Source organism: Methylobacterium sp. J-001 (assembly GCF_022829565.1).
Classification (GTDB): Bacteria; Pseudomonadota; Alphaproteobacteria; order Rhizobiales; family Beijerinckiaceae; genus Methylobacterium.
This window is the reverse complement of the sequence record NZ_JAKSYN010000169.1, coordinates 1-57119: the sequence shown is the minus strand read 5'-3', so window position 1 is coordinate 57119 and position 57119 is coordinate 1. Positions and strand designations below refer to the sequence as shown.

General features: G+C 68.3%; 48 protein-coding genes, 1 tRNA gene and 1 pseudogene (1 of these 50 running past the window's edge). 29 read left to right on the top strand and 21 right to left on the bottom strand.

Going from position 1 to position 57119, the window contains the following annotated elements; genetic code table 11:
• A protein-coding gene (locus MKK65_RS21475; protein WP_243960139.1) for an NCS2 family permease crosses the window boundary here: on the top strand, positions 1-995 show its 3' portion. 352 nt of this gene lie to the left of the window's left edge; only the last 995 of its 1347 coding nucleotides appear in the window; its start codon lies off the left edge, out of view; it ends in the stop codon at positions 993-995.
• A gap of 372 nt (positions 996-1367) precedes the next feature.
• On the opposite strand, the gene fghA is transcribed toward MKK65_RS21475, so the two are convergent.
• The 3 genes from fghA to MKK65_RS21460 all read right to left on the bottom strand — a co-directional run bounded on the left by fghA (position 1368) and on the right by MKK65_RS21460 (position 4584).
• Positions 1368-2201: an S-formylglutathione hydrolase gene (fghA, locus tag MKK65_RS21470; protein WP_243960138.1), complete on the bottom strand. Its 834-nt coding sequence runs from the start codon at positions 2199-2201 to the stop codon at positions 1368-1370.
• Between the two features lie 133 nt (positions 2202-2334).
• A complete protein-coding gene (locus tag MKK65_RS21465; RefSeq protein ID WP_243960137.1) occupies positions 2335-3471 on the bottom strand; it encodes an S-(hydroxymethyl)glutathione dehydrogenase/class III alcohol dehydrogenase in 1137 nt (378 codons plus the stop codon).
• Positions 3472-4209: 738 nt separating this feature from the next.
• Positions 4210-4584, bottom strand: coding sequence for a response regulator (locus MKK65_RS21460; protein WP_243960136.1), 375 nt, complete (start codon positions 4582-4584; stop codon positions 4210-4212).
• Positions 4585-4765: 181 nt separating this feature from the next.
• Here MKK65_RS21460 and MKK65_RS21455 point away from each other — a divergent pair, with 181 nt between their 5' ends.
• Positions 4766-5743, top strand: coding sequence for a sensor histidine kinase (locus MKK65_RS21455; protein ID WP_243960135.1), 978 nt, complete (start codon positions 4766-4768; stop codon positions 5741-5743).
• A gap of 569 nt (positions 5744-6312) precedes the next feature.
• Here the strand turns inward: MKK65_RS21455 and MKK65_RS21450 are convergent.
• Positions 6313-10044 (bottom strand): vitamin B12-dependent ribonucleotide reductase, encoded by a 3732-nt coding sequence (locus MKK65_RS21450; protein WP_243960134.1) that lies wholly within the window; start codon positions 10042-10044, stop codon positions 6313-6315.
• A gap of 515 nt (positions 10045-10559) precedes the next feature.
• Here MKK65_RS21450 and MKK65_RS21445 point away from each other — a divergent pair.
• Positions 10560-10976 (top strand): NADH:ubiquinone oxidoreductase subunit NDUFA12, encoded by a 417-nt coding sequence (locus MKK65_RS21445; protein ID WP_243960133.1) that lies wholly within the window; start codon positions 10560-10562, stop codon positions 10974-10976.
• Between the two features lie 210 nt (positions 10977-11186).
• Complete coding sequence (locus tag MKK65_RS21440) at positions 11187-11843, top strand: DUF2155 domain-containing protein (RefSeq protein WP_243960132.1); 657 nt, start codon at positions 11187-11189, stop codon at positions 11841-11843.
• On the opposite strand, the gene aat is transcribed toward MKK65_RS21440, so the two are convergent.
• The 4 genes from aat to MKK65_RS21420 all read right to left on the bottom strand — a co-directional run bounded on the left by aat (position 11840) and on the right by MKK65_RS21420 (position 15582).
• Positions 11840-12520 carry a leucyl/phenylalanyl-tRNA--protein transferase gene (aat, locus tag MKK65_RS21435; protein WP_243960131.1) on the bottom strand — a complete coding sequence of 227 codons (681 nt, stop codon included), beginning with the start codon at positions 12518-12520 and terminating at the stop codon, positions 11840-11842. The two genes, MKK65_RS21440 and aat, sit on opposite strands and share 4 nt — an antisense overlap.
• A gap of 88 nt (positions 12521-12608) precedes the next feature.
• Positions 12609-13961: an acetyl-CoA carboxylase biotin carboxylase subunit gene (gene accC / locus MKK65_RS21430; RefSeq protein WP_243960130.1), complete on the bottom strand. Its 1353-nt coding sequence runs from the start codon at positions 13959-13961 to the stop codon at positions 12609-12611.
• A 196-nt stretch (positions 13962-14157) separates the two neighbouring features.
• Positions 14158-14628, bottom strand: a complete 471-nt coding sequence (gene accB / locus MKK65_RS21425; RefSeq protein WP_243960129.1) for an acetyl-CoA carboxylase biotin carboxyl carrier protein — start codon at positions 14626-14628, stop codon at positions 14158-14160.
• 159 nt (positions 14629-14787) lie between these two features.
• A complete protein-coding gene (locus MKK65_RS21420) occupies positions 14788-15582 on the bottom strand; it encodes a DsbA family protein (protein WP_243960128.1) in 795 nt (264 codons plus the stop codon).
• A gap of 135 nt (positions 15583-15717) precedes the next feature.
• On the opposite strand from MKK65_RS21420, the gene MKK65_RS21415 reads away from it, so the two are divergent.
• Together MKK65_RS21415 and MKK65_RS21410 are read left to right on the top strand one after the other, a co-directional pair.
• On the top strand, positions 15718-16377 hold the full coding sequence (locus MKK65_RS21415) for a DUF1345 domain-containing protein (protein WP_243960127.1): 660 nt from the start codon (positions 15718-15720) through the stop codon (positions 16375-16377).
• 78 nt (positions 16378-16455) lie between these two features.
• Entirely contained in the window at positions 16456-17610 is a 1155-nt protein-coding gene (locus MKK65_RS21410) for a pyridoxal phosphate-dependent aminotransferase (protein WP_243960126.1), read from the top strand.
• 4 nt (positions 17611-17614) lie between these two features.
• On the opposite strand, the gene gph is transcribed toward MKK65_RS21410, so the two are convergent.
• Positions 17615-18313: a phosphoglycolate phosphatase gene (gph, locus tag MKK65_RS21405; RefSeq protein ID WP_243960125.1), complete on the bottom strand. Its 699-nt coding sequence runs from the start codon at positions 18311-18313 to the stop codon at positions 17615-17617.
• A gap of 128 nt (positions 18314-18441) precedes the next feature.
• Here gph and MKK65_RS21400 point away from each other — a divergent pair, with 128 nt between their 5' ends.
• The 7 genes from MKK65_RS21400 (at position 18442) to MKK65_RS21370 (ending at position 25410) form a co-directional block, all read left to right on the top strand.
• The gene (locus tag MKK65_RS21400) at positions 18442-18906 is read left to right on the top strand and encodes a hypothetical protein (protein ID WP_058190286.1); all 465 of its coding nucleotides are present in this window, start codon (positions 18442-18444) and stop codon (positions 18904-18906) included.
• A gap of 130 nt (positions 18907-19036) precedes the next feature.
• The gene (gene rpiA, locus MKK65_RS21395) at positions 19037-19750 is read left to right on the top strand and encodes a ribose-5-phosphate isomerase RpiA (protein WP_243960124.1); all 714 of its coding nucleotides are present in this window, start codon (positions 19037-19039) and stop codon (positions 19748-19750) included.
• A 30-nt stretch (positions 19751-19780) separates the two neighbouring features.
• On the top strand, positions 19781-20359 hold the full coding sequence (locus MKK65_RS21390; RefSeq protein ID WP_243960123.1) for a DUF2059 domain-containing protein: 579 nt from the start codon (positions 19781-19783) through the stop codon (positions 20357-20359).
• A gap of 452 nt (positions 20360-20811) precedes the next feature.
• Complete coding sequence (locus MKK65_RS21385) at positions 20812-22080, top strand: O-antigen ligase family protein (RefSeq protein ID WP_409565476.1); 1269 nt, start codon at positions 20812-20814, stop codon at positions 22078-22080.
• Positions 22077-23459 (top strand): glutathione-disulfide reductase, encoded by a 1383-nt coding sequence (gene gor / locus MKK65_RS21380; protein WP_243960122.1) that lies wholly within the window; start codon positions 22077-22079, stop codon positions 23457-23459. The genes MKK65_RS21385 and gor overlap by 4 nt, the downstream gene beginning before the upstream one ends.
• 54 nt (positions 23460-23513) lie before the next feature.
• The gene (locus tag MKK65_RS21375) at positions 23514-23834 is read left to right on the top strand and encodes an RNA polymerase sigma factor region1.1 domain-containing protein (RefSeq protein ID WP_058190290.1); all 321 of its coding nucleotides are present in this window, start codon (positions 23514-23516) and stop codon (positions 23832-23834) included.
• A gap of 193 nt (positions 23835-24027) precedes the next feature.
• Positions 24028-25410, top strand: coding sequence for a class II 3-deoxy-7-phosphoheptulonate synthase (locus MKK65_RS21370; protein WP_243960121.1), 1383 nt, complete (start codon positions 24028-24030; stop codon positions 25408-25410).
• Between the two features lie 180 nt (positions 25411-25590).
• Here the strand turns inward: MKK65_RS21370 and MKK65_RS21365 are convergent, their stop codons facing one another.
• Positions 25591-28464: an EAL domain-containing protein gene (locus MKK65_RS21365; RefSeq protein WP_243960120.1), complete on the bottom strand. Its 2874-nt coding sequence runs from the start codon at positions 28462-28464 to the stop codon at positions 25591-25593.
• Positions 28465-28770: 306 nt separating this feature from the next.
• On the opposite strand from MKK65_RS21365, the gene MKK65_RS21360 reads away from it, so the two are divergent.
• The gene (locus MKK65_RS21360; protein ID WP_243960119.1) at positions 28771-29055 is read left to right on the top strand and encodes a plastocyanin/azurin family copper-binding protein; all 285 of its coding nucleotides are present in this window, start codon (positions 28771-28773) and stop codon (positions 29053-29055) included.
• A 355-nt stretch (positions 29056-29410) separates the two neighbouring features.
• Here the strand turns inward: MKK65_RS21360 and MKK65_RS21355 are convergent, their stop codons facing one another.
• Positions 29411-30697, bottom strand: a complete 1287-nt coding sequence (locus MKK65_RS21355) for an efflux RND transporter periplasmic adaptor subunit (RefSeq protein WP_243960118.1) — start codon at positions 30695-30697, stop codon at positions 29411-29413.
• A gap of 91 nt (positions 30698-30788) precedes the next feature.
• Entirely contained in the window at positions 30789-31493 is a 705-nt protein-coding gene (locus MKK65_RS21350; protein WP_243960117.1) for a sulfate transporter family protein, read from the bottom strand.
• Positions 31494-31686: 193 nt separating this feature from the next.
• Here MKK65_RS21350 and MKK65_RS21345 point away from each other — a divergent pair, with 193 nt between their 5' ends.
• Together MKK65_RS21345 and MKK65_RS21340 are read left to right on the top strand one after the other, a co-directional pair.
• On the top strand, positions 31687-32970 hold the full coding sequence (locus MKK65_RS21345; RefSeq protein WP_243960116.1) for a flavin monoamine oxidase family protein: 1284 nt from the start codon (positions 31687-31689) through the stop codon (positions 32968-32970).
• A 90-nt stretch (positions 32971-33060) separates the two neighbouring features.
• The gene (locus MKK65_RS21340) at positions 33061-33687 is read left to right on the top strand and encodes a cyclic nucleotide-binding domain-containing protein (RefSeq protein ID WP_243960115.1); all 627 of its coding nucleotides are present in this window, start codon (positions 33061-33063) and stop codon (positions 33685-33687) included.
• Positions 33688-33702: 15 nt separating this feature from the next.
• Here the strand turns inward: MKK65_RS21340 and MKK65_RS21335 are convergent, their stop codons facing one another.
• A complete protein-coding gene (locus tag MKK65_RS21335; RefSeq protein WP_058190296.1) occupies positions 33703-34701 on the bottom strand; it encodes a 2-hydroxyacid dehydrogenase in 999 nt (332 codons plus the stop codon).
• Between the two features lie 361 nt (positions 34702-35062).
• Here MKK65_RS21335 and MKK65_RS21330 point away from each other — a divergent pair, with 361 nt between their 5' ends.
• On the top strand, positions 35063-35626 hold the full coding sequence (locus MKK65_RS21330; RefSeq protein WP_243960114.1) for an SH3 domain-containing protein: 564 nt from the start codon (positions 35063-35065) through the stop codon (positions 35624-35626).
• 570 nt (positions 35627-36196) lie between these two features.
• Here the strand turns inward: MKK65_RS21330 and irr are convergent.
• Positions 36197-36712, bottom strand: coding sequence for a Fur family transcriptional regulator Irr (gene irr, locus MKK65_RS21325; RefSeq protein ID WP_007559805.1), 516 nt, complete (start codon positions 36710-36712; stop codon positions 36197-36199).
• Between the two features lie 236 nt (positions 36713-36948).
• Here irr and fabA point away from each other — a divergent pair, with 236 nt between their 5' ends.
• The 6 genes from fabA (at position 36949) to MKK65_RS21300 (ending at position 42217) form a co-directional block, all read left to right on the top strand.
• Entirely contained in the window at positions 36949-37485 is a 537-nt protein-coding gene (fabA, locus tag MKK65_RS21320) for a 3-hydroxyacyl-[acyl-carrier-protein] dehydratase FabA (RefSeq protein ID WP_243960113.1), read from the top strand.
• Between the two features lie 142 nt (positions 37486-37627).
• Positions 37628-38854, top strand: coding sequence for a beta-ketoacyl-ACP synthase I (gene fabB, locus MKK65_RS21315; protein ID WP_243960112.1), 1227 nt, complete (start codon positions 37628-37630; stop codon positions 38852-38854).
• A gap of 59 nt (positions 38855-38913) precedes the next feature.
• The gene (locus MKK65_RS31265; protein WP_279596884.1) at positions 38914-39036 is read left to right on the top strand and encodes a hypothetical protein; all 123 of its coding nucleotides are present in this window, start codon (positions 38914-38916) and stop codon (positions 39034-39036) included.
• 192 nt (positions 39037-39228) lie between these two features.
• The gene (gene fabI, locus MKK65_RS21310; protein WP_243960111.1) at positions 39229-40059 is read left to right on the top strand and encodes an enoyl-ACP reductase FabI; all 831 of its coding nucleotides are present in this window, start codon (positions 39229-39231) and stop codon (positions 40057-40059) included.
• A gap of 375 nt (positions 40060-40434) precedes the next feature.
• On the top strand, positions 40435-40674 hold the full coding sequence (locus MKK65_RS21305) for a DUF2188 domain-containing protein (protein WP_007559814.1): 240 nt from the start codon (positions 40435-40437) through the stop codon (positions 40672-40674).
• A gap of 16 nt (positions 40675-40690) precedes the next feature.
• Positions 40691-42217 carry a DUF6880 family protein gene (locus tag MKK65_RS21300; RefSeq protein ID WP_243960110.1) on the top strand — a complete coding sequence of 509 codons (1527 nt, stop codon included), beginning with the start codon at positions 40691-40693 and terminating at the stop codon, positions 42215-42217.
• A 136-nt stretch (positions 42218-42353) separates the two neighbouring features.
• Here MKK65_RS21300 and MKK65_RS21295 read toward each other — a convergent pair whose 3' ends face one another.
• Positions 42354-42722 carry a DUF427 domain-containing protein gene (locus MKK65_RS21295; RefSeq protein ID WP_058190302.1) on the bottom strand — a complete coding sequence of 123 codons (369 nt, stop codon included), beginning with the start codon at positions 42720-42722 and terminating at the stop codon, positions 42354-42356.
• On the bottom strand, positions 42719-43609 hold the full coding sequence (locus MKK65_RS21290) for a methyltransferase domain-containing protein (RefSeq protein WP_243960167.1): 891 nt from the start codon (positions 43607-43609) through the stop codon (positions 42719-42721). Before MKK65_RS21290 ends, MKK65_RS21295 begins: the two co-directional genes overlap by 4 nt.
• A 179-nt stretch (positions 43610-43788) precedes the next feature.
• On the opposite strand from MKK65_RS21290, the gene MKK65_RS21285 reads away from it, so the two are divergent.
• Together MKK65_RS21285 and MKK65_RS21280 are read left to right on the top strand one after the other, a co-directional pair.
• Positions 43789-44034, top strand: coding sequence for a hypothetical protein (locus MKK65_RS21285; protein WP_058190303.1), 246 nt, complete (start codon positions 43789-43791; stop codon positions 44032-44034).
• Positions 44035-44053: 19 nt separating this feature from the next.
• Positions 44054-44815: a ComF family protein gene (locus MKK65_RS21280; RefSeq protein WP_243960109.1), complete on the top strand. Its 762-nt coding sequence runs from the start codon at positions 44054-44056 to the stop codon at positions 44813-44815.
• A 10-nt stretch (positions 44816-44825) separates the two neighbouring features.
• Here MKK65_RS21280 and MKK65_RS21275 read toward each other — a convergent pair whose 3' ends face one another.
• A complete protein-coding gene (locus tag MKK65_RS21275; RefSeq protein ID WP_409565474.1) occupies positions 44826-45419 on the bottom strand; it encodes a GNAT family N-acetyltransferase in 594 nt (197 codons plus the stop codon).
• A gap of 296 nt (positions 45420-45715) precedes the next feature.
• Between MKK65_RS21275 and zapE the strand changes: the two genes are divergently transcribed.
• Together zapE and MKK65_RS21265 are read left to right on the top strand one after the other, a co-directional pair.
• Positions 45716-46948, top strand: a complete 1233-nt coding sequence (zapE, locus tag MKK65_RS21270) for a cell division protein ZapE (protein WP_243960107.1) — start codon at positions 45716-45718, stop codon at positions 46946-46948.
• A gap of 65 nt (positions 46949-47013) precedes the next feature.
• Positions 47014-49902, top strand: coding sequence for a response regulator (locus tag MKK65_RS21265; RefSeq protein WP_409565473.1), 2889 nt, complete (start codon positions 47014-47016; stop codon positions 49900-49902).
• A gap of 29 nt (positions 49903-49931) precedes the next feature.
• Here MKK65_RS21265 and ubiB read toward each other — a convergent pair whose 3' ends face one another.
• The 3 genes from ubiB to leuB form a co-directional block, all read right to left on the bottom strand.
• Positions 49932-51494: a 2-polyprenylphenol 6-hydroxylase gene (ubiB, locus tag MKK65_RS21260; protein ID WP_243960105.1), complete on the bottom strand. Its 1563-nt coding sequence runs from the start codon at positions 51492-51494 to the stop codon at positions 49932-49934.
• A 67-nt stretch (positions 51495-51561) separates the two neighbouring features.
• On the bottom strand, positions 51562-52344 hold the full coding sequence (gene ubiE, locus MKK65_RS21255) for a bifunctional demethylmenaquinone methyltransferase/2-methoxy-6-polyprenyl-1,4-benzoquinol methylase UbiE (RefSeq protein ID WP_243960104.1): 783 nt from the start codon (positions 52342-52344) through the stop codon (positions 51562-51564).
• An 87-nt stretch (positions 52345-52431) separates the two neighbouring features.
• Complete coding sequence (gene leuB, locus MKK65_RS21250; protein WP_243960103.1) at positions 52432-53541, bottom strand: 3-isopropylmalate dehydrogenase; 1110 nt, start codon at positions 53539-53541, stop codon at positions 52432-52434.
• A gap of 409 nt (positions 53542-53950) precedes the next feature.
• Here leuB and MKK65_RS21245 point away from each other — a divergent pair, with 409 nt between their 5' ends.
• Both MKK65_RS21245 and MKK65_RS21240 read left to right on the top strand, forming a co-directional pair.
• Complete coding sequence (locus tag MKK65_RS21245) at positions 53951-55519, top strand: 2-isopropylmalate synthase (protein WP_243960102.1); 1569 nt, start codon at positions 53951-53953, stop codon at positions 55517-55519.
• A gap of 103 nt (positions 55520-55622) precedes the next feature.
• A tRNA-Lys gene (locus tag MKK65_RS21240) sits at positions 55623-55698 on the top strand.
• A gap of 1281 nt (positions 55699-56979) precedes the next feature.
• Here MKK65_RS21240 and MKK65_RS21235 read toward each other — a convergent pair.
• Positions 56980-57119, bottom strand: a pseudogene (locus tag MKK65_RS21235) (IS630 family transposase); the annotation flags it as partial.

The following is a 57119-nucleotide window of genomic DNA, read 5'->3' as shown; positions in this document are numbered from 1 at the left end:
GGGCGGTGTTCATCTCCGGGCTATGCTTCCTGGCGGTCACCCTCACGGGCCTGCGCGCGATCATCGTCGAGGGCATCCCGCGCTCGATGCGGATCGCCCTCACGGTGGGGATCGGGCTGTTCCTGGCCGTGATCGCGCTCAAGAATGCCGGCATCATCGCCGCGAGCCCCGCGACCTTCGTGACGCTCGGCGACCTGCACAAGCCGAGCACGGTGCTGGCGGTGATCGGCTTCCTGATGGTCGCGGCTTTGTCCGCCCGGAGGGTGAAGGCAGCGCTCCTCACCAGCATCCTCACCGTGACGGTCCTGAGCTTCATCTGGGCCGGCAACGCCTTCCAGGGCGTGGTCTCGCTGCCGCCCTCGATCGCCCCGACCCTGTTCGCCCTCGACCTCTCCGGCGCCCTGTCGGGCGGACTGCTCCACGTCGTCCTGGTGCTGTTCCTGGTCGAGCTGTTCGACGCCACCGGCACGCTGATGGGCGTGGCGAGCCGGGCCGGCCTGCTCACCGAGGGACGGATGCAGCGCCTCGACCGGGCCTTGATGGCAGACTCCGCCGCGATCTTCGTGGGCTCGCTGCTCGGCACGTCGAGCACCACGGCGTATCTGGAGAGCGCCTCCGGGGTGGCGGAGGGCGGCCGCACCGGGCTCACCGCCGCCACCGTGGCCGTGCTGTTCCTGGCCTGCCTGTTCTTCGCGCCGCTGGCCGGCGCCGTCCCGCCCTACGCCACCGCGCCGGCCCTGTTCTACGTCGCCTGCCTGATGCTGCGCGACCTCGTCGACCTCGCCTGGGATGACCCCACCGAGGTGATCCCGGCCTGCGTGACAGCCCTGCTCATGCCCTTCACCTACTCGATCGCCACCGGCGTCGCTTTCGGGTTCATCACCTACGCAGCCTTGAAGCTGCTGACGGGCCGGGCTTCGGAGGTCAAACCGGTGGTCTGGGTGATCGCGGCCCTGTTCCTGTACAAATTTGTCGAGACCGGCAGCACGCATTAGCGGAACACGCGACGGTTCTCTGCCTGCTCCGCAACCATCCCCTGTCTTGTCTGGGTGCTGCAGGGGGCGATCCAGCGCCACTTGTCTGCAAGGCGAGTGTTCAGGCCGTCGGCCTCTCCGAATCCCAGCGCCGCCGCGCGGCTCGCTGACGCCGGGTGGGATCTCGCGTTTCGGCGCCACGTCCGCAGGGCAGAGCTGAACTCTGCCAGCCTGTTCTGTCCGGCCAATGACCTGAAATCGCCGTCCTCGATCGGCGCCGGTTTTGTCCGTGGGATCGTAAAGAGCACAGGCTGGAAGCCGACTATCTTACGGTAGCTTCGACCCGTCAGCGGCAGCCGTCGCCTTTGACGGCTGCCGCGCGCTTTGGCGCTGTTACGTCAGGCGAGCCGCCGCCCAGGCGATGTGGTCGGCCATGAAGGTCGAAATGAAGAAATAGGAGTGGTCGTAACCCTCGCGCATGTTGAGGGTCAGGGCGATGCCAGCCTTCTTGCAGGCTTCCTCCAACAGCCACGGGCGCAGGCCGTCTTGCAGGAAGCTGTCGGCGGTGCCCTGATCCACCAGGAACTCGGGAAAGCGCTTGCCGTCCTCGATCAGCGCGGTGGCGTCGTGGGCGCGCCAGGCGGCCGAGTCGGACCCGAGATACTTCTCGAAAGCCGGCTTAGACCAACCGGCCGTGGAGGGCTGGGCGATCGGCGCGAAGGCGGAGCAGGACTTGAAGCGGTCCGGGTAGGTCAGCGCGATGGTGAGCGCCCCGTGGCCGCCCATGGAATGGCCGAAGATGCCCTGGCGGGTCATGTCGGCCGGGAATTCCTTCGCGATGAGCGCCGGCAGCTCGTCCGTGATGTAGCTCCACATCCGGTAGTTCTTGTCATAGGGCGCCTGCGTGGCGTCGAGGTAGAATCCGGCGCCGGAGCCGAACTGCCAATTGCCTTCCTCGTCCGGGATGCCGGGGCCGCGCGGGCTGGTATCCGGGGCCACGATGATCACGCCGTGCGCGGCGGCGGCAGCGCGGTACTCGCCCTTGTCCATGACGTTGGCGTGCGTGCAGGTGAGACCCGACAGGTACCACAGCACCGGGACCGGGCCCTTCTCGGCCTGGGGCGGCACGAACACCGCGAAGGTCATCGGGCATCCCGTGGTCTGGGCATCGTGCTTGTAGACGCCCTGCGTGCCGCCGTGGGCGCGGGCCTTCGAGATGGTTTCCATCGGCTGGGATCTCCTGCTCGGGACGCGAAAGCCCCGCTCGAGGGCCGGATTGCCGGCCCGGGGCTTGGCGAATGCGGGGATATGCGAGGGGCTCCCCGGCCTTGCGGGCGGGGGAGCCCCGGATCTGTTTATCTCAGTAGACGACCACGGACCGGATCGACTTGCCCTCGTGCATGAGGTCGAAGCCGTGGTTGATCTCGTCGAGCGGCATGGTGTGGGTGATCAGATCATCGATATTGATCTTGCCCTCCATGTACCAGTCGACGATCTTCGGCACGTCGGTCCGGCCGCGGGCGCCGCCGAAGGCCGAGCCCTTCCAGACGCGGCCGGTGACCAGCTGGAACGGACGGGTGGAGATTTCGCGGCCGGCCTCGGCCACGCCGATGACGATCGACTCGCCCCAGCCGCGGTGGCAGCACTCGAGCGCCTGGCGCATCACGTGGACGTTGCCGGTGCAGTCGAAGGAGAAGTCGGCACCGCCGCCTGTGAGATCGACGATGGCCTGGACCACCTTGTCGGTGCCGATCTCGCTCGGGTTGATGAAGTCGGTCATGCCGAATTTGCGGGCCATGGCCTGCTTCTCCGGGTTGATGTCGACGCCGATGATCTTGTCGGCACCCACCATCCGGGCGGCCTGGAGCACGTTGAGGCCGATGCCGCCGAGACCGAACACCACCACGTTCGCGCCGGGCCAGACCTTGGCCGTGTAGATCACCGCGCCGATGCCGGTGGTCACGCCGCAACCGATGTAGCAGATCTTGTCGAAGGGGGCGTCTTCGCGGATCTTAGCCAGCGCGATGGCGGGCAGGACCGTGAAGTTCGAGAAGGTCGAGCAGCCCATATAGTGGAAGACGGTGTTCGATCCGGAGGGGCTGCCGCCGGTGGAGACGCAGGAGAAGCGGCTCGTGCCGTCCGGCATCACGCCCTGGCCCTGGGTGGCGCGGATCGCGGTGCACAGGTTGGTCCGCTGCGAGAGGCAGGACTTACAGTTGCGGCATTCCGGCGTGTAGAGCGGGATGACATGGTCGCCGGGCTTCAGCGCGGTAACGCCGGCGCCGACCTCGCGGACGATGCCCGCGCCCTCATGGCCGAGGATCGCCGGGAACTTGCCCTCGGAATCGAGGCCCGAGAGGGTGTAGGCATCGGTGTGGCAGATACCGGTGGCCATCAGCTCGACGAGAACCTCGCCGGCCTTGGGCCCCTCGATATCGATGGTCTCGATCGTGAGGGGCTTCTTGGCCTCCCACGCGACCGCGGCGCGCGTCTTCATCACGTGTTCCTATTGTCTGGACGATCACGGACGGCGTCGAACGGCCGACTCTTCGGCGCGCGACGCTCCAGGGCGGCACACCGAACGGTCCGAAAATCTGTCGCGTGTGTGATGCTTCTGGCGCCAGGATGCAACGTCTGCGTCCGCGTTTTACGGCGTGCGCCCGGCGTTCTGGCAGGTTCGGGGTGTGCGTCGCGTCCCGGACGCTTGAGCCACGCGCTGACGTCGCCGCGCATTCGTACCGTGCTATGACCCGGACCAGGGAGCTTGGCCGACGCACCACCTGTCGGCGGGAGCCGGTACCCGTTCCATCCGTTTCCGCGACACCGCCCGCAGCGTCGGCGTAGAGACGAGACGTCGGTTGGCTTACCCCGACTGTGCCGGCGCCTTTTTAGAGAAACCAAGGTTGCAGCTGCGTTAAGGTCCGAGGTGGTCTTGCGGACCCATTCCAGGGCCCATCAGGACATCCTGCCTGAGCACAAAACCGCGCCGTGGCCGCGACGGACCGTGTTGCGACCAGCTGAGAATTCCGAGACCGATTCCGTTGGCGTGGCAGTCCGGCTATCCACGATGGCGGCCGAGACCGCGGAGCCGATCTATGTCCGGGATCGTCAGGGCGAAGCTCGGGATACGGCCCGGGTCGGAACAGACGGTGCCGACTGCGTCACGGACCGACGTCACCGGCAGGGTGTGATCCCATCGTAGCGCGGCTCGGCCGCCTCGTTTCCGAAGCGCCGATCACTCCGCGTGATGGATGGCCAAGACGACCTGGGCTTGGCTGTATGGCTTCGGTACGAATTGACCGTGGTCTGGCACTTCCCGGTCGGAGAACCGATGCCGGCCGGAAGTCAGCACGAGACGAATATCGGGCCAGGTCCGGTGGACACGCTCTGACAGGGTCATGCCGCACATCGATCCTGGCATGTCGACATCGGTGAACAACACGCCAATGTCAGACCGATCATGCAGGATGAACCAGGCTTCGTCCGCATGGCGCGCTTCGATCACCGCGAAACCCGCATCCTCCAGTAACTCGACGGCGTTCAACCGCACGAGATCATCGTCCTCGACGACGAGAATGATGGACGATTCCGGGGCGCGCTCCAGCGACATGGCCGATCAACCGGCAAATCCGGAATCGGTTGCGCATCGGGATGGTGATTGCAAAACTGTCGCGTCAGTCTCCCGTCGCCGACAACGGAGCCCCGAACGAGGGAGCAAACCGGCCGACACGGGGTTCTGGATCCCGGCGGCAGAATCCCGCTTCTCGACCTTTGGCTTGTTCAGAACGCTCATGGCTGACGATCCCGCACTGACCGGTGACGAGTGGACGCTCGCCAGTTTTACCGGGGCGATACACCGGGGCGGGGTCGGTTTGTGGGCCTGGTCCCCGGAACGACGCCTGGCACAGCTTGACAGTTTGTGCCGGGCCTTTTGGGGGACGACTGAGCCTCTGGTGGGCATCGACACACTGTTCACCAAGGTCAATGCCGAGGATCGCCATGGGATGATGCTGGACTGGACGGCAAGCGCGACCGATCCGCAGCCTTACAGCTTCGACTTTCGCATCGGCGAGGGGGCCGAAGCACGCTGGATCTCCGCCCGCGGTGTCGGCGGCGATGCCGGCCGGGTGGGCGATTGGGTTCAGGCCATCTTCCTCGATATCACCGACCGCAAGCGCGCGGAGGAGGCCGAGCACTTGCTCACCGCCGAACTCGCGCACCGCGTCTCGAACATGTTTACGGTCGCCCGCGCCCTCACCGCCATCGTCGCTCGCGAGGCCAAATCGACCCCGCATTTCGCAGAGGACCTATCCCGGCGGTTCGGTGTCTTGCACGAGGCGACCACCTTGGCGACCCGTTCGCACAAGCTCGACCAAGGCAACGTCAGGCTGCGGGATCTCGCCGAGCGCATCCTGGCCCCCTACCAGCATGATGCCAACATCACAGTCGACGTCGAGGATGCTGCCGTGACCAGCTCCGACCGGATCAACGACTACGCGATGATCTTCCACGAACTCGCGACGAACTCAGCGAAGTATGGAGCGCTCTCGGCCGGGGGCAGGCTCACGCTGACCGGGCGCATCGACGGCGATGCCGTGAAACTGACGTGGGAGGAAGGGGCCGCACCATCCGGAGCGGCGAAGGCTGAAGGCACAGGGTTCGGCTCGCGTCTTCTCAAACAGACCATCGAGCGCAGCCTGAGGGGAAGCTTCCAGCGCATCATCGACGATGGCGGACTGCACTTCGCGATGGTCGTTCCGGTCAAATGAGGCTTTGGGCGACGTCGCGATGGCCTAACCTGGAGGTTATGGGCCGGTCGATACACGGGGATGGCCGTGAAGATTGATGCCGTTGCCCGACCGCGCGAGGGCACCCACAGTTTGCTTCGGCGAGCAGGGGACTGACCCCGGCAATCAGCGCCGCCGTCACGCGCGGCGGCGCCTAGGCTCGACAAGATCGCAGCCGCTGCGCCGGAAGGTATGCTCTTGGGCTTTCCTGTGGATCCACGCGCCGTCTCGGTCGGACAGCGATCGCGTTGCTTATAAGTCTGCCTACTTGCTGAGTTTCTTCATCCGGACGCCGCCGAACTGGCGGCGGAGCTGATGCGGGCCGACGAGCAGTTTAACCACGCTCATAAGATTGAATCGGTAGGCCGGTTCAGAGGCAGCGCAACGCACGTTATCGACGTTCGTGCCGGTTGCAGACCCCTAATTTGATCGTGTTGATTGGCAAGAACTGCCGTCAGATCATCGACCTAACGACAGTCACAGGAGGTGTGCTGAAGAGGAGCGTATGCCCGAAGCACTGTCTTAAGTGCCTCGGACATACGCCGTTCCTCTTATGAGCAGCCGGTCGTGCTTCCGCAGGTGTCGCACTTCAGGCATGTGCCGTTGCGGACCAGCGTGAAGTTCGCGCATTCCGGGCAGGCCTCGCCGACATAGCCTTTCATCTTCGCCTCGGCGCGGCGGTCGGCGACGGTCCGCTCCACCTTGGTGAAGGGAAGGGTGTCGGCGATCGTCTCGGACAGCCCGGCGACCGCCGGCTCGGCCTTTAGCGCCGAGGTGCCGTGGATCGCGTGGACCGTGCCGCCGGCCGGAGCCGTCTGGCCGGTGCTGGCGGCACCGACGCCGACCGTGCCGCCCGCCGGGCCGCCCTGGATCAGGGTGAGCCGGTCGGCCGAGCCGCGCAGCAGGCCGCGCGACACGATCGAGGAGGCCGGCGCGGGCTTGGGGCCCTCGCGGGTGGTGTCGGCCGCCTCGCCGCCGCCGATCACCGTGCCGCCGATCTCGGCGGGGCTGACATGGGCGAGGTCGGCGCGGCCGAGATACGAGACCGCCAGCTCCCGGAAGACGTAGTCCAGGAGGGAGGTCGCGTTCTTGATTGCATCGTTGCCCTGCACGAAGCCGGCCGGCTCGAACCGGGTGAACGTGAAGGCCTCGACATACTCCTCGAGCGGCACGCCGTACTGGAGGCCGAGCGAGATCGCGATGGCGAAGTTGTTCATCAGGCTCCGGAAGGTCGCGCCCTCCTTGTGCATGTCGATGAAGATCTCGCCGAGGCGTCCGTCGTCGTACTCGCCGGTGCGCAGGTAGACCTTGTGGCCGCCCACCACCGCCTTCTGGGTATAGCCCTTGCGCCGGGCCGGCAGCTTCTCGCGGGATCGAATGTGCTCGACCCGCTCGATCACCCGCTCGACGATCTTCTCGGCGATCTGGGCGGCCTTGGCCGCCGCCGGCGCCTGGATCAGGGCCTCCAGGGCGTCGTCGGCATCCTCGTCCTCATCGGCGATCAGGGCGGCGTTGAGCGGCTGCGACAGCTTCGAGCCGTCGCGGTAGAGGGCGTTCGCTTTGAGCGCCAGGGTCCAGGACAGGCGGTAGGCCGCCTTGCAATCCTCGACGGTGGCGTCGTTGGGCATGTTGATCGTCTTGGAGATCGCCCCCGAGATGAACGGCTGGGCCGCCGCCATCATGTGGATGTGGCTCTCCACCGAGAGGTAGCGCTTGCCGATGCGGCCGCACGGGTTGGCGCAATCGAACACCGGGTAGTGCTCGGGCTTGAGGCCCGGTGCGCCCTCCAGCGTCATCGCCCCGCAGATATGGGTGTTGGCGACCTCGATGTCCTTCTTCGAGAACCCCAGGAACGGCAGCAGCTCGAAGGTCGGGTCCGAGAGCTTCTCCGCCGGGACCTTGAGCGTCTGGATCAGGAAGTCGTCGCCCACCGTCCAGCGGTTGAACACGAACTTGATGTCGAAGGCCGACTTCAGGCCCTTCTCCACCGCGGCGATCTTGTCGTCGGTGAAGCCCTTGCCGCGTAGGGTCGTGGGGTTGATCGCCGGCGCCTGGCCCATGGAGCCGTGGCCGACCGCGTAGGCCTCGATCTCGGCGATCTCGGATTCGCGGTAGCCCAGCGCCCGCAGCGCGTCCGGCGCCGCCTGGTTGATGATCTTGAAGTAGCCGCCGCCGGCGAGCTTCTTGAACTTCACCAGGGCGAAGTCGGGCTCGATGCCGGTGGTGTCGCAATCCATCACGAGGCCGATCGTGCCGGTGGGCGCGATGACGGTCGTCTGGGCGTTGCGGTAGCCGTGTGTCTCGCCGAGCTGGAGCGCCCGGTCCCAGGCCGCGCGGGCATGGGCGCCGAGATTGTCCTGCGGGATGTTGGCGTGGTCCAGCGGCACCGGGGCGATGCTCAGGAACTCGTAGCCCTCGGCCTCGCCGTGGGCGGCGCGCCGGTGATTGCGGATCACCTTCAGCATCGCGTCGGCGTTGTCGTCGTAGGCCGGGAACGGCCCGAGCTCGGCCGCCATCTCGGCCGAGGTGGCGTAGGCGACACCGGTCATGATCGCGGTGAGGGCACCGGCCAGCGCCCGGCCCTCATGCGAGTCGTAGGGCAGGCCCATGGTCATCAGCAGGCCGCCGATATTGGCGTAGCCGAGGCCGAGCGTCCGGTAGCGGTAGGACAGCTCCGCGATCTCCTTGGACGGAAACTGCGCCATCATCACGGAGATCTCGAGCACCACCGTCCAGAGGCGGTTGAGATGCTCGAACGCCTCGACGTCGAACTGCTTGGTCTGCCGGTCGTACATCGTCAGCAGGTTGGCCGAGGCCAGGTTGCAGGCGGTGTCGTCCAGGAACATGTACTCGGAGCACGGGTTCGAGGCCCGGATCCGGCCGCCCGACGGGCAGGTGTGCCAGTCGTTCATCGTGGTGTTGAAGTGCAGGCCCGGGTCCGCCGAGGCCCAGGCGGCCTCGCCGATCTTCTCCCACAGGTCCCGCGCCTTCAGGGTCTTGGCGGTCTTGCCGGTGGTGCGCTGGGTGAGGTGCCAGTCGGCATCGGCGTCGACCGCCCGCAGGAAGTCGTCCGTGAGCGAGACCGAGTTGTTGGAGTTCTGGCCGGCGACCGTGAGGTAGGCCTCGGAATCCCAGTCGGTGTCGTAGACGGGGAAGTCGATCTTGGTGAAGCCCTGGCGGGCGAACTGGACGACGCGCTTGATGTAGGCATCCGGCACGGAGGCCTTGCGGGCGGCCTTGATCTCGCGCTTCAGGGCCGGGTTACGCTCCGCATCGAAGCAGGCATCACCCTCGGCCTCGCACTGGGTGCAGGCCTTCATGACCAGGCCGAGATGCTTGGACACGACCTTCGAGCCGGTCACCAGGGCGGCGACCTTCTGCTCTTCCTTCACCTTCCAGTCGATGAACGCCTCGATATCCGGGTGATCGATATCGACGATCACCATCTTGGCGGCCCGGCGTGTTGTACCGCCGGACTTGATCGCCCCGGCCGCCCGGTCGCCGATCTTGAGGAAGCTCATCAGGCCCGACGACTTGCCGCCGCCGCCGAGCTTCTCGTTCTCGCCGCGCAGCGCGGAGAAATTCGAGCCGGTGCCGGAGCCGTACTTGAACAGGCGCGCCTCGCGGACCCACAGGTCCATGATGCCGCCGTCGTTGACGAGGTCGTCCTGCACGCCCTGGATGAAGCAGGCATGCGGCTGCGGATGCTCGTAGCTGGAGGCCGAGCGGGTCAATTCACCGGTGCGGTAATCGCAGTAGAAATGGCCCTGGCTCGGGCCGTCGATGCCGTAGGCCCAGTGCAGGCCGGTGTTGAACCATTGCGGCGAGTTCGGCGCCACCATCTGCTTGGCCAGCATGTAGCGCAGCTCGTCGAAGAACGCGGAGGCGTCCTCCTCGGAGGAGAAGTAGCGGCCCTTCCAGCCCCAGTAGGTCCAGCAGCCGGCCAGGCGATCGAACACTTGCGTGGCCGAGGATTCCGAGCCGATGCGCTCCTCTTCCGGCAGCTCGACCAGGGCGGCCTCGTCGGCCACCGAGCGCCACAGGAAGGAGGGGACATCGTTCTCCTCGACCTTCTTCAAGCGAGCCGGCACGCCGGCCTTGCGGAAGTACTTCTGGGCCAGCACGTCGCTGGCGACCTGGCTCCAGCTCTCCGGCACGTCGATGCCGTCCAGGCGGAACACCACGGACCCGTCGGGATTGCGGATCTCGCTCAGGGCCTTGCGGAACGGAATGCCCGTGTAGGGCGACTGTCCGGCCGTGGTGTAGCGACGCTCGAACCGCATGAAACACACCTCTCCCGTCGGGACACGAATGTCCCGGCCCCGCTGGACGCAGGGTCGATACCCATTAAGGGGGTCGCGTTCACCCGCCCCCGGAAACCAGGCGCGTGGCGAGTCAGCGAAGATGATTCTAGGGCCGGTCGAACCTGCCGAAACGCACCACAGGGGCGGCGCGACCGATGCAGAGACATTACCGCCGTGATCGCTCTCACGTCAACAAGTGGTGTGCGGGCGACCGGTTCCCCGCTAGATGTTGTGCCGGCTCGCATAAACCTGTGGATATCCGGGGCACCCCGGATAAGTGCCCTTCCCGCATTCGGGATTCGGATCGGAAAAATTTTCGATCCACACCCTAAAGTAGAGGCACTTTAGCGCAGCTTGTGAATAGCCGACTGATGTCCGAGGCCGGCGTTGCCGCGCAGCGACAGTTGGGCCGAACCGCTGGACTCGTGGGCGCGCGCTCACCATAACGGCCCCACGATGCGCCTGCGCGGCGCGGCTTGAAACCGGGACCGGCGATGGCGCTGAAGGACACTTTGCTGCGCGTCTTCACGTGGTGGAACGGCCAGACCGTTTCGCTGGCGCTCCAGACCGCGCGTACCGGCATCTTCGTCGGCGAGGACGATTTCGGAAACAAGTATTACAAGGCCGAAGGCGCGTTGATCGACCGCTCGGTCGGCTCCGAGCGGCGCTGGGTGGTCTATAACGGCTACGCCGATGCCTCGAAGGTGCCGCCGGGCTGGCGCGGCTGGCTCTGCCACAATGTCGATCTCGCCCCCAGCGAGGAAGACTACAAGCCCCGCGCCTGGCAGCAGCCCCACGTCGAGAATCAGACCGGTACGGCCAACGCCTACCGGCCGCAGGGCTCGCAGCTCTCCTGGGGCTCCCGGGCAGCCGCAACCGGCGATTACGTCTCCTGGACGCCCGGCGACTAGGCTTGCGGCTCCGGCGCCCTTTTGCCGCCACCGTTCCGGTGTTCACCTCAGAGCTATCCGATCCGACCGCCGCGCCCGTGACGGCGCGACCGGCCTCTCTCTAGAGCCTCGCCCCGGACTCGGGCCGGAGCCCTGGAGTCCTTGTTTCGCATCGTCGTCGTCCGAAGGCCGGCCGCCACCGTTCGGGACGATGCCTTAGGGGTCCGAGCCTTGAGCCGCACCAAAGCCCTCGCACGCCCCGCTCTCGCCGTCAGTCTGGCGCTCGCCCTCTGCGTCGGGCCGGCCGCGGCAGACAAGATCAAGAACCCAACCGCGGTCTTTTCTGGCCTCGACAAGATCACCGGCCGCATCGTGTCCTTCGAGGTCGCGGTGGACGAGACCGTGCAGTTCGGCTCCCTGCAGATGACCCCGCGGGTCTGCTACACCCGGCCGCCAACCGAGAGCGCCAAGACCACGGCCTTCCTCGAGGTCGACGAGGTCACGCTCGACAACAAGTATCGCCGCATCTTCACCGGGTGGATGTTCGCGTCGAGCCCGGGCCTGCACGCGATCGAGCACCCGATCTACGATGTCTGGCTGGTCGACTGCAAAGGCGGCAGCGATGTGATCGCCGAGGCGAAGGAGCAGGAGGACGTGCCGGCGGTGGCCGCCAAGCCGGAGCGGACGAAGCGCGCCGGCCGGGATTCGACGAAGACCGCTCAGCAGCTCAACGCCGCCGGCCAGGTCGATGTCGAAGCACCGCGCGGTGTGCCGGTCCAGCCGCGCCAGAAGCCCTCGCGCAAGTTCTTCCCGTCGAACGAGGGCCCGGCGCCGGCCCCCCCAGCCCCGCCGCAGCCGCAGAACCTGTTCGACGCGCTCTTCCGCTAGGTCTCGCCGACGCCCAGAGCGGACAGGACCTGCGCGCCCGGCACGGAGCCGTCGCAGGGCCAGACGTTCCAATCCGCGACCTGGTCGAGGGCCGCCGCCAGCCGCCGCTTGTAGATGTGCCGGGGCAGTTCCTCGGCACCGAACTGCGTGAGGTGGTCGGTCACGAACTGCGTGTCGGCGAGCCGGTAGCCGCCGGCGCGCAGGCGGGCCATCAGGTGGACGAGGGCGACCTTCGAGGCGTCGCGCACCTCGTGGAACATGCTCTCGCCGAAGAACGCCGCGCCCAGCGAGACGCCGTAGAGGCCGCCGACGAGACGGCGCTCCTCCCCCGCATAGACCTCGACGGTGTGGACGTGGCCGATGTCGAACAGGGCGCCATAGAGTTCGCGGATCCGGCCATTGATCCAGGTCTTCTCGCTGTCCCGGCGCGGCGCGGCGCAGCCGTTGATCACCCCGTCGAAATCGGTGTCGCACCGGATTTCGAACTGGTCGGAGCGGACCGTCCGGGCGAGGCGGCGCGACACCCGGAACCCGTCCAGCGGCAGGACCCCGCGCGCCCGCGGCTCGACCCAGTACAGGGTCGGGTCGGTGGCATCCTCCGCCATAGGAAAGATGCCCGCCGCGTAGGCTTTGAGCAGGATCTCGGGGGTGATGTCCACGCGGGTCGGATCGTGCATGGGGCGAGTGTCGCGCGGGGCCGGTCCAAATGCCAGGGCCTGCATCGGCCGCGATCGCCGCAAGGGCGACGACGCTCCCCCGTCGGGATCAGACCTTCATGCCGCCGGCGTCGAGGAAATGCTCGAGCCAGTGGATGTCGTAGAGGCCGTTCTGGACGTCCGGATTGCGGACCAGGGTGCGGAACAGCGGCAGGGTGGTGTCGATGCCGTCGATCACGAACTCGTCCAGCGCCCGGCGCAGGCGCATCAGGCACTCGTTGCGGGTGCGCCCGTGCACGATGAGCTTGCCGATCAGCGAGTCGTAATGCGGCGGGATGCGGTAGCCCTGGAAGGCTGCCGAATCGACCCGGACGCCGAGGCCGCCGGGGGTGTGGTAATGGGTGATCTGGCCGGGGGAGGGCCGGAAGGTCTCGGGGTGCTCGGCGTTGATCCGGCACTCGATGGCGTGGCCCTCGACCTTGATGTCGGATTGCGAGACCGAGAGCGGGCCGCCGGAGGCGACCTGGATCTGCTCGATGACCAGATCGATCCCGGTGATCATCTCGGTCACGGGATGCTCGACCTGGATCCGGGTGTTCATCTCGATGAAGTAGAACTTCCCGTCCTCGTACAGGAACTCCACGGTTCCGGCGCCGAGATAGCCCAACTCCTTCATGGCGTTGGCGCAGATGCCGCCGATCTCGGCGCGCATCGACTCGTTGAGCGCGGGCGAGCCGCCTTCCTCCCAGACCTTCTGGTGACGGCGCTGCAGCGAGCAATCGCGCTCGGCGAGATGCACCGCGCCGCCGCGGCCGTCACCCAGCACCTGCACCTCGATGTGCCGCGGCTTCTCCAGGTACTTCTCCAGATAGACCGCATCGTCGCCGAAGGCAGCCTTGGCCTCGGAGCGGGCCATGCCGAGCGCCTGCTCCAGCTCGGCCTCGGTGCGGGCGACCTTCATGCCGCGCCCGCCGCCGCCGGCCGCCGCCTTCACCAGGACGGGATAGCCGATCCCGGCCGCCACGCGCTTGGCCTCGTCGGCATCCTCGATTCCGCCGTCGGAGCCCGGCACGCAGGGGATGCCGAGTTTCACGGCCGTACGCTTGGCCTCGATCTTGTCGCCCATGGTGCGGATATGCTGCGCCTTGGGGCCGATGAAGCAGATCTGGTGATGGGCCAGCACCTCGGCGAAGCGGGCGTTCTCCGACAGGAAGCCGTAGCCCGGATGCACCGCATCGGCGCCGGTTATCTCGCAGGCCGCGATGATCGACGGGATGTTCAGGTAGCTGTCCCGTGCGGCGGGCGGCCCGATGCAGACGCTCTCGTCGGCCAGCCGGACATGCATGGCGTCGGCGTCGGCGGTGGAATGGACCGCCACTGTGGCGATCCCGAGTTCCTTCGCCGCCCGCAGGATGCGCAGGGCGATCTCGCCGCGGTTCGCGATCAGGATCTTGTCGAACATCGAACCCTTAGAGCGTCCAGGCGATCCGACGGGACCGCGCAGGATGATCTATCCTCTTGTTGCGCGACGTTTTCCAGGCCCGAAGCGGCAGCCGGTTCGGCGGAAGACGCCCAGAACCCCCTGCGCCGGAGCGATCACAGCCGCGTGGCGGGATGCGGAGCAGGGCGTGGAGCGGACGTTCAGCTTCGGACGCCGCTCACGCGATGACGAGCAGCGCCTCGCCGAACTCGACCGGCTGGCCGTCCTCGACGAAGATCGCCGTGACCGTGCCGGCGCGGGGCGCGACGATCTCGTTGAAGGTCTTCATCGCCTCGATGAGGAGCAGCTTGTCGCCAGCCTCGACCTTCGAGCCGATATCGATGAAGGCCTTGGCCTCCGGGGAGGGGCGCAGATAGGCGGTCCCGACCATCGGGGACGGCACCGAACCGGGATGCGCGCGGGCCGGCTCGGCCGGCGCGAGGGCGCCGGTCGGCGGAGCCACGGGGGGCGCCGCCACGGCGGCGACCGGCGCGGGCGCCGCGACCTGGACGTTCACGGGCTCGAGCCGCCGCACGACGCGGATGCGCAGGTCGCCCTTCTCGACCTCGATCTCGGACAAGCCGGTCTCGGTGACGAGGTTGGCGAGTTCGCGGACGAGCTCGGAGTCGATGGGTTCGTTCTTAGGCATCCGGCCTTCTTCGTATCGCGCCGCCGCGGTCGGTTCATCCGGCATACGCACTGGCACTCGATCACAGCCTTGCGGCTGGCGGCTCTTAGACGAAGGCGGCCCGGCGCGACAAGGCCGCGCAGTCCGCCATCCGCCGGTCGGAAGCTACGGCGGCGCGCCTCAGCAGGAGGCGTGGCCGCACTGGCGCACATCCGCGATGGTCTTGCGGATCGGATCGACGCCGACGGCGCCCGGAATCACCTCGTCGCCGATGATGAAGGCCGGGGTGCCGGAGAGGCCGAGCCGGTCGCCCAGCCCGCGATTCTCACTGAGCGCGGCCTTCACCTCGGGGGAGGCCATGTCCTTCTGCAGCTTGGTCGTATCAGCGCCGAGGTCCTTGGCGACCTGGATCGCCCGGGCGCCGTTCACCCGGCCCTTGGTCTCGAGCAGCTTCTGGTGAAACTCGAACAGCTTGTCACCCTTGAGCTGCTGACGCACCGCGATGGCGACCTGGCTCGCCTCGAGCGATTCCGGACCGAGCACCGGGAAGTCCTTGATCACCACCCGCAACTTCGGGTCGGTCTTGATCAGGGTCTGCACGTCAACCAGCGCCTTGCGGCAATAGCCGCAATTGTAGTCGAAGAACTCGACCAGCGTGACGTCGCCCGCCGGGTTGCCGGCGACCACGTCATGCGGGCCGTTCACGAGGGCCTCGCGGGCCTCCTTGAGGGCCGCCGTCTGGGCAAGGCGCTGCGTCTCCGCCTGCTGCTTCTCGGCCTCGGCCAGCGCCTCCTGCAACACCTCCGGGTGCTTGATCAGGTAATCCTTGACGATCGCCTCGATGCCGGCGCGCTGCGCGTCCGTGAACGGGGCGGCCGCCGGAGCGGCGGATGGGGTGGCGTCCTGCGCCGAAGCCGGGACGGCGGCGAGACCGAGCGCCAGGGCCAGCGCGGGCAGGGAGCGGTTTAAGAGCATGGATCCTCGCTTGCGCGGCAGGCCGGCCCGCGCGTGGCGCGAGCGGTAGGCCGTGGGTTAGGCGTTTTCGCGGCGCCGGGTCAAATCACGTGAGCGGCACGCGAATCCTGCCCGCCGAACGCAACCCGGTCCGATATGCCCAAGCTGTTCCGCGCCTTCTGGCTGCGTCCGCATCTGCTCTGCGCGATCGTGGTGGCGATCGTCGCCACACTGCTGGCGCCGGGCCTCGATCCGGGCATGCGGCTGCTCACCGGCTGGTGCGCCGGCGTTATCGTCCATGCGGTCTTGGTCGTGCGCCGGGCCACCGGGCAGACCCGGGACGCGATGCGCCGCGAGGCCGCCCGCCTCGACGACAGCGCGGGGGTGATCACGGTTTTCGCCCTGCTGGCGGCGGCGGCCAGCCTCGGTTCGGTAGCGGTGCTGGTGGTCGGCGGTCGCATCGCCGGGACGGGCGAGCGCTACGCCCTGGCGCTCGCGGGCATGAGCCTGCTCTGCACCTGGGTGTTCGTGCAGATGATCTTCACGGTGCACTACGCCCACGTCTACTACGGCACCGAGGATGCGGCAGGCGGCGAGCGCGGCGGGCTGGACTTCCACGGCGAGACCGAGCCGGATTTCTGGGATTTTCTGTACTTCACTGTGACCATCGGGGCGGCGGCGGCCACCTCCGACACCAATCTGACCAGCAAGCGGATGCGCAGGATCGCGACCGTGCAGACCGTCGGCGCCTATCTGTTCAACACCGGCATCCTGGCACTCGTGGTCAACATGGCCGCGGGCCTCGCGCCGCACTGACGCCGGTTGAGGCCGGGGCCGCCAGGGTCTAACCCCGGCGCTCCGCATGACCCGCTCGCGCGCACCCGTCAGGACCGCATGATTCCGATCTCCCGCCGGGCCGCCGCCGTCCAGCCGTTCCTCGCCATGGACGTCATGGCCGCCGCCGCCGCCAAGGCCCGGCGCGGCGACGACGTGGTGCGCATGGAGGTCGGCCAGCCCTCGGCGCCGGCCCCGCGGGCCGTGATCGCGGCGGCGCAGGCGGCGCTCGCCGCCGGCCGCGTGCCCTATACCGAGGCGCTCGGCCTGCCGGCCCTGCGGGAGCGGATCGCCCGGGATTACGCCGAGCGCCACGGCGTGGCGGTGAGTCCGGAGCGGGTGGTGATCACCACCGGATCCTCGGCCGGATTCGTGCTGGCCTTCATGAGCCTGTTCGATGCCGGCGCGCGGGTGGCGGTGCCGCAGCCCGGCTACCCGGCCTATCGCAGCATCCTGGCGTCCCTCGACCTCGTGCCGGCCCCGATGGTGTTGCGCGAAGCGGACCGCTTCGCCCCGACCCCCGCCCTGCTGCGCGAGACCCATGCCCGCGCCCCGGTGGCCGGCGCCCTGGTGATGAGCCCGGCCAACCCCTCCGGCACGGTGATCACGGAAGACGCCTTGCGCGACCTCTGCGCAGCCACCCGTGAACTTGGCCTGCCGCTGATCTCGGACGAGATCTATCACGGCCTCAGCTACGGGCTGCCGACCGTCACCGCCCTGCGGTTCGATCCCGACGCGGTGGTGATCAACTCGTTCTCGAAATATCACTGCATGACCGGCTGGCGCGTCGGCTGGATGGTCGTGCCGGAGGCCCTGGTCCGCCCGATCGAGCGGCTCGCGCAGAATCTGTACATCTCGGCGCCCTACCTCTCGCAGGTCGGCGCGCTGGCGGCCCTCGACGCCGCGGACGAACTCGACGCCGTGCGCGACGGCTATGCCCGCAACCGGGCGATCCTGCTCGACGCGCTCCCCGGCCTCGGCCTCGGGCGCGTGCATCCGGCCGACGGGGCCTTCTATCTCTACGCGGACGTGGCGAACCTCACCAACGACGCCACGAGCTTCTGCCGGCGCATGCTGGACGAGGCCAACGTCGCCGCGACCCAGGGGCTCGATTTCGACCCGGATCTCGGCCACCACCACGTCCGGTTCTCGTTCGCCGGCTCCGAAGCCGAATGCCACGAGGCGGTGGCGCGGCTGCGGACGTGGCTGCGCTAACCCCTCACGCCACCGCGACCGGCACCAGGGCGCGGACCGCCTCGGCGAGATCCGAGAAATGCTCGATCACCCGGTCGGGCCCCAGCTCGGTCACCGGCACGTCGGTGTAGCCGAAGGTCACCGCCACCACCGGGATGCCGGCGGCCTTCGCGGTGTCGATGTCGGTGCGGGAATCGCCGACCATCACGGCCCGGGCCGGGTCGCCCCCGGCGCGCGCGATCGTGCCGGTGAGATGGCTCGGATCGGGCTTGTAGGCCGGGAAGGTGTCGCGCCCGCAGATCGCCGCGAATCGGTGGCCGATGCCGAGCAGGCGCAACAGCTCCACCGACTGGCCCTCGAACTTGTTGGTGCAGACCGCCAGCCGGAAGCCCGCCGCCTCCAGGGTATCGAGCGCCTCGACCACCCCGGGATAGAGATGCGACGTGTCGGCGAGATGCTCGCCGTAATGGGCGATGAAGGCCTCGAACAGCCGCTCGTGATCCTCCGGCGCGAGCGCGCGGCCCTCCGCCTCGAAGCCCCGCCGGATCAGCGCCTTGGCGCCGGCGCCGATCAGGCCGCGGGCCTGGGACAGGGGCAGTTCGGCCAGGCCTTCGCGCTTCATCAGCACGTTGAGGGTGCCGATCAGGTCGCCCGCAGTCTCGGCCAGCGTTCCGTCCAGGTCGAACACGGCGATCGGCGGGCGGGTCGTCGGTTCGGCGGGCATCCGGTCGGGCTCCTGTTGGCGTACGGCCTCGCTAAAGGGGGGCGGCGTCGGCGGCAAGGCGGCGCGGCGCCCCACACTCGCCCGAAAGCCCAGCGAAAGGCGGAGCGCGTCAGCTCCCGGATCCCGCGATGAAACCGTCTCTCCCCCTTCTCGCCCTCTGCCTCGCGCTGGCCAGCGCGCCGGTCGCCGCGGCCTCGTTCGAGTTCGTGCCCGCGCCCCAGACCGACCTGAACCGCATGTACCGGGTCGACAAGGTCACCGGCGAGGTGACCTCCTGCCAGTACGGGCTGCAGGAATCGGCCGGCGGCATCGGCCAGACCGTCTGCTTCGGCCCCGGGGAGGGCGCCGGTGCGCAGACGCCGTCGGAATACGGTTTGGTCGCGAGCCGCCACACCCGCGAAGCCGGTGTGTTCCGGGTCAATTACCGGACCGGCGAGATGAGCATCTGCTTCGTGCTGGTGAAGAAGGAGCAGGTGGTGTGTACCCAGCAGGCCAAGCCCGGCGCCGAGGCGGCTTCCGACGCGCCCCTGACCGGACCGGCGCCCGGACGCGCCGGCGCCAGCGCCACGCCCGCACAGGGTGGCCGCTTTTGAAGCCAGGCGCACTGGGGAGGCGTTCCGGTCCGCCCTGCGGCGTGCTACGGGCCGCCCGACTGCTTCAGGAAGGCCGGTTGCCCCGCATGCGCGACATCTCGATCCACCCCATCGCCCGGGCAGCCGGGCTTTGAGCGGGCCGGACCTGCGCCGGGCGGCGGCCATGCGCGCCCTCGACCTGATTGAGCCCGGGATGCGGCTCGGCCTCGGCACCGGCTCCACCGCGGCGGCCTTCGTGGGCCTGCTCGGCGAACGGGTCCGCGACGGCCTCGACATCGTCGGTGTGCCGACCTCCGAGGCGACGCGCCTTCAGGCCGAGGGTCTCGGCATCCGCCTCGCGACCCTGGACGACTTGCCCGAGCTCGATCTGACCATCGACGGCGCCGACGAGGTCGACGACCAGCTGCGCCTGATCAAGGGCGGCGGCGCCGCGCTCCTGCGGGAGAAGATCGTCGCTTGCGCCAGCCGCCGGATGGTCGTGATCGCCGACGCGGCCAAGCACGTCGCCCGGCTCGGCGCCTTCCCGCTGCCGATCGAGGTGAATCGGTTCGGCCTCACCGCCACGCACCGCGCGGTCGAGGCGGCCGTCGCTCGGGTGGGCTGCACCGGCCCGGTCCGGCTGCGGCTCGATCCGGCCGGCAAGCCGATCGTCACCGATGGCGGCCACCACATCCTCGACGCCCATCTCGGCGCCATCCCCGATCCCGACGCCCTCGGCGCCGCCCTCTGGACCGTGCCGGGCGTGGTCGAGCACGGCCTGTTCCTCGGCATCGCCGATGCCGCGATCCTGGCGGCGGACCGGGGCGGGCAGGCCGAGGTCACCGTTCTCGGCAGCTTGGTCTGAAGCGCCATACTCCTCGCAGGAACGTTCAGCATGTCCCGACGCCTCACCGCCGCGCTCGGCCTCGCCCTCGCCGCGGTCATGATTTTCCCGCACGCCGTGTCGGCCCAGACGAACAAGCCGGCCCCGGCCAAGCCGGCGCCCGCGAAGCCGGCGGCGCAGCCGAACACCCCGGCCGCCGCGACGCCGACCTACACGGCGAGCCACCTGGCGCTCGCCCGCGAGGTGATGCTCAGCTCCGGCATCGCCCGCTCGTTCGATTCGGTGCTGCCGGCCTTTGCCGATCAGATCCGCAAGCAGACGGTGACCCGGCCCGAGCTGACCAAGGATCTCGACGAGGTTCTGGTGTCGCTCCAGCCCGAGATGGAGCTGCAGAAGCAACGCATGATCGACATCGCCGCCCGCACCTACGCAGCGAAGTTCCCGGAGCCGGAGCTGAAGGAGATCGCGACCTTCTTCCGCTCGCCCGCCGGCAAGCACTACGTCGAGGCCCAGCCGCAGCTCCTCGACGAGATGGTGCAGGAGATGCAGGACTGGACGCAGGAAGTGTCTGAATACGTCATGGTCCGGGTGCGCGCCGAGATGGGCAAGCGCGGCCATCAGCTGCAGTGAGGGGGCTTTCGGCGGATCGACCGTCGCGCCTCTGATCTCGGCCAGCGCATTCCTACCGTCGCCCTCATCCTGAGGTGCCGGAGCGAAGCGGAGGCCTTGAAGGAGCCCTTTCGAGAATCGCAGAGCCTTCTGGAGAGCTCCTTCGAGGCTCGCTGTGCTCGCACCTCGGCCCATCCAGGCCGGGACCTGCCCCCTCTCCCGTGCGGACTTGCAGATTCACAGATTGGCTTTTAGGCTTTCTTCCTCGACAAGCCTCTGAAACACAACGCGTTTCCCCTCCCCCTTGCGGGGAGGGGGCAGGGGTGGGGGTGGTGCCGGATCACGCGTGACGGTGCCGTCTGAACCCCCCCACCTCCAGCTCCTCCTCGCAAGGGGGAGGAGAGAGCGTCCTGCCTTTCACCATGCGATGTGTAGCCGTCTCCGCCGCATGATGGGGATGCTTTGGACATCCGATGCCGTTGAACCCCATGCCGGCGAGCGCGCACGGTCAGACACGTTCCGCGCGGACGACGAACCGCCTCTACGCAGCAGGCGCGGCCCTGCTCGCCGTCCTGCCGCTGGCGATGGTGCTCGCCAATCGGTCGAGCCCGGCTTTTCTCGGCCTCGCCGCGCTCGCCTTCCTGGCCGGGCGCTTATTCGAGGATCGCCGCACCCTCCCGTCACGCCTCCTCGCCCCGCTCGGAACACCGCTCGGCCTTGCGGCGCTCGCGTTCCTGGCCTGGTGCCTCGTATCCTTCGCCTGGACGCCGTTCCCCAGCGCATCGCTGCGGGTGCTCGGTGAGTTCCTGCCCACCCTGATCGCCGCCTACCTGCTGACCTGTCTCGCTCCCGGGCGGATCCCGGCCTTCGCGCCCCGCCTCGCAGCAGGGGCGATCGTGCTGGCAGGCTTGATCATCGCGGTCGACCTCGCCTCCGATCTCGCCCTGGAGCGGGCGCTCGGGCACCGGATGGCCGCCTTCGTCCACAACCGGCCGGCCCTGACGCTCGATCTCGTCGCCGGCCCCGTAGCCCTCGTGCTGTGGCGGATCCGGGCCCGGGGCCTCGCTTTCGCCACCCTGGCCTTCGCGGCGCTCGGCGTGCTTCGCTCGATCAGCGGCGCCGCCCAGCTCGGCCTCCTGGCCGGGGCCGGGCTGTTCGGCTTGGCCCGGCTGCTACCGGTGCGAGCCGGGATCGGGCTCGCGGGACTCGGCCTCGGTCTCGCCGTGGCGCTCGCCCCGGTGGAGGGGGACCTGCTCGCGAAGGTCATGCCCGAGGCGGCGCATGAGCGCCTGGTCCAGTCGTCGTCCCGGGCGCGGGTCGCCATCGCCCGCAGCTTCGGCGCCGTGGTGGCGGCCGATCCGTGGCGCGGGGCCGGCTTCGGGACCAGCGCGCGCTTCGCCGAGACCCCGGTGGCCGGGACGGTCGCGCCGGAGATGCGGGTCCTCCTCGGGGTCGGCCACCCGCATAACAGCTTCCTGCAGGCCTGGGCCGAGCTGGGATTGCCCGGCGCGCTCCTCGGCGCACTGGTCCTGCTGCTGATGCTCGGCCGCGTCGCCGCCCTGCCGCAGCCGGATCGTGCCGCGGCACTCGGTCTCGTCGCCTGCGCGGCCGCCATCGCGTTCGTCGAGCACAATGGCTGGGCGGCGTGGTGGACGGCCGGGCTCGGCGCTGCCATCACCTGGATGCGCGAGGCGGCGACGCTTCGCACCGAGACGAGATCCGAGATGGACGACCCCGCATGAGCGCCTACGACGTCGACCTCTTCGTCATCGGCGGCGGTTCGGGGGGCGTCCGCGCCGCCCGGATCGCGTCCGGCTACGGCGCCAGGGTCATGCTGGCCGAGGAATACCGGGTCGGCGGCACCTGCGTGATCCGCGGCTGCGTTCCGAAGAAGCTGATGGTCTATGCCGGCCGTTTCGCCGACGATTTCGAGGACGCCGCGGGCTTCGGCTGGACGATCGAGAACGCGCGTTTCGACTGGAGCGTGCTCAAGCAGCGGCGCGACGCCGAGGTGACGCGCCTCGAAGGCATCTACGACACCAACCTGATCCGCGCCGGCGTCGAGATCGTGCCCGAGCGCGCCGTGATCGCGGATCCGCACACGATCCGCCTGCTCGGCTCGAACCGGACCGTGCGGGCCGAGCGGATCCTGATCGCTGTCGGCGCGCACCCGGTCATGGAACCCGCGGTGCCGGGAATCGAGCTGGCGATCACCTCCAACGAGGTGTTCGAGCTTGAGAACCTGCCCGAGCGTATCCTGGTGATCGGCGGCGGCTACATCGCGGTGGAGTTCGCGGGCGTGTTCGCGGCGCTTGGCAGCCGCACGACCCTGCTCCACCGAGGCGACCGGCTGCTGCGCGGCTTCGACGACGAGGTCCGCGACGCCCTCGCCGAGGCCTATGGGCGGCGCATGGACCTGAAGCTCGGCCGCACTCTGACGCGGATCGAGAAGCGCGACGACGGCCTGTGCGCCCGCCTCGACGACGGCTCGGAGATCGTCTGCGATCAGGTGCTGGTGGCCACGGGCCGGCGCCCGAACGTCACCGGGCTCGGCCTCGACACGGTCGGGATCGAGACCGACGCCGTCGGGGCGATCCCGGTGGATGCCTATTCACAGACTCCGGTCCCGTCGATCTACGCGGTGGGCGACGTCACCAACCGGGCCAACCTGACCCCGGTGGCGATCCGCGAGGGCCACGCCTTCGCCGACACGGTCTATGGCGGCAAGCCGTCCTGCGTCGATCACCGGCTGATCCCGACCGCCGTCTTCTCGACCCCCGAGATCGGCATCGTCGGCCACACCGAGGCCGCCGCGCGGGAGATCTACGGCAAGATCGACGTTTACAAGTCGCGGTTCCGGCCGATGAAGGCCACGCTCTCCGGGCGCGAGGAGCGGATCCTCATGAAAGTGCTGGTCGATTGCGCCACCGATCGCGTGGTCGGCGTCCACATCTTCGGGCACGATGCCGGGGAGGTGATCCAGGCGGTGGGCATCGCCGTCACCATGGGTGCCACCAAGGCGGATTTCGACCGCACCATCGCGGTCCATCCGACGGCCGCCGAGGAGCTCGTGACGATGCGGGTGCCGGAGGTGACCAAGCATCCCGTAGGGGTCGGTTAAGTTCAGCAGGTCGCGGGGTCTCGACGCGGTGCGCGGCCGAGCCATATCAGGGTCATGGGTAAGCAGGGCGCAGGGAAGAACGAACGCGAGGACGACGCGCACGCGCGTCGCCAGGCGATCATCGACGGCCTGCTGGCCGACGCCTTGCGGCCGGCTTTCACCTACCGGGCCCCGAGCCACGACGCGCTGCCCGCCGATATCCGGCGGGCGATCGACCGGCTGCTGGCCAAGGCCGAGACCCAGCGCAGCCGCTGCCTGACCTACGACGACCTCGAAGAAGCGCTCCCGCCCCGCGACGTCTCCGCGGAGGATCTGGAGGCGATCTTCTGGATCCTGGCCGAGCACGGGATCGAGGTCGAGGACGGCGAAGCCTGAGGCCGAAGCGGGCGCGCATCGGCGATCGGCCGATCACGGGACACGCCGCGGCGCGGGAATCCTGCCCTGACTCTGCTTCAGGCTCCGGCCTGCCCTCAGGAATCCGGCACTCGCAAGGGCCCGGGAACCTCTCTATAAGCCGCGCTTCGCGCGTCATGCGCGATCGCACGACGAACGTGCGCGGAGAGAGGTCATGGCCGAGCGTTGGACACCGAAGAACTGGCGGAACCTGCCGATCCAGCAGGTCCCGGCCTATCCGGATTCGGCGGCGCTGCAGGCGGTCGAGACCCAGATCGCGAGTTTTCCGCCGCTGGTGTTTGCCGGTGAGGCCCGCAAGCTGAAGACTGCGCTCGGACGCGTCGCGGCGGGCGAAGCCTTCCTGCTTCAGGGTGGTGACTGCGCCGAGAGCTTCGACGAGCATTCGGCCGACAACATCCGCGATTTCTTCCGGGTGTTCCTGCAGATGGCGATGGTGCTGACCTTCGCGGGCGGCTCGCCCGTGGTGAAGGTCGGGCGCATCGCCGGGCAGTTCGCCAAGCCACGCTCCTCGCCCACCGAGACCCTCGACGGGGTCAGCCTGCCGAGCTACCGCGGCGACATCGTCAACGGCATCGGCTTCAGCGAGGAGGCCCGCATTCCGGACCCGCGCCGGCAGCTCGAGGCCTACCGGCAATCGGCCGCGACCCTGAATTTGCTGCGCGCCTTCGCCACCGGCGGCTACGCCAACCTGGAGAACGCGCATCGCTGGATGCTGGGCTTCGTGAAGGATTCGCCGCAATCCTCGCGCTACCAGGATGTCGCCGGCCGCATGACCGACGCGCTCGACTTCATGCGGGCGATCGGCATCAACCCGGAGACGCATCCGGAGGTGCGGACCACCGATTTCTACACCAGCCACGAGGCCCTGCTGCTCGGCTACGAGGAGGCGCTGACCCGCGTCGACTCGACCACCGGCGATTGGTACGCGACCTCCGGACACATGCTGTGGATCGGCGACCGCACCCGGCAGCCGGATCATGCCCACGTGGAATATGCCCGCGGGATCAAGAACCCGATCGGCCTGAAATGCGGCCCGTCCATGCAGGCGGACGGCCTGATCCGGCTGATCGACCTGCTCAACCCGGAGAACGAGCCCGGCCGGCTCAGCCTGATCTGCCGCTTCGGCGCCGACAAGGTCGGCGAGCACCTGCCGGGCCTGATCCGGGCCGTCGAGCGGGAAGGGCGGTCCGTGGTCTGGATTTGCGACCCGATGCACGGCAACACCGTGTCGGCGGGCCGCTACAAGACCCGGCCGTTCGACCGGGTGATGCAGGAGATCGAGGGCTTCTTCGGGGTCCACCGGGCCGAGGGCACGATCGCGGGCGGCATCCATCTCGAGATGACCGGCAAGGACGTGACCGAATGCACCGGCGGCGCCCGGGCGCTCACCGCCGACGACCTGCAGGACCGCTACCACACCTACTGTGACCCGCGCCTCAACGCGGAGCAGGCGCTGGAAGTGGCGTTCCGCACCGCCGAGCTGGTCAAGGCCGAGCGCAGCCACGTGGAGCGCCCGCGCCTCGACGCGGCGGAGTAGGGGACGCCGTTCGGTCTGTGCGGGCTGCGATGCTCAGGCATCGCGGCCGGATGAGGAGCCAGGCCAACCCCAAGCGAGTCTCCCTCCCCCGCAAAGGGGGGAGGGAGAGCCGCGGTGTCGCCCATGTCTCCTGCCGACCTCGATGTTTAAATCCGCCATCCTGAACCTGGGAGGGGCCCCTCACGCGACCGCTTCGGCAGCGCCGTTCCAGCGGTTGATCACCTCGGCCACTTGCGAGACCGGGACCGGGCGGCTGATCAGGTAGCCCTGGACCTCGTCGCAGCCCTCGGCGCGCAGATGCGCGAGCTGCGCCTCGGTCTCCACGCCCTCGGCGGTGGTGGTCATGCCGAGGCTGGAGCCCAGCCCGATCACCGCCCGGACGATGAAGTCGGTCCCGTCCTTCACGCACAGGTCGCGGACGAAGGACTGGTCGATCTTGATCTTGTCGAACGGGAAGCTGCGCAGGTAGCTCAGCGACGAGTAGCCGGTGCCGAAATCGTCCATCGAGACCCGTACGCCCAGCGCTTTCAGGCTGTGCAGGATCGCCGTGGTCGCCCCGGGATTGGCCACTAGCACCGATTCGGTGATCTCCAGCTCCAGGCGGCGGCCGGGCAGCCCGGTCCGGCGCAGGGCCTCGCGCACCGCGGTGACGAGGCTCGCCGAGGTGAATTGCACCGCCGAGACGTTGACCGCGACCTTGAGCCCGTCCGGCCAGTGGGCGGCCTCCTCGCAGGCCCGGCGCAGCACCCATTCGCCGAGGGGCACGATCAGACCGAGTTCCTCGGCGATCGGAATGAACTCGGCCGGCGAAATGAAGCCGCGGCCCGGGTGGTCCCAGCGCAGCAGCGCCTCGAAGCCGCAGATCCGGTCCGCGGCGAGGCTGTAGATCGGCTGGTAGTAGACCTCGAACGCCTCGCGGGCCAGCGCGTCGCGCAGGTCGCGCTCGAGGATCCGACGGGCCTGGAGGCGCGCATCCATCTCCGGCTCGAAGAAGCGGAACGAGCCGCGGGCCTCGGTCTTGCCGCGGTCGAGGGCGACCTCGGCGTTCTTCAGAAGCTTCTCGCAGCTCGCGCCGTCGCCCGGCGCGAGGGTGATGCCGATGGTCAGCCCGATGCTGATCTCGTGGCTGCTCAGGCTGTAGGGCGCGCTGAGCACCTCGATGATGCGGCGCGCGAGCACCGCGGCCTCCTCGGGCCGGTCGGCGCCACGCTGGACGACGATGAACTCGTCGGCGCCGAGTCGGGCGACGCAGTCGATCTCGCGCACGCAGGCCGTGAGCCGATCGCCGACTGCCGCCAGCAATTCGTCGCCGACCCCGTAACCCAGTGTCTCGTTGATCGGCCGGAAATCGTCGAGGTCGATCGCGAAGACGGCAAAGCCCGAATCGCGCCCGGCCTGCGCCACCGCCAAATCGATCTGCTGGCCGAGGGCCTCCCGGTTCAACAGGCCCGTGACGGTGTCGTGATGCGCCAGGAAGGCGATGCGTGCCTCGGCATGGCGACGCTCGGTGACGTCCTCGTAGGTCGCCACGAAGCCGCCGTCGGCCGTCGCGCGACGGTCGATCGAGACGGTGCGGCCGTTGCTCAGCTCCTGGAACTGCGTGTGCCAAGCGCCCCCGCGATGCGCCTCGCGCTCCTGGTGGAGGAGGGCGGCGAGATCGCAGCCCGGATGGTTGCCGGCCGCGAGGCTTGCCCGCAGCACGTCCTGCGCCGACATGCCGGGCGCGATCGCGCCGGCGGGCAGGGCGTAGATCTCGCTGTAGCGTCGGTTCACCACCATCAGCCGGTGCTGGGAATCGTAGAGGCAGAGGCCTTGGGACATGTTGTCCAGCGCCGCGTCGAGCCGCAGATTCGTCTCGGTCAGCCGGTCCTCCTGCTCCTTGAGCAGGCTGATATCGCTGCACACGGCGACGAAGCCGCCTTGCTGGGTGGCGCTGCGGCTCACCCGGAGCCAACGCCCATCCGCCAGCCGGATCTCGCCGTCGCGGGCGAGGGCCCGGAAGCACTCGTCGAGAGTATCGGAGCCCGATCCTGCGGCGGGGCGCGCCAGGGACACGCCGGCCGCGATCGCGGCTTCCAGCCCGTGGAAGAAGCACAAGGCCTGTGCGTTCGCCAGCGCGATGCCGCCTTCGGCATCGACCACGATGACGCCCTCGCGGGAGGTCTGGAGGGCATCGGTCACCAGAGCCTCGGCGACCCGGCGCTGGCTGACCTCGCGCTGCATCATCGCCTGGATGTTGTCGCGCATCGCCGCCATCGAGCGGAGCAGGCTGCCGAGCTCGTCGCGGCCGCCGGCCGGGATCCTGTCGTCGAGGCGACCGCTGGCGATCCGCTCCGCCGCAGCGGAGGCGTCGGCCAGGGGGCCGGTGATGCGGCGGTTGAGCAGCCATGCGATCAGCGCGCAGGCGAACACCGCCAGCCCGGCGACGATGGCGTTGACGTGCATCTCCCGGGCGACCAGCATCCGGGCGGCCTGCCGGAAGGTGAAGCCGTCGCCGGCGGTGTAATTGACCAGGAGGTCGATCTGGCTGTCGAAGGCGCTGGCCTGCTGGTCCAGCGCGTCCCAACGCTCCGGTCGCGCCGTGGCCGGATCGAGGCTGCGGCGCATCTCCTCCCAAGTAGCCACCGCGGCCTGAACGGCGCCGGCCGTGCGGACCGACCGGTCGGACTGTGAGCGCTCCACGGCAATGGTCAGGTCTTCGGACAGGGTCGTCGAGAGGTCGGCGATCTCGGCATCGAGCTTGGCCGCCTCGGCGGCGTTGCGGACATGCGTGCGGCGGGCGAAGGCGCTGCGCATCTTGGCGAAATCCGCCGCGGTCGCCCGGGCGTAATTGATCGACATCAGCGACTCGTCATAGGTGCGGTTGACGAGCACCCCGACATGCGAAATCGCCACGACGGCGTAGAGCCCTAGCGCACCGGACAGCAGGCTCATGCCGAGGAAGGCGACGAAGATCCGGCCGCGGATCGTCGTCGACAGGCCCGTTACGCTGCGCACAAGACGCGTCAGAACCCGGGGCGTCCGTTCGTCCGTCGCTCTCTCGGGGTCTCGCATCGCACCGGGCCGCCGTCTGACAGGTCCAGCAAACCGTAATTGCTACATGTTAAGACGTGATTAGCCGGGCGTACCACGCATTCGACTCGCGGATATCATTTTGGCGGCACGATTGACCGCAAAACAGCCAGATGCACCGGAACGTGCAGCATCACGAAAATCATTTCTCAATAGAATCGCAGGTAGAACTCCCGGGTCAGCCCGAGGAATAGCATGGCCTCCGCAGCGCTCCGTGTATCCGCATCGCTCCGCTGGAAGTCGGCCTGGCCGGCAGGGCTCGCGCTGGCCCTTGGGATCATCTGCGGAATGATCCTGATCGGCGACCTCGAAGCCTCCGGGCTGCTGGTGTCGCAGAAGGGCCGCGCCTTTCAGCCCGGCAACATCGCGCTGAGCCGGGGAGAGACGGTGATGTTCGTCAACGACGATAGCGACCTGCTGCACCACGTCTTCGTGGAATCGGACACGTTCAACTTCGATTCCGGAGATCAGGAGCCGGGCAGCCGCACGCCGGTGACCTTCACCGAGAAGGGGACGTTCCAGGTGCTGTGCGGCATTCATCCGAAGATGAAGCTGGTGGTGCGGGTGAACTGAGCCCGCTCGACGGAGACGCGGTCACGCCTCGATCGCGCACCGTCATTGCGAGCGCAGCGAAGTAACCCAGGGCAGCGCGCGATTTTAGAATGCTGCGCCGCGCTGCGTTGCTTCGCTGCGCTCGCAATGACGGTTCGGGCTGCGGCTTGGCTGAGCCAATCCGCCGGCCGACACGCACAACAGCATCGATCCCTCTCACTCCCTCATCCTGCGGTCCCCTCATCCTGCGGTCCCCGCGTCCGCGGGACTTGAAGGAGCTCTATAGAAGCCGCGCGATTTCCGGGGGCCTCCGCTTCGCTCCGTCGTTTCAGGATATGGGGGGGAGGGGCATGGAGACGTTGAGCCCGAAAGCCCCTTACCGCTCCGCCGCACGAATCGGCTTGGCCTGCGGCGCCGGCTTCACGCGCTCGATGGTCTGGCCGTCGCGCAGCTCCGGAGGCGGGCTGAAGATGATGTGGCTGTCCGGGGCCAGGCCCGATTCGAGCTCGAGGGTCCGGCCGAGGTCACGCCGCACCCGGACGGTCCGCCAAGTCACTCGATCGTCCTCACCCACTTCGGCGACCTGGAACCCCCGGGCATTGAACACCGTCGCTTCGGCGGGGACCGTGACGCTCTGATCGGTCCGGGGAAGCTTCAGCGTCACATAGGCAAAGAGCCCGGCCCGCAGGGCCCGATCGGGGTTCGGCACGTCGACCTGTGTCGTCAGGGTGCGCGAGGTGGCGTTCAGCGCCACCGAGCTGCGCTCGACGAAGCCGCCGAAGAGACGGCCGGGGATCTGGGGCACGCTGATCTCTGCCTGGACGCCTGGCTTGACGCCCACGGCATCGTTCTGCGGCACGTTCACGGTGATGCGCAGGGTGCTGTCCTGGTCCATGCTGAGGAGCGGCGTGCCGCCGTTATCGGCCTTGACCAGATCACCGACATCGACGTTGCGGGTCGTGACCACGCCGTCGAAGGGGGCGACCACCCGCTCGAACGCCGCGAGCGCCTTCAGCCGGTCGACCGCCGCCTCCTGCGAGGCGATGTTGGCGGTGGCCACCTTCACCCCCGCCTCGGCGGCCGCCAGGGCCGCGGCCTGCGAGAGCACGCTGGCCTGCGACGTATCGGCGTTCTGGCGCGACGCCCAGCCCTGGACGGCCAGCGTCGAGGTGCGGTTGTTGGTCAGGTTGGCGAGATTCACGTTGGCGCGGGCCTGCTCGACCTGCGCCTGCGCCTGCAGCAATTGCGCCTTCAGCTGGCCGACCTGGGCCTGCGCCTGGGCCAGCTGCTGGTCGAGATCCGGGGCCGCGATGCGCAGGAGCAGGTCGCCGGCCTTGACCCGGGAGCCGATATCGACCCGCCGCTCGGCGATGTAGCCGGTGGCCCGGGCCGCGATCGCGGCGGTGGTGAAGGGCTGCGTCTCGCCGGGCAGCGTCAGATCGAGGGGGCCGTCCGACCGCTCCGCCACGATGGTGCGGATTTGGGGCACCAGGGTCTTGATCCGCTCCAGGGTCGCGGTGGCCTCGACGTCCCGCTGCCAGTGGTTGTAGGCGCCGTAGCCCACCAGGCCGAGGGCGACCAAGCCGACGAGCAGGAACGGACCCTTGCCCGGGGGCGGGGGGATCTCGCGATCCCCGTCCTGCGCTGCGTCGTGGGCCTTCATCGATCGGCTCTCCGCCCCGGAGCGCCGCCGGGTTCTCACCACGGTAGCGGCCCGAGCCGTCGCCGACCAGCGCGAGGCTTCGACGCATCCGCTATCGCGGGATCGGGGACGCCAGTTGCCGGCGCCCGCTGAGGCGCTTGTGCAGGTGGACCATCAGGGCGATCCCGAACAGCGGTGTCAGCAGATTGAGGATCGGCACCACCATCAACGCCGACATCAGGCAGCCGGCGCTGAGCGTGCGGACCGCGAAGGCCTTACGCATTTCGGCTGCCTGCGGAAGCGGCCGGAACCGGGCGGCCGCCATCTCGAAATATTCCCGGGACAGCAGGTAGGCGTTGGCGCCGAAGAACGCCGCGATCCCGATCACCGGGACGAAGAAGATCACCAGCGCCGCCAGGTTGACCAGCAATGTCACACCCGCGAAGCGCACCGCGTAGAACATCGCGGTGCCGAGCGGCATGGGTCGGCCCGGCGGATCGTTGGGGAAGTCCGTGCGCTCGACGATGGCGGCGGCGGCGTCGAGGAAGAAACCCGCCACCAGGATCGAGATCGCCGGCATGAGATAGGCCAGGACCACGAACAGGCCGAAACCCGCAAGGTAGTAGGCGAGGCTGTCGAGGATCGGGTACTGGGCGGAGATGTGGTGGCTCGCCTGGAATGCCTGGACCAGGCGGGTCAGGCCGAGCCACAGCAGGACCAAGAGCCCGAGCGTCAGGCCCAGGGACTTCCACAGGATCGCCCGCAGGGGCGGGGAGAAGGTCTGGCGCAAAGCCGCCGCGGCGGACTCGACGATCATCGGGCGGGGTTTCCGGCTGGCGCCGGAGGCGGCGCGGCAGCGTTGTGAAGGGGTGCGGCCACCGGCGCAAGGCCGGACGCCGCCGCACCGGAGCGAGCGGACAGGAGCGCGCGTGCAGGACGCCAGGATGACGGCCTCGACCTCGACGACTTCCCCTGGGAAAGCCGAGCGGTGCTCCGCGGACCCGCCGCGCATGCCCGATTACCGGCCGCGCCTCGCCCCGCTGCCTGCGGATCCGGAGGTGCTGGTGATCGGCGCCGGTGCCGCCGGGATCGGGGCGGCCCGGACCCTGGTGGAGCGGGGCGTGCGGGTCGCCGTGCTAGAAGCCCGCGACCGGATCGGCGGCCGGGCCTTTACGGTCTCGGTGCGCGGCCACGCCCTCGACCTCGGGGCGCACTGGCTCCATGCCGGGCCGATCAACCCGCTTGTGGCTTTGGGCCGGGCGCTCGGGGAGCGCCTGACGCTGGCGCCCCAGGAGAGCCATGTCTGGGTCGACCGCCGCCGGGGCCGTCCCGACGAGATCCGGGCCAATGCCCGGGCCTTCGACCGGGCCGACCAGGCCATGACCCGCGGTGCGGCGCAGCCGGGGGACGACCGGCCGGCCGAGAGCGCCCTCCCGCCCGGCCTCGGCCCCTGGGGAACCCGAGTGGCGCAGGTCCATGGGCTGGTCTCGGGCCAGCCGCTCGGCGAAGTGTCGCTGCACGACTTCCCGAGCCTCGAATACAGCGAGAACTACTTCCTGGCCGGCGGCTACGGCAGCTACCTCGCCCGGCTGGCCAACGATTTGCCGATCGCGCTCGCGAGCCCGGTGACCCGCATCGACTGGTCGGACAGGCGGGTGCGCGTGGAGACGGCGGATGGCGTCGCGTACGCGGCGAAGGCGGTGATCGTAACGGTGCCGGTCATGGTGCTGCGTGACGGCCCGGCCTTCTCGCCGCCGCTGCCGAACGCAGTCCGGGCCGCGATCGACGGCTTCACCACGGGCCTGTACGAGCACGCCGTGCTGCACTGGCCGTCGAGCCCCTTCCGGGGCCGGGATCGGCTCGCCGCGATCCACGGCACCCGGCGCTCGCCCGCCGGCCTGCTCACCCGCATCGACGGCACGCCGTTCCATTACTATGAGCTCGACGTTCACGAGGCCGAGGCGCTGGATGCCGCCGGCTCCGGGGCGGACGGCGTGCGCCGCCACGTCCGCGCGGTTCTGGCCGAGCAGTTCGGCCGGGGGCGGCTGCGCGACCTGACCATCCCGGCGGTGAGCGCGTGGCGTCACGATCCGTGGTCGCGCGGCTCCTGGGCGGTGGTGCCCCCCGGCCACGCGCCGGCCCGCGCCTTCCTGCAGGCGCCGCTCGCCGACACGGTCTGGTTCGCCGGGGAGGCGTTGTCGCGGCTGCAATGGGGCACGGTCGGGGGCGCCTACGAGGAGGGGACCCGCGCCGCCGCGGCGGCCGCCGAGCGTATCCGCGCGGGCACAGGCTGAGGCGCGCGCGCGCCGCCCGGGGCCGCGCGTCTTGCCGGAGCCCGGCGGGACGGGCATCCCGCTCACGCTCGGGAGCTGGTGGAGGCGTGCGTGGATTGGATCGAGGGGATCGGCTATCTCGGCACCGCGCTCACCATCTCGGCCTCGGCCATGAGCACCATGATCCCGCTGCGGATCATCTCGCTCTGCGCCAGCTGCGCCGTGATCACCTACGGAATCCTGATCGGCAGCATGCCGGTGGTGCTGACCGAGGCGATCCAGATCCCGTTCAACGCCTATCGGCTCTGGCAGATGATGCGCCTGGTGCGCGACGTCGAGAGCGCCGCCGACGGTACGCTCTCCCTCGAATGGCTGCGGCCGTTCGGGTCGCAGCGCCCCTTCGGGCTCGGCGAGGTGGTGTTCCGCAAGGGCGAGCCGGCCGGCGAGATGTACTACGTCGAGAGCGGCGCGTTCCGGATTCCGGAGGTCGGGATCGAGGTGCGCGCCGGCGGGATCGTCGGTGAGCTCGGCCTGCTCGCCCCGGGCAACACCCGGACCGCGTCGCTGATCTGCATCGAGGCCGGCAACGCGCTGTGCGTGTCCTATTCCGACGTGAAGCAGCTCTATTACCAGAACCCGGAATTCGGGTTCTACTTCCTGAAGCTGACCAGCGAGCGGCTGTTCCAGAGCGCGCAGACCACACCGAAGCCCGTGGCCGCCCGCGGCGATGCGCTGTAGCGCCGCCGTTCGGGATCAGAGCATGCTCGGCAGGATCCGGTCCGGCGGGCGGTGGCCGTCCATGAAGGTCTTGATGTTGATGATGACCTTCTCGCCCATGTCGGTGCGGCTCTCGTAGGTCGCCGAGCCCATATGGGGCAGCAGCACGACCTTGCCCTGGCGGGCGAGCTTCACGAGGCGCGGGCTCACCGCGGGCTCCTGCTCGAACACGTCGAGGCCGGCCGCCGAGACGTCGCCGGCCTCGATGAGGCGGGCGAGCGCGTTCTCGTCGATCACCTCGCCGCGGGCGGTGTTGACCACGATGGCCTCGGGCTTGAGCAGCTTGAGGCGCCGGGCCGAGAGCAGGTGGTAGGTCGCCGGCGTGTGCGGACAGTTGACCGACACGATGTCGACCCGGGCGAGCATCTGGTCGAGGGATTCCCAGTAGGTCGCGTCCAGCGCGCCCTCGATCGCGGCCGGGACCCGGCGGCGGTTGTGGTAGTGGACCTGCAGGCCGAAGGCGCGGGCGCGCTTGGCGAGCGCCTGGCCGATCCGGCCCATGCCGACGATGCCGAGCCGCTTGCCGGTGATCCGCCGGCCGAGCATCCAGGTCGGCGACCAGCCCGTGGTCCAGTCGTCGTCCGGGATGATCCGGGCGCCTTCCGTGACCCGGCGGGCCACCGCAAGGATCAGCGCCATGGTCATGTCGGCCGTGTCCTCGGTGAGGACGCCGGGGGTGTTGGTGACCGTGATGCCGCGCTCCAGGGCGGCGGCCACGTCGATATGATCGACGCCGTTGCCGAAATTGGCGATCAGCCGCAAGTTCGGGCCGGCCTGGGCGAGCAGCCCGGAATCGATCTCGTCGGTGACGGTGGGGACCAGCACGTCGGCCTCGCGCAGGGCCGCCGCGAGGGCGTCCGCCGGCATGGCGGCATCGTCGGGACTGAGGCGCACGTCGAACAGCTCGCGCATCCGCGTCTCGACGGCATCCGGCAGGCGCCGCGTCACGACCACCAGCGGCTTGCGCTTCGACACGTCTCTCTCCCCGTCAGCCTCGCGGCCGTGTTGGCGATCCCGGCCCGGCGGGCCCGATCCGGACCGCGCGTGGCAAGCGTCCGTTAACCGAACTCGGCCAGACAGGTCGGGTGCGAGGCACCGGTCCCGGAGCCTGTTCCGACCCATCGGCCTCTCTACCAGAGGTGGGCCGGAACACAATCGGATGCCGGCAGGATCCGCGCACCGACGGGCCGCGATCGCGACAGCCCGGGCTTCTCCGGCCTCCCCTCGAACAGGGATCGCCGGGTCCCGGGACGCATCGGAATCAGGATTCGAAACCCGGGCGGGTGGCCAGAGGCGAGTCCGCCGGGCATCGTCAGGTCGGGAGTGGGAGAGGACCATGCGCGCGTCACGCCTGAGCTTCGCCGTCGCGGCGCTGCTTCTGAGCGGGTTGGTCGGTGCCAGCGCGGCCCCGCCGGCCGCCTCGCCCGAGACCGGAATCGGCCCCGTCACCAAGCTGCCGCTGCCCCGCTACGCCAGCCTGAAGACCGACCGGGTCAACCTGCGGGAAGGGCCCTCGAAGGATCACCGCACCCTCTGGGTGTTCCAGCGCGCCGGCCTGCCGGTGGAGATCGTCGGCGAGTTCGAGACCTGGCGGCGGATCCGCGATTCGGAGGGCACCGAGGGCTGGGTGCTGCACTCGCTGCTCTCGGGCCGTCGCACGGCCATCGTCAATGCCGGCCCCGACAAGGGCGCCGAGAAGGCCGCCGTCTCGTTGCGCGCCAAGGCCGACGAGGGCGCCGAGGACGAGGCCCGCCTTCAGACCGGGGTGATCGGCAGCGTGAAGAGCTGCACCGGCACGTGGTGCCGCCTGATCGTGACGCTCCCCAACCGCCGGGACGTGGACGGCTACATCCGCCAGACCCGCCTCTGGGGCGTGTATCCGAACGAGGTGGTGGAATAGGTTTTGGTTTTGGGGGAGAGACGCCGGTCGGCTCGATCCGGCGAGCCGATCTGCGTTGCGCCTTCCACCCACATCCCAATCCTGTTGTGGCAGCGCGCAGCGTCGCGCTCGAAGGAGCCCTCCAGCTTCCGCGCGATCCCTCGACCTCTCCTCCGAGGCCTCCGCGACCGGGCTTGCGGATCCACACATTGAAGTCGGCAGAAGCCACGGGAGGCACGGCGGCTCTCCCTTCCCCCCCCCTCTGCGGAATAGCGGATTCGCAGATCGGCTTCGTTCTTCGGCAAGCCTCTGAAACACGACGCGTTTCCCCTCCCCCTTGTGGGGAGGGGTCAGGGGTGGAGGTGGTGCAGAATGGAGCGCAGCGGTGCCTTCTGAACCACCCCCACCTCCAACGCCTCTCCACAAGGGGGAGGAGAGCGCGTCGGGCATGACCGAGGACACTGTGCAACCATCGTAGCCCGCCCGGGAGACGGCACCCGCGACGCATCCGGCAACGACGGACACGCAACAAAAAAGCCGCCCGAAACCGGGCGGCTCGACGTCGACGCGCGGGGCCGAAGCCCCGAAAAATCAGCTCTGGCGGCGGCCGGCGGGGCGGGCGCGGCGCAGGCGGACGATCACCTCGACGCCGGCGATCTCCATGCCCTCGGGGGCCTCGGGGAGGGAATCGACCGTGATGCCGCAATCCGGCATGTCGATCACCTGGTTCTCGTCCTCGAGGTAGAAGTGGTGGTGCTCGCTCGGGTTCGTATCGAAATAGGCCTTCGATCCGTCGAGCGCGAGCTGGCGCAGCAAACCCGCCTCGGTGAACTGGTGAAGCGTGTTGTAGACGGTGGCCAGCGAGACCGGCACCTTTGCGCGCATCGCCTCGTCGTAGAGCATCTCGGCGGTCAGGTGCCGGTCGCCGCGGCCGAACAGGAGCCAGCCCAGGGACAGGCGCTGCCGGGTCGGACGCAGGCCGGCCCGACGCAGGCGGTCGCGCAGATCGGACAGCGGACAACCGCGACGCGGCATGCCGTTCGCTTCCAGCTGGGGGGCGGGGACCCGGCCGTTGAGGATCGCCTGAAGGGGCAGCAGTTCGGACATTGCGGGACTGAACGCTCGACGAGGACCCTGTAGGAATGGGATTCGTCATACTATACGGAAGTGGACATGCGGTCGCAACCCAAGGCGCCTTGCCGGGCCGCTGCGCATCCCCTGCGAAGTCGTTGATGGCTTTGAAGGCGCTGCGCCCCGTGCTAACCCGCGCGCCGAACAACCGGGCCAGGGCCGCGCACCGCAAGCCAGCCCCCCAAGAGAGTCCAGAGGAAACAGCCACCTTCATGCCGACAGATGCCGAGACGCCGGAACAGACCGCGAGCCGCAAGTCGCACTATTCCTACGAGGATCTACTGGCCTGCGGGCGCGGCGAACTCTTCGGCGCCGGAAATGCACAGCTTCCGCTGCCGCCGATGCTGATGTTCGATCGGATCACCAGCATCGGGCAGGAGGGCGGCGCCCACGGCAAGGGCCATGTCACCGCCGAGCTCGATATCCGGCCGGACTTGTGGTTCTTCCCGTGCCATTTCCAGGGCGACCCGGTGATGCCGGGCTGCCTGGGCCTCGATGCCCTGTGGCAGATGCTGGGGTTCCATCTCGGCTGGCTGGGTTCTCCAGGCCGCGGCCGGGCACTCGGCGTCGGCGAGGTCAAGCTCGCCGGGCAGGTGCTGCCGACCATGAAGAAGGTCGTCTACAATGTCGACGTGAAGCGCGTCCGGCAGGGCAAGCTGGTGCTGGGCATCGGCGACGGCTGGCTTGAGGCGGACGGGGAGCGCGTCTACCAGGTCCAGGATATGCGCGTCGGCCTGTTCCAGCGCTGAGTGCGCCGCGTTTCGAGGGCGTGTTTCACACCCGGCGCGCAACGCCGGACGCCCTCGGCAGTTGAGATTGTACCCGCGTCACCTTAGCTGACCGGGACGCGGCACGGGCGACCGATGCCGCGACGGAGGTATCGACACCACCATGCGCCGCGTCGTCATCACCGGGATGGGCATCGTCTCGTCCATCGGCAACACCACGCAGGAGGTGCTCGCCTCCCTACGCGAAGCGCGTTCGGGCATTGCGCGCGACGCGAGCTATGCCGAGCACAATTTCCGCAGCCAGGTCTCGGGCCGGCCCAGCCTCGATCCCGAGGGCGTGGTCGACCGGCGCGCCATGCGCTTCCACGGCGGCGGCTCCGCCTGGAACCACGTCGCCATGGATCAGGCGATCCGCGATTCGGGCCTTGAGCAGGCCGAGATCTCCCACGAGCGTACCGGCATCATCATGGGATCGGGCGGTCCCTCGACCCGGGTGATCGTGGATGCCGCCGCCATCACCCGCGACAAGGGTCCGAAGCGGATCGGCCCGTTCGCGGTGCCGAAGGCGATGTCCTCGACCGCCTCCGCGACGCTGGCGACCTGGTTCAAGATCCGCGGCGTGAACTACTCGATCTCGTCGGCCTGTGCGACCTCCAACCACTGCATCGGCAACGCCGCCGAGATCATCCAGGGCGGTCGCCAGGACATCATCTTCGCGGGCGGCTGCGAGGATCTGGACTGGACCCTCTCGTCGCTGTTCGACGCCATGGGCGCCATGTCGTCGAAGTACAACGACACGCCGGCCCGGGCGTCGCGCGCCTACGACGCCAACCGCGACGGCTTCGTCATCGCCGGCGGCGCGGGCGTGCTGGTCCTTGAGGAACTGGAGCACGCAAAAGCCCGCGGCGCCCGGATCTACGGCGAGATCGCCGGCTACGGCGCCACCTCGGACGGCCACGACATGGTCGCCCCGTCGGGGGAGGGCGCGGTGCGCTGCATGCGCCAGGCGATGGAAGGCCTGAAGGGCGCGCGGATCGACTACATCAACCCGCATGCGACCTCGACCCCGGTCGGCGACGACAAGGAGATCGAGGCGATCCGCGAGGTGTTCGGCCGCGGCGAGGATTGCCCGCCGATCTCGGCGACCAAGTCGCTCACCGGCCACTCGCTGGGCGCCACGGGCGTGCAGGAGGCGATCTACAGCCTCCTGATGATGCAGAACGGCTTCATCTGCGAGAGCGCGCATATCGACACGATCGATCCCGCCTTCGCCGATATGCCGATCCTGCGTCAGCGCCGGGATGACGCCAAGCTCGGCCACGTCCTGACCAACTCCTTCGGCTTCGGCGGCACCAACGCCACCCTGGTCCTGAAGCACGTGGACGCTTGACTGTCTCATATCGGAACCACTGCGTTCCACGCGGCGTTTACGCCTCGTTGGATGAGGTGGTGACGATGGGTACGTTCCTGATCGGAGCTCTGAGCGGCCTGATGATCGCGGGCTGCGCCGCGATCTACGCGAAGCAGGCGCTGATCGAGGAAGCCCGCTCCCACACGGACGGGTATTTCTAGGCCCTTCCTGCACGCCGAGATCGACGCCCCGCCCTCCGGCGGGGCTTTTTTTTGGCCCCTGCGACGGGCCATCCGGTTTGGAGCGCAGGGCAAGCCGCGCTAAGGCACCTTCGTCGCGGACAGGTTGTTGAACCGCATCGCGGCGCGTCCCCGCCTCCGGGGGCGGCGTGCTCGTACGGAATGTGAGTCGGCATGACAGGTTTGATGGCGGGCAAGCGCGGCCTGATCATGGGCGTCGCCAACGATCACTCGATCGCCTGGGGCATCGCCCGGACCCTCCACGCCCACGGCGCGCGGCTCGCCTTCACGTATCACGGCGAGGCTCTGGGGCGCCGGGTCGCGCCCCTGGCGGCGCGGCTCGAGTCCGACATCGTGCTGCCCTGCGACGTGGAAGACGTCGCCTCGGTGGACGCCACCTTCGCGGCCCTGGACGAGCGCTTCGACGGCGGCCTCGACTTCGTGGTCCACGCCATCGGCTTCTCCGACAAGGCGCAGCTCAAGGGCCGCTACGTCGACGTCACAACCCGCGAGAACTTCGCGCGGACCCTGACGATCTCGTGCTTCTCCTTCACCGAGATCGCCCAGCGCGCCGCCAAGCGGATGAAGACCGGCGGCTCCCTGCTGACCCTCACCTACGGTGGCTCGACCCGGGTGATGCCGAACTACAACGTGATGGGCGTGGCCAAGGCCGCGCTCGAAGCCTCGGTCCGCTACCTCGCGAGCGATCTCGGCCCGGACGGCATCCGGGTCAACGCGCTCTCGGCCGGCCCGATGCGGACGCTGGCCGGCGCTGGCATCGCCGATGCCCGCCTGATGTTCAACCACCAGCGCGCCCACGCTCCGCTGCGCCGCACCGTCAGCCTCGACGATGTCGGCGGCTCGGCCCTCTACCTGCTGTCGCCGCTCTCCGGCGGCGTCACCGGCGAGGTCCATTTCGTCGATGCCGGTTTCAACATCATCTCGATGCCGCGCCCGGACGTGCTCCAGGCCCAGGACGAGGCCGGCGTCGTCGGCGATGCCTGAAGCCTGAGCCGGCTATTCTTCCGGGATCCGGCCCGGGGGCACAGGCCCCCGGCTCCGCTGGCGCTCGCCGCGGACCGACGGGCGCTGACGCTCGGCCCGGACCTCGTCGGGGGTGGGCGGCGCGGACGGATAATTCGAAGCGAACGGATTGGGCGGCGCAGCCCGCGAAGAGCCGCCGAAGAGAGAGTCGAAAAAACCCTCCTCGGCGTGGACATTCTGCGAAGCGAGTAGGAGGCCGAGGGCCAGGATCGGTCGAAGAAACGTCGTCATGCGGCGCCCATAGCGTGACTTTCCGGCGGATCGGAGGCCGGTCGGGAACCCCGCGGCGCGCGACGGGTTCGCGCTCAACACAACCGCATGCGTACAGGAGTCGTGATGTCCGAGGTTACCTATCGCATCGTCGAGCACGATGGCGGCTTCGCCTACAAGGTGGGCGACGTGTTCTCCGAGACCTTCCCGAGCCGCGAAGAGGCGCTGCAGGCCGCCCAGGCTGCGGCTGCCGAGCAGCAGGTTCCCGGCTCCACAGAAGGCATCCGCTATCAGGATCAGGCCGGCAGCTGGCACGACGAGACCGCCCAGGGTAGCGATCGCCCCCGCGCCAAGGTTGTGGACTGACAGGAGCAGCGCTGCCGTGGCTCCAGCGAAGGCCGCAACCCAGGCGCGTATCAAGACCCGCCCGAAAGCGGAGCCCATCCCCAAACCGGCGCGTCCCAAAGGTGCGCGCCGCACCACCCCGTCGCCGGAAACCCTGGCGGCGCTGGGACCGGACCGGCTCATCGGGCTGATCCTCGGCGAGACCGCCCGCAACCCAACGTTTAAGAAACTCGTCACCGCGGCGCTTGCCGCCTTGCAGGGTCCGGACGCCGTGGCGGCGATGGTCGACCGCCGCCTGACGGCCCTCGAAGCCGCCCAGAGTTACATCGACTGGCAGAAGCGCCGGGCCTTCGCGGCCGACCTCGACGCCACCGTAACCGTCATCCTCAACGAGCTGCGCCCCCTCGATGCCGGCGCCGCTCTCGAACGCCTCCGGCGATTCCTGCAGGGGGCTGACGCGGTGTTGAACCGCGTCGATGACAGCACCGGCGCTGTGCAGGGCGTCTACCAGCGCGCCAGCGACGCCTTCGTTGACATCGCGAACGTCCTGCCCCCGATCGAGGCTGCGCGGGTCGCTTGCGGCCTCGTCGCCCCCTTCACGGCCGACCCGTTCGGTCCCCTCGGCATCCTCCTGGGCGATATGGTCCCGACGCTCGGTCCGGACGCGCTTTTGGAGATCGATACGTCGCTGGCGGAGACGGCTGCCGCCATGGCGAACGCCGGCGCTCCACGGAGCGATGCCGCCTACCGCCGCGTTTCGGCGCGCGGTCAGATCCTGCGCCTCCGCCAAGTCATCGCCGACCGGAACAACGACGCCGACGCCTTCATCGCGCTGGAGCATGAGATCTCGTCGGGCCGAGAGGATACCCGCGCGATCGCGCAGCGCCTGCTCGCAGCCGGGCGGGCCACGGAGGCTCTTGACTGGATCCGACGCGCGGAGGAGCCGGGCCTCCGCATTGTCACGCGTGCCGACCTGATCGCGGGCTTCGACTCCCGCGCGTCCGAGCGTGAGCGGCAAACGCTGGAGATCGAGATCCTCGACGCGCTAGGCCGGGGCGTCGAGGCGCAGGCCCTCCGCTGGATGCTGTTCGAGCGCGGTCTCGATGCCCCGATGCTACGCGCCTACCTCGCCAAGCTCCCCGATTTCGAAGACGAAGAGGCGCTTCAGAAAGCGCTGACTCACGCGGAGTCTTTCCCCAATCACCACTGGGCGCTCGCCTTTCTCGTGGGTTGGCCGGATCTCACCCGGGCTGCCAGGCTGGTCATCGAGAAGCGCACGCTCTGGAAGGGCGAGAACTACGCCGTAGTGGCGCCCGCCGCTGGTGCCTTGGCCCCGGACTATCCCCTTGCCGCCACGATCCTGTATCGCCGCCTGCTCGACGGTATCCTCGAAGCTGGCCGCAGCGCCGCCTACCCACATGGCGCCCGCTACCTATCGGAACTCGACGATCTCGCCGACCGCCTGGAGCCAGCCGCGATCGACCCGCCACCGGAAGCCTATCGAGAGGGGCTGCGGCGGGACCACGGACGCAAGCACGCGTTTTGGGGAGCGCTAAAAGATTAAACAATCGTCTTCGGATCGCACCGTAGCCATCTCGCCACCACACGTGCAGCGAAGCCACCTACCAATGGTGACAAATCTTCTGGCGCGGCGTGGCCATGCCGCGGCACAGCCTTGACGATCACTGCCAAGCCGTCCCCTAGGAGGCCTCTAAAATCTCGATCGCATCGACCCGGTCGGGATAGAACGCCACGTGGTCCTTGATCGCCACCACGGCCGGGAACGGCGCCTCGTAGCTCCACACCGCATCGGCGCGCCGCGCGCCTTCAACGACGAGATCGAAGTACCGGGCATCGCCCTTATACGGGCAATGGCTCGTTCGGGCGGAAGGCACGAAATACTGGATGCTGATGTCGCTGCGGGGAATGTAGAAGACTGCTGGGTAGTGGGCCTCCTCCAGCCGCACGGCGTGGCGCGTGTCGGCGACGGCCACGCCGGCCACGAGCACCCTGATATGGTGCCGCTCCGGTGTGACGGTGATCGGATGGTCTGGACCCGGCATCTTCATGGCGTTCTCCCAAGCTCGGGCTTCAATTCGATGGTCCCGAGGGCGTCAGCAAGGCGCGATTTGGCGGTTCCGGGCCTCAGAGGCTTCTGTTGGCTCTCGTGCGGCACCCAGCCCGACAACCACAGTACCTCGAAGGTTGCGCGTACCCGCCCGTCGGGGTCCGAGAATCGCTCGGCATAGACTTCCGCAGTTCGCACCAGGGTCGCTCGCCGCAGGGGCGTGCGACGGCGCTCGGTGAGTACGTTGGTCATGCCCATGGCGCGCAGGTCGCGCATCAGCCCGAACGGGTCGGCGTAGCGCACCGTCAGAGTGTCGGTATCGGCCACCGGCAGTGCGAAGCCTGCGCGCTGCAGGAGCGCCCCAGCCTCACGCACGGCGGCGAAGGGAGCCACACGGGGGCTGACACCGCCCTCGATCTCGCTCTCGGCTTGCGCGAAGCTCTGCCGTAGTTCGGTCAGCGTAGCGCCGCCGAGCAGGCAGCCAAGGAACAGGCCGTCCGGCCGAAGCGCCCGACGCAGCTGTATCAGTGTTCCTGGCAGGTCGTTGACTGCGTGAAGTGCAAGGAGCGAGACGGCGAGATCTAAGCTTCCAGCCGCCAATGGCAGGAACTCCGGGTCTCCGACGATCCGGTTCCTACCCGGTTCGGGCAATGCCGAGAGGCGGAAATGCGCGGCCTCGGGGTATCGCGCCTGAAGCGCCTGCGCTGCGCCGTCGCCGGGAGTTGCATGATCAAGCACCGTTCCGAAGCTACGCAGAACTGCAGCCAAGCGATCATCCAGATCCTCGACCACTCGATCCAGAAGAAACCCGGCATAGCCATTCCGTTCAGCTCGGGCGAGGCGATGGCGAGCGAGAGCGGTGTCGAACAGGGCGGCTGGGGTATCCATGGTCGTGCACATGGCGCTTTCGGGGCCGTCCCGCCAGCACTCGACCCGTATGGCTGTTTATGGCCGGCTCGTGCGAGCACAGACTCGCGAGGTGCGCTAACCTTCCGGAACGAGTCGGCATCGTCGCCGTTCCTGCTGCGACCGGCTGCAAGGCCGAGATTGATCAAGGAGTGTAGGTCATGAAGCGCATGCTCGTCGGGGCTGCAATGGCCCTCGCCGCCCTCACCGCCGCGAGCGGCGCGGAGGCCAAGGGCTGCATCAAGGGTGCGATCGTCGGCGGTATCGCTGGACATTACGCTGGGCATCACGGCCTCGTCGGCGCCGCCGCCGGCTGCGCCATAGGCCGGCACCGGGCGAACGCCAGGGCCCGTGAAATGGATCAGCAGGCCGGCCCACAGGGCGCGCGACCGATCTCGGCACGTTGAAGCGAGAGCCTTTGATCGTATGACGGCGTTCGAAGCCGTCACATCGGCCCTGCGCGGATTGCCGCGCGGGGCATTGTCTTTGATTTATCCGCCGACTTGCTCCGGTTGCGGCTGTGCCACCGCGGATCCCGGCACTTTATGCCCCTCCTGCTGGACTGGCCTTCACTTGATTGAAGAGCCGCTGTGCCAGCGTTTTGGGACACCGTTCGCAGTCGATCTCGGCGTTGGGCCGTTGCTCTCGCCCCGGGCCATCGCCGAGCCGCCGGTTTTCGCGCGCGCCCGGGCGGTTGCCCTCTACAATGATGTTGCCCGCAGCCTCGTTCATCGGTTGAAGTACGAAGATCGTGTCGACCTAGCCGGCGTGATGGGCCGGATGATGACGGGGAGCGGTCGGGCTTTGATCGCCGACGCCGACTGCGTCGTCCCGGTGCCGCTGCATCGCTGGCGTCTGTGGCGTCGTCGTTTCAATCAGGCTGCCTTGCTAGGTCGGGTGATCGCCAAAGGCGCCGGGCTGCCATTCGAACCGTCAGTGCTGATCAGGATCCGGGCAACCCGCTCACAAGTCGGCCTCAGTCGCGCTGCCCGCGCGCAGAACCTGAGCGGAGCGTTTCGGGTCTCAGCCGCGCGAGCACACTGCATCCAGGGTCGGCGGGTCCTGTTGATCGACGACGTCATGACCACAGGTGCCACAGGCAACGCTGCTTCACGCGCCCTCCTGAGGGGTGGTGCGGCGTCGGTGGACTTGTTGACCTTCGCACTGGTCGGCGACGCGACCGGTTGAGACTTACCCTTCAGGCCGTGATCCGCTCCCTGTTGGGAAAGCTGACCGACAGAGTGAAGTCGAACGCTTCCGCGATGCTCTCGTACCAAAGCGAGAACGGTGTGGGCCGAGCGAGTTGGAGCGCACCTTCGGTCTCGGTTCCGGCACGCTGGAGCGCCGCCCCGTGTTTGGTCGCCAGTCGCAGCATCGGGCCGTTTCCGGAGAGGCAGCGTACATGGAGATCGACCACACCGCGATGACGCGCAGCGCGCGCGATCCGCGCGAACAGAGCCGCCCCGATACCCTGCCGCCGAAAGCCGCGCTCGACTGCGAAGGCGGCCTCGGCACTCCGACCCAGGATGTATGGCGGGGCGCCGGTTCCCATGGGGCGCAATTCGGCGAGCCCGCGTAGTTGGCTGTCCACGAAGGCACCATACATCACGCCTTCCGCCGTTACCGCCTGCGTGGCATAGGCCCGCACGCCGTCTTCGCTCACATTGCCCATGAAGCGATTCGCACGTGCTTCTGGATCGAGGCGGAGGAAATAGTCGAGCACCGCATTGCGGTCAGCCGGCCATAGGCGCCGGACCGTGTGGGTCGACACGACCAAGTGTCGAACAGCCATGATGAGTCTCCGGTCTGGGCGCATTGATGCGCCGATTGGTCCGGACGTTCCTCCCAGAATACCAGGCTGATCTCGCATCGGCATGGCGGTTGTGCAATGCAGCAAAATGACTGAGCCCATGCAGGAACATGCTGCCATGCGCACATCGGATGGAACGGTTCGGCATCCCGTGTCCCGGGCCGGACTTGATTCGAGTGAAGCTTGCACGGCACAGGAAGGCGGCCCTGGTTGGGAACGGTTGACCGGGTGCGGGGGTGCCGATCCGGTGCTGAGGCGAGTTGCAGGGGACCGGCGGCGTGAGCGAGCAATCCGGGAAGCAACACGGGCCTTCGGCGGAGGCGCGGGCCAGCGCCGTGTCGCCCGGCCCGGTCCATGAACGCTACGAAGCCCTTGTCGCCACCGGTGCGATTGAGCGCGATCCCGCCCAGGCGCAGATGGTACGCGCCCTCGATCGGCTGCTGCAGGACCTCGGACGGCGCAAGCGCGCTAACAAGACCAGTGCGCTCGGTTGGCTGTTCCGGCGCAAGGACGAACCCGCGTCGCCCAAAGGTCTCTACATCTGGGGCTCGGTTGGGCGTGGGAAGACCATGTTGATGGACCTGTTCCACGACGCCGCGCCGGCTCCCAAGCGGCGGGTCCACTTCCACGGATTTCTGGCGGACGCGCATGAGCGCATCCACGCCTACCGACAGGCTCTGAAAGCCGGAACCGTGAAGGGGGATGACCCGATCGGCCCGGTGGCAAACCAACTTGCCGACGAGGCGACCCTGCTGTGCTTCGACGAGTTCACCGTAACCGATATCGCCGACGCGATGATCCTCGGACGCCTGTTCGGACACCTGTTCCGGCGCGGCGTTACCGTGGTGGCGACGTCCAACGTCGAGCCAGACCGGCTCTACGAGGGCGGCCTCAACCGAGCACTGTTCCTGCCCTTCATTGCGACGTTGAAGGAGCATGTGAACGTGGTACGGCTCGATTCGCGGACCGATTTTCGCTTGGAGAAGCTCGGCGGGGCGGCTGTCTATCACATCCCGGCTGATGCGGCTGCGCGCATGGCCCTGGACGCTGCCTTCAAAGGATTGACCGGCAGGGAGAAGGGGCGCCCGGCCACAATCCAGGTCCACGGCCGGAACGTGGACATCCCCGAGGAGGCCAACGGCGTCGCGCGATTCAGCTTCGACGATCTCTGCCGCAAACCGCTCGGTGCTTCGGATTACATGGCCCTGGCGCAAACGTTCCATACGGTGATCCTCGATGGGATCCCGGTGCTTGGGGAGGCCGAACGCAACGAGGCCAAACGTTTCATCACCCTGGTGGATACGCTCTACGATCGGCACGTGAAGCTTGTGGCCTCCGCGGCTGCCGACGCGCAGGATCTCTACACCGCAGGTTCCGGCCGTGAAGCGTTCGAGTTCGACCGGACCGTTTCCCGGCTCATCGAGATGCGCTCGCGGGAATACCTCGCCCTGCCGCATGGACGGGCCGATTCCGAGGCTTCTGGTGCCAGCACCGGGCTGGTGGAGACGTGAGCGGTCGTTCGGGGATTGGCTCGATTTTCCGTCTGCGGCGCCCCAATTGGCGGGGCGCTGGACCGTTGGGGCCGTTGCTCGGCTCACCAGCCGCCTTCATCCTGCTGGTTGTGGCGCTGGCAGCAGGCACAGCCAATTATATCGCCGGCGAGGCTGACCGGTCTGCTACCGCTCAAGCCAACGCTACCATCGCAGGGGTCGAGCGCCTGCTCTCCGAAGTCAAGGATCTGGAGACTGGGGAGCGCGGCTTCGTGCTGGTCGGCAGCGAGGATTACCTGACGCCCTACACGCTCGCCCTGGGGAAAATCGAAACTGAACTTGCCGGCCTTGGCGCGACTGCGCAGGAGCCGGTTCGCACAGGCGGTTCATCGCTCGCTGGTTTGGTGGCCCAGAAGCGCGACTTCGCCACTCGAGTGGTGGCCGCGCGACGGGACCGAGGCTTCGACGCGGCCACCGATCTCGTCCGCACCGGCGAGGGCAAGCAGCTTATGGATGCGATCCGCATGGAGGCGTCCGCCCGCCAGGCGATCACGGTGCAGCACCTTGCCGACGTCCAGACCCGGGAGCGCTGGCGCGGGCTCATTTTGTTCCTGCTGTCGGGGATGGCGGCGCTCGCGGCGATCGTGCTTCTCGCCCGCCTTGCCCTGGTGCGACGCCAGGAATCCCTGCGCATGTCACGTCTGCTCGACGGCGTGCTGGCCAACGCGCCTGTGGGCCTCGGTTTCCTCGACCGAGATCTGAAGATCCGACACATGAACCGAGCGCTGGCCACCATGAGCGAGCGCGGCTTCGGGGCCGATCTTGGCGCCCCGATCTGGGCGATGCTGCCGACCTTGCGCGAGGAGCTGGCGCCCAAGCTCGCATCGGCGCTGGAAGAGGGCCTGGTCTCGCCGAATGTGCCGGTGGCGGTTCCGACGCCCTCCGCACCGGGTGGGGTGCGTCAGTTTTCGATGAGTTTCTATCCTTTACGCGGGGAAAGCACGTCGCCAGACAGCGGCCAGGATGTCGAGGGCGTCGGTCTGGTCGTCGTCGATGACACGATTCGCCACCTTGCAGAGATGCGGACCAAGCGCAGCGAGGAGCGGTTCCGCTCGCTGATCGAGGCCAGCGCGGCGATCGTGTGGACGGCTAACCCGGAGGGCGGTCTGCACCGGCGCCAGACCGCATGGACCCGCTTCACCGGTCAGGACGAGGCCACCTATGCCGGTCTCGGCTTCCTCGATGCGATCCACCCGGACGACCGAGCCCATACCCAGGTCGATTGGTCCCGGGCGGTCGCGACCCTCACACCCTACGCCACGGAGCACCGGTTGCGCGCCCGCTCCGGCGCCTACCGCCACATGAGTGTGCGCGCGGTTCCCATCCTCGAAGCCGACGGGACCTTGCGCGAATGGGTCGGCACCCACACCGACATCACCGAGCGCAAGGAAGCGGAAGCTGCGATTGAGGCGGCCCGCGCGGCGGCTGAGGCTGCCAACGAGGCCAAGAGCCAGTTCCTAGCCAATATGAGCCACGAATTGCGGACGCCGCTCTCGGCAGTCATCGGCTATTCCGAGATGGTTCAAGAGGAGCTGGAGGATCTCGGCGAAGCTGACCTGATCGCCGACATGAAGAAGATCGAATCCAACGCCCGCCACCTCCTCGGTTTGATCAACGACGTGCTCGATATCTCCAAGATCGAGGCGGACCGGGTCGAGATCTACGCGGAGGATTTCGATGTCGCCGAGGTGGTCCGCGACGTCGCTGCCACCGTCGAGGGCCTGATCGCCAAGAAAGGTAACGTCCTGGCCCTGGAGCTGGCGGAGAATGTGGGCCACGCCCATACCGACGTGACCAAGCTGCGTCAGTGCCTGATCAACCTGCTCAGCAACGCCGCGAAATTTACTGAGAACGGTCGAATCACGCTGGGTGTCAATCGAACCGTAGAGACGCTGCGCTTCACGGTCACGGATACTGGCATCGGCATGAACGCCGAGCAGGTCGGCCGACTGTTTGAACGCTTCACACAAGCCGACGCCTCGACGACTCGCCGCTTCGGCGGCACGGGGCTCGGCCTGTCGATCACGCGGGCCTTCTCAGAGATGCTCAGCGGGTCGATTGCCGTCGAGAGCCGGGAGGGGGCCGGCACGACCTTCACGCTGACGCTGCCGGTGCAATTCTACGGCGCGGAGGCTGAGCAAGCGGCTCACAGCGGTGACAGCCCAGGCGATCGCCGGACGATCCTGGTGGTCGACGACGATGCCGCGACCCGAGATCTCCTCGCGCGTTTCTTGGAACGGGAGGGATTTTCTGTGGCGGTGGCCGAGGACGGGCGTCGCGGGTTGGAACTGGCGAAAGCCCTGCGCCCCCGGGCGGTGCTTCTCGATGTGACGATGCCGCAAATGGACGGCTGGGCGGTGCTGCGCGCCCTGCGGGCGGATCCCGAGATCGGTGCCACGCCGATCGTGATGGTGACCGTGCTGGACGAGCAGAATCTTGCGTTCTCGCTGGGTGCCACCGACTATCTTCAGAAACCGATCGACTGGGGCAGCCTACGCCACGTCATCGACCGGTTCCGTCCGGTCTCATCGGAGGGGCCGATCCTCGTGGTCGAGGATGAGACGGACGTGCGCGCTCATCTCTGCGCCTATCTCGGTCGGGAGGGGTTTCCCGTGGTCGAGGCCGAGAACGGCCTGCGGGCGCTGGAGACCGTGGAGGCGGAAAAGCCTTGCCTGGTGCTGCTCGACCTGATGATGCCGGAGATGGATGGATTCGGCTTCCTGCGGGCGTTGCGCACCCGGCCGGACTGGCGGGACATTCCCGTGGTGGTGCTCACCGCCAAGGACATCACCGCCGAGGATCGCCGCCGCCTCGCCGGCCAAGCCGACAGGGTGCTCGCGAAGGGGACGACCGGATTGAGTGAGCTTGCCCGCGAATTACGGGCGTTGATGCCGGGATATGCCCCGGCGGACTAAGCGAGTGTAGTCTCAGTCCGCCCCGGCGATCAGATGCCGCGGAACGCGATCACAAGCGCCCCGATGGCGATGCCCCACAAAGCGAGGGTCGACCAGAGTGCGCGACGGCCTTCACTGCGGGTAAAGTGCTCCAGGCGTCGCGCGTCGCCGGTGCCGGCCTCGTCGAGCCGGATCACCACGCGTTTGAGCCGGGTCGCGAGGTCGGGGATGTCGCCGACCAAGTCGGAGACCACACGCAACGCCTCGAAGCCGCTCTGGGCGCGCCCGAGCGGACCGGCGTTCTTGGTGATCCAGCTGCGCACCACCGGCTCGGCGGTGGTCCACATGTCGAGACGCGGGTCCAACGAGCGGGCCACGCCTTCGACCACCACCATGGTCTTCTGCAGCATCACCAGCTCGGTGCGTGTGCTCATGTCGAACAGAGCCGTGATGTCGAACAGGAGGGTCAGCACCTTGGCCATCGAGATCTCGTCGGCGCGCCGCTGATGGATCGGTTCCCCGATCGCACGGATCGCTTGCGCGAAATCCGCCACCGAATGGTGCGCCGGCACGTAGCCCGCCTCGAAATGTACCTTCGCAACCCGGCGGTAGTCGCGCAGGATGAAGCCAAGCAGAATCTCGGCGAGGAATCGGCGCTCGTTCAAGCCGAGCCGGCCCATGATGCCGAAATCGACCGCCACCAGTCGGCCCTCGGCATCGACCAGGAGGTTTCCCTGGTGCATGTCAGCGTGGAAGAAGCCGTCGCGGATGGCTTGCCGGAGGAAGCTCTGGATCACCGTGCGCCCGATCGCCTGAGGATCGTGGCCCGCGGCTGCCAGATCGGCGGCGCTGTGGAGACGCACGCCCTCAATCCATTCGGCCGATAGCACCTCACGGGCGGTCAGCTCCCATTCGGGTTTCGGCACCCGAAAATCCAGGTCGTCCTTGGTGTTCTCGGCGATTTCCGACGCGGCAGCCGCCTCCAGGCGGAAATCCATCTCCATCAGGACGGAGCGGGCGAGGATCTCGACAACTTCGCGCGGGCGCAGCCGCTCAGCCTGTGGCGAGAGAGCATGCACCACCCGGGCCATGAAACGCATGACTTCGAGATCGCGCATGAAGCGCTCACGCACGCCGGGGCGCATCACTTTCACAGCTAGTACCCGCTGTGTGCCGTCCGCATCCTGCACAACGGCTTTGTGGACCTGTGCGATCGAGGCAGCTGCGATCGGCTCGCTGAACGAGACGAACAGCGCGTGAACGGGCTTTCCGAGCGCCGCTTCGACCACCTTCAGCGCGATCTCCTGCGGGAAGGGCGGCACCCGGTCCTGCAGACGCTCGAGATCGGAAGCCGCCCGCATGCCGACAATGTCTGGCCGGGTCGCCAGGAACTGGCCAAACTTCACGTAAGATGGGCCGAGGCGCGTCAGTGCGGCTGACAGCCCTGCGGCCCCGTCACCGAGCTCCCGCCGCTCCAGGGTCCGCCCAAGCTTCAGGGCGAAGCGAAGATGAGCCGGTAGCTCTGACGGATCGACAAGGGCGAGGGCTCCCTCACGGGCCAGGACGAAGCCGACCTGGGCGCCGCGGAACAGGTTAATCGCGGCGCTGATCATGAACGCACCCAGGCTGTCCCCACCTCCACCGCGGGAGAGGGAGGGAGATCGCGCGCACTGACCAAGATCAGGAGACCTTCCAGCCAGAATGGATCGCCACGATCCCGCCGGAAAGCGGCCGGTCGGTGACGTGGCGGAAGCCAGCGCGCTCGATCATGCCGCTGAATGCGCCCCGGGTCGGAAATTTCCGGATCGATTCGACGAGGTAGCGGTAGGATTCGGCATCCCCGGCTACCCGGGCGCCGATCCTTGGAATGACGTGGAAGGAATAGGCGTCGTAGATCCTGTCGAGCAGCGGGATGTCGACGGCTGAGAATTCCAGGCACAGGAACCGGCCGCCGGGCTTGAGCACCCGGCGCGCCTCGGCGAGCGCGGTCTCGATCCGCGGCACGTTCCGGATGCCGAAGGCGATCGTGTAGGCGTCGAAGGCGGCGTCTGGCAACGGCAGGCTCTCGGCGTTGCCGGTGACGAAGGCGATCCGGTCGCTGGCGCCCTCGACCTTGTCTTTCGCCCGTTCGGCGCCGACGCGCAGCATCGATTCGTTGATGTCGAGCACGGTGACCCGCGTCGTCGCTCCGCCCGCGGCGAGCACCCGGAACGCCACGTCGCCGGTGCCGCCGGCCACGTCGAGATGCGCGAAGGGACGTCCCTTAGGCGGCCGTAGCATGGAGACGAGCTGCGCCTTCCAGGCCCGGTGCAGGCCCGCCGACATCAGGTCGTTCATAACGTCGTAGCGGCGGGCGACCGAGTGGAAGACGCTGTCGACGCGCCCCTGCTTCTCATCAAGCGACACGCGCTCAAAGCCGAAATCCGCGCTTTCGCGCTCCGTCGCCCCGTCCCCGGCCTTCATGGCGCTCCCGATCCTTCAAGTCCGCGCGTCATAGCGAAGGCTGCGCCCATCCGCCATGCGTCCTATCACGCGGGCGGTGATGGATCCTCAGCCGACGCGGACGCGCAGGGCGTCAGCCACAGCGTTCGCCATGGCGCGGGTGCCCAACGGGTTCGTACTCTCACCGGCGATGTCGGCGGTGCGGGCGCCGCTCGCGAGCGCGTCCATGACGGCGCCGTCCAACGCATCGGCGGCTTCGCCGAGGCCGAACGAGTAGCGAAGGCACATGGTCAGCGAGCCGATCATCGCGATCGGGTTCGCCTTATCCTGGCCGGCGATGTCCGGGGCCGAGCCGTGGCACGGCTCGTAGAGCGCCCGGCGCACGCCGCTGTCATCCACCGCGCCCAGCGAGGCCGAGGGGAGCATGCCGAGCGAGCCGGTCAGCATCGCGGCGAGGTCGGACAGCACGTCGCCGAACAGGTTGTCGGTCACCAGCACGTCGAACTGTTTGGGCCGCCGCACCAGCTGCATGGCGCAATTGTCGGCCAGCACGTGCTCCAGCTCGATGTTGGCGTAGTGCTCTGCGTGGACCTTGGTGACGACTTCCTTCCACAGGACGCCGGACTTCATCACGTTGTGCTTCTCGGCCGAGGCCACGCGGCCTGAGCGCTTGGCCGCCAGATCGAAGGCGACATGGGCGATCCGCTCGATCTCGCCGGTGGTGTAGACCTGCGTGTCCACCGCCCGCTTGGAGCCGTCCGGCAGGGTGGTGATCTCCTTGGGTTCGCCGAAATAGACGCCGCCGGTCAGCTCCCGGACGATCATGATGTCGAGGCCCTCGACCAGCTCGCGCTTGAGCGCGGAGGCGTCGGCCAGCGCCGGGTAGCAGATCGCCGGCCGCAAATTGGCGAACAGCTCGAGATCCTTGCGCAGGCGCAGCAGGCCGGCCTCCGGGCGGTTCTCGTAGGCCACGCTCGCCCATTTCGGGCCGCCCACCGCGCCGAGCAGGATCGCGTCCGCGGCGCGGGCACGGGCCAGGGTCTCGTCCGAGAGCGGGCTGCCATGGGCGTCGAGGGCGCAGCCGCCGACGAGATCGGTCTCGGTCTCGAAGGTCGCGAGCCCGGTCTCCTTCAGGGCGTCGAGCACGACCTGCATGCCGCCCGCGACCTCCGGGCCGATCCCGTCGCCGGGCAGGAGCAGGAGCTTGTAGCTGGCCATGACGGTCTCGCGGGTTCTCTCTCGACGTGCCGGCGGGCTTTATCGAGGGCGGGGCGCGCTTGGCAAGGCGCCGAGCCGGGGCGGACCTTGTGTTTCCGTGGCGACGGCGCTACCTCTGCCGCCCACCCCGCGGATGCTGCGTCACGCCGTCCGCGCCGCACCCGGGAGAGACGAGCCTTGGCCAGAGCCGGCTCAGCGATCGAGACCGCCCGCGCCGCTTCTACGGTGCTTCGGTCCCGTGCGCGCCGCTCCGGGCTTCTTCTTCCGCTTCTGCTTACCCGCCCCTGAGGGCCGTCTGGGCGCGCGCGCCTGGGCCTTCAGGGGATTTTTTGAACTCGCGAACCTCGCCCCTTTTGGGCTCCCCGCCGCCCCGAGCCTTCCGCCGGGCGGCCCGCGACAGGGTAACGCCATGACCACGACCACCAGCAGCACCACCGCCCGCGAACGCATCGTCATCTTCGACACGACCTTGCGCGACGGCGAGCAATGCCCCGGCGCCACCATGACCCACGACGAAAAGCTCGCGGTGGCCGAATTGCTCGACACGATGGGCGTCGACATCATCGAGGCCGGGTTCCCGATCGCCTCGATCGGCGACTTCGAGGCGGTGTCGGAGATCGCCCGCCGGACCAAGCGCGCCACCATCGCGGGTCTCGCCCGCGCGATCCCCGCCGACATCGCCCGGGCCGGCGAGGCGGTGCGGCACGCCAAGCGCGGGCGGATCCACACCTTCGTGTCGACCTCGCCGATCCACCTCGCCCACCAGATGCGCAAGAGCCAGGACGAGGTCCTCGAGATCATCCTGAAGACCGTGGCCCAGGCCCGCGACCTCGTCGAGGACGTGGAATGGTCGGCCATGGACGCGACCCGCACGCCGATCGACTACCTGTGCCGCTGCGTCGAGGCGGCGATCAAGGCCGGCGCCACCACGATCAACCTGCCCGACACGGTGGGCTACGCCACACCCGCCGAGTACCGTGACATGTTCGCGTCGGTGCGCGAGCGGGTGCCGAACGCCGACCAGGCAGTCTTTTCCGTCCACTGCCACAACGATCTCGGCCTCGCGATCGCCAACTCGCTCGCTGGCATCGAGGGCGGCGCCCGGCAGGTCGAGTGCACGATCAACGGCATCGGCGAGCGGGCCGGCAACGCGGCGCTCGAAGAGATCGTCATGGCGCTGCGCACCCGCGCGGATGTGCTGCCCTACGAGACCGGCATCGAATCGACCATGCTGACTCGCGCCTCGAAGCTGGTGAGCCACGCCACCAACTTCCCGGTGCAGTTCAACAAGGCGATCGTCGGCCGCAACGCCTTCGCGCACGAGAGCGGCATCCACCAGGACGGCATGCTCAAGAACGCCGAGACCTACGAGATCATGACCCCAGCCTCGGTCGGGCTGACCAAGACCTCCCTGGTGATGGGCAAGCATTCCGGCCGGGCGGCCTTCCGCTCCAAGCTCGACGATCTCGGCTTGCACCTGTCTGACAACCAGTTCCAGGACGCGTTCGAGCGGTTCAAGGCCTTGGCCGACCGTAAGAAGCACGTCTACGACGAGGATATCGAAGCGTTGGTCGACGAGAACCTCGCCACGGCGCACGACCGCATCCGGCTGGTGTCGCTCTCGGTCATCGCCGGCACCCGGGGGCCGCAGCGCGCGACCCTGCGCATCGCCGACGAGACCGGCACGCGGATCGAGGAGGCGGACGGCAACGGGCCGGTGGACGCGGTGTTCAACGCCATCACCGCACTGGTGCCGCACAAGGCCGAGCTGGAGCTGTACCAGGTCCAGGCCGTCTCCGGCGGCACGGACGCCCAGGCCGAGGTCTCGGTACGCCTGCGCGACGGGGAGCGCAGCGTCACCGCCCGCGGCGCCGACCCGGACACGCTGGTGGCCTCAGCCAAGGCGTATCTCTCGGCCCTGAACAAGCTCGCGGCCCACGCGGTGCGGGTTCATGCACAGCACGCGGCGGCGGAATAGCAAAAAACCTGCGTCCGGGGGTGGACAGCCCTCGGATGCGTTGGTATCAGCCCGCCACCCCGGACGGACTTGGTGGCCACCGGGGCGGGTCGCAGACGCGATCGGGCGCATAGCTCAGTTGGTAGAGCAGCTGACTCTTAATCAGCGGGTCCTAGGTTCGAACCCTAGTGCGCCCACCAAGAATTTCTGAAGATCTCCGATAACCAAAATGACGGACCGCAGCCGCGGTTATGATCGGTCGGGCAGGCGGCTGCAGCGGTCGGTACCGCTGGATCGGGCCGCGCTCGTGTCGGTGCACATCAAAATCAAAACTTGTGCGATAGGGCGAAGGACAATCTCCTCCGGCTGTGCAATTTAGATTTCGGAACTATCTCCGCCTGAAGATGGTCTAGCCGTCGATCTAAGACGGCTGAACTCGGAGATGTGTCGGTTGGTTCGTTTCGCCTCGATTGTTGCCGCGGCAGGGGTCGGCGCCCTGGCAATGAGTGGGTCAGCCTGGGCTGGCCCGGAGATCACCCTCGCGGCGATCGCCACGGGCCGGCTCTACATCGTCGGGACGACGGAGCGTCCACACATGCCCGTGGTGCTGGAAGACAAGTTCCGTACCGAGTCGGACGATAAGGGCAGGTTCCAATACGAGCTCGTCTACCATCCAGCTCGCTGCATTGTTACCGCGACCATGGACGGCAAATCCGTCGAGGCGGTCGTCAGCAATTGCAGCCAGCGTTGTGAGGTCGTCCCGCAGAGCGCCGGGACCGGTGCGACCCCTGCAGCCGCGTCGCTGCCGGCCATTCCGGGACGATCGGAGCCTCCCGCCGCTGTGGGGCTGCAACAGCCAGCACGATCGCCGCTGTCCAATAAGGCTGCCGCCGCGCCTACGCCGGCCAACGCCGGTGCCGCCGCATCTCCACCGGCTGCGACAGCCCCATCAAAAAAGGTTCAGATCGAGCGGCCTCCACGGCCACCGCATCGACCCGCCACCCAGGCGCCGGCACAGGCCCGGTCGGTGCAACCTGTGAAGCCAGCGCGAAAGCCTCGGCCCTCGCCGCAGGAAGCGCCAGACGACACGGGTCCGCCGATCGCGGATTGATTGGACGCGCCGTCGCGGTTGAAAGGTCAGCGAAAGCGGTGGCACGCGATCGACCTCAATTAACAGCCGCGCTTTTCAAGACTTAGGGACCGTTGTCGGTCTTCTGCGGCGCAGTCGTCTGCCGTTGAAGGAAACGCTGGGAAGCGGGCGACCGGCGCCGCTGTTTTCGAACATCGCCGTGTGGCGTGCATAATCCTTTGCTGCACCGCACTCCGCGGCAGATGCTGAACGTCTGCCGCCTTGCGGTGACGGTGGCGATACCCACAGTCAGCCGGACACTCGAATCTGCCGCGAGCTTGTCTCACTACAGACGTCGAGCCCGAAGTGAGAAGTCGCCTGCGATACTCAGGTGTGCCGGAACACGCCCATTCTAGTGGATTGAATCCAACGTTTGATGCCCCCGTGCTGCGGCCGCGATGATGGTGTCTGGGTCGGCTTTCCAGCGGAAGGGGGTCGGGTCGAGGTTATGTTCGGCGAGGTAGCGGTTGATGGCTGCCTGTAGATCGACGA

Bases quoted from the DNA above. Each gene is read 5' to 3' on its own strand.
- fghA (WP_243960138.1), bottom strand. From the start codon at position 2,201: ATGGAAACCATCTCGAAGGCCCGCGCCCACGGCGGCACGCAGGGCGTC.
- MKK65_RS21465 (WP_243960137.1), bottom strand. From the start codon at position 3,471: ATGAAGACGCGCGCCGCGGTCGCGTGGGAGGCCAAGAAGCCCCTCACG.
- MKK65_RS21460 (WP_243960136.1), bottom strand. From the start codon at position 4,584: ATGTCGCTGGAGCGCGCCCCGGAATCGTCCATCATTCTCGTCGTCGAG.
- MKK65_RS21455 (WP_243960135.1), top strand. From the start codon at position 4,766: ATGGCTGACGATCCCGCACTGACCGGTGACGAGTGGACGCTCGCCAGT.
- MKK65_RS21450 (WP_243960134.1), bottom strand. From the start codon at position 10,044: ATGCGGTTCGAGCGTCGCTACACCACGGCCGGACAGTCGCCCTACACG.
- MKK65_RS21445 (WP_243960133.1), top strand. From the start codon at position 10,560: ATGGCGCTGAAGGACACTTTGCTGCGCGTCTTCACGTGGTGGAACGGC.
- aat (WP_243960131.1), bottom strand. From the start codon at position 12,520: ATGCACGATCCGACCCGCGTGGACATCACCCCCGAGATCCTGCTCAAA.
- accC (WP_243960130.1), bottom strand. From the start codon at position 13,961: ATGTTCGACAAGATCCTGATCGCGAACCGCGGCGAGATCGCCCTGCGC.
- accB (WP_243960129.1), bottom strand. From the start codon at position 14,628: ATGCCTAAGAACGAACCCATCGACTCCGAGCTCGTCCGCGAACTCGCC.
- MKK65_RS21420 (WP_243960128.1), bottom strand. From the start codon at position 15,582: ATGCTCTTAAACCGCTCCCTGCCCGCGCTGGCCCTGGCGCTCGGTCTC.
- MKK65_RS21415 (WP_243960127.1), top strand. From the start codon at position 15,718: ATGCCCAAGCTGTTCCGCGCCTTCTGGCTGCGTCCGCATCTGCTCTGC.
- MKK65_RS21410 (WP_243960126.1), top strand. From the start codon at position 16,456: ATGATTCCGATCTCCCGCCGGGCCGCCGCCGTCCAGCCGTTCCTCGCC.
- gph (WP_243960125.1), bottom strand. From the start codon at position 18,313: ATGCCCGCCGAACCGACGACCCGCCCGCCGATCGCCGTGTTCGACCTG.
- MKK65_RS21400 (WP_058190286.1), top strand. From the start codon at position 18,442: ATGAAACCGTCTCTCCCCCTTCTCGCCCTCTGCCTCGCGCTGGCCAGC.
- MKK65_RS21390 (WP_243960123.1), top strand. From the start codon at position 19,781: ATGTCCCGACGCCTCACCGCCGCGCTCGGCCTCGCCCTCGCCGCGGTC.
- MKK65_RS21385 (WP_409565476.1), top strand. From the start codon at position 20,812: ATGCCGTTGAACCCCATGCCGGCGAGCGCGCACGGTCAGACACGTTCC.
- gor (WP_243960122.1), top strand. From the start codon at position 22,077: ATGAGCGCCTACGACGTCGACCTCTTCGTCATCGGCGGCGGTTCGGGG.
- MKK65_RS21375 (WP_058190290.1), top strand. From the start codon at position 23,514: ATGGGTAAGCAGGGCGCAGGGAAGAACGAACGCGAGGACGACGCGCAC.
- MKK65_RS21370 (WP_243960121.1), top strand. From the start codon at position 24,028: ATGGCCGAGCGTTGGACACCGAAGAACTGGCGGAACCTGCCGATCCAG.
- MKK65_RS21365 (WP_243960120.1), bottom strand. From the start codon at position 28,464: ATGCGAGACCCCGAGAGAGCGACGGACGAACGGACGCCCCGGGTTCTG.
- MKK65_RS21360 (WP_243960119.1), top strand. From the start codon at position 28,771: ATGATCCTGATCGGCGACCTCGAAGCCTCCGGGCTGCTGGTGTCGCAG.
- MKK65_RS21355 (WP_243960118.1), bottom strand. From the start codon at position 30,697: ATGAAGGCCCACGACGCAGCGCAGGACGGGGATCGCGAGATCCCCCCG.
- MKK65_RS21350 (WP_243960117.1), bottom strand. From the start codon at position 31,493: ATGATCGTCGAGTCCGCCGCGGCGGCTTTGCGCCAGACCTTCTCCCCG.
- MKK65_RS21345 (WP_243960116.1), top strand. From the start codon at position 31,687: ATGCCCGATTACCGGCCGCGCCTCGCCCCGCTGCCTGCGGATCCGGAG.
- MKK65_RS21330 (WP_243960114.1), top strand. From the start codon at position 35,063: ATGCGCGCGTCACGCCTGAGCTTCGCCGTCGCGGCGCTGCTTCTGAGC.
- irr (WP_007559805.1), bottom strand. From the start codon at position 36,712: ATGTCCGAACTGCTGCCCCTTCAGGCGATCCTCAACGGCCGGGTCCCC.
- fabA (WP_243960113.1), top strand. From the start codon at position 36,949: ATGCCGACAGATGCCGAGACGCCGGAACAGACCGCGAGCCGCAAGTCG.
- fabB (WP_243960112.1), top strand. From the start codon at position 37,628: ATGCGCCGCGTCGTCATCACCGGGATGGGCATCGTCTCGTCCATCGGC.
- fabI (WP_243960111.1), top strand. From the start codon at position 39,229: ATGACAGGTTTGATGGCGGGCAAGCGCGGCCTGATCATGGGCGTCGCC.
- MKK65_RS21305 (WP_007559814.1), top strand. From the start codon at position 40,435: ATGTCCGAGGTTACCTATCGCATCGTCGAGCACGATGGCGGCTTCGCC.
- MKK65_RS21295 (WP_058190302.1), bottom strand. From the start codon at position 42,722: ATGAAGATGCCGGGTCCAGACCATCCGATCACCGTCACACCGGAGCGG.
- MKK65_RS21290 (WP_243960167.1), bottom strand. From the start codon at position 43,609: ATGGATACCCCAGCCGCCCTGTTCGACACCGCTCTCGCTCGCCATCGC.
- MKK65_RS21285 (WP_058190303.1), top strand. From the start codon at position 43,789: ATGAAGCGCATGCTCGTCGGGGCTGCAATGGCCCTCGCCGCCCTCACC.
- MKK65_RS21280 (WP_243960109.1), top strand. From the start codon at position 44,054: ATGACGGCGTTCGAAGCCGTCACATCGGCCCTGCGCGGATTGCCGCGC.
- MKK65_RS21275 (WP_409565474.1), bottom strand. From the start codon at position 45,419: ATGGCTGTTCGACACTTGGTCGTGTCGACCCACACGGTCCGGCGCCTA.
- ubiB (WP_243960105.1), bottom strand. From the start codon at position 51,494: ATGATCAGCGCCGCGATTAACCTGTTCCGCGGCGCCCAGGTCGGCTTC.
- ubiE (WP_243960104.1), bottom strand. From the start codon at position 52,344: ATGAAGGCCGGGGACGGGGCGACGGAGCGCGAAAGCGCGGATTTCGGC.
- leuB (WP_243960103.1), bottom strand. From the start codon at position 53,541: ATGGCCAGCTACAAGCTCCTGCTCCTGCCCGGCGACGGGATCGGCCCG.
- MKK65_RS21245 (WP_243960102.1), top strand. From the start codon at position 53,951: ATGACCACGACCACCAGCAGCACCACCGCCCGCGAACGCATCGTCATC.